Below are 57,671 nucleotides of genomic sequence, written 5' to 3' on the forward strand. Positions count from 1 at the left end.
TTGTCTTTTATATTCCTGCTTAGTTGTCAAAGATCATTTTAACTTTAAAACTATACTATATTAATGTATATAAAGCCAAAAGAACACTTTTTTTATTTCAAAAAAGGAAGTGGAATTATAGCAGCATAAGCTTAAGGGAATATTAAAATAAAAGGGATTGAGAGAGATTTGTATGAAAATTATAATTTAAGATTAGATTATTCTCCCCAGCGCTTATATTTATAAGGAATCCCTAAACTATCACACCACTTACCTATTAACATATGCTCAATGCTTTCAAGATCACCCCCAGCATAATAACCCACTATAGGCGGTGCCATAATCACTCTAAGTTTTGAGAGCTTTAACATATTTTCTAAAACAATCGGACTTAGGGGCATTTCTCGCGGGGAAAGCAAAAGTTTTCTTTGTTCTTTTATCATAACGCTTGCAGCGCGAGTTATTAAAGTATCGCTGATTCCACAAGCGATTTTTGCTAGGGTGTTTTGAGAACAAGGAATCACCGCCATTGCCTCGCAAACAAAAGATCCACTAGCAATGCAAGCTCCCATATCACTATCTTCTAGTATAAAAATCTTATTATCTTTAGTTTGTATTGCTTCAAATTCCATATATTCCTTTCGCCCTTCTTCTGATAGCAAAACTTGCTTGGCTCCATTTGAAATCACGCAATATTTTTCTAACTCACCAGGCAAAGCTTTTAAGAATCGCAATCCAAGCCCTGCCCCACTTGCTCCGCTAATTCCAACAATAATTCGCTTCATTGCAAAATTCCCCTCCCCTCATCAATGACTTTAACTTGATAAGTTTTTTTGCCCTCAAGCGTTTTAGCTCTTATCACATCTCCAATGGCTCCATTTTTAAGCGCTTCTAAAACAAATTCTAACAAAACTCCTTTTTCTTGCACACTTACTACAATTTTATCGCCTTTTTTAACAACTCGTTTAGCCACTAATCTATCGTGCGTTACTAAAACTTCTTTTGGGGTATAAGAGCGCACTGCCACTTTGCCAATCTCTTCGCTTCTCATTAATTCGGCGCTAATTTTATCAAAAGGAATCTCAACTACACGCGCATTTTGATAGGTGATTGTCTGCCCTCCGCTTATTTCGTCTATCGTCATAATTCCCTCCAAAGTAGCATCAAGATTATATTTAAAAAACACTTTTTTATTGCGCCCATTTTCTTCTACCACCACATCAAAAGTTCCTTCTTTGCGTTTTAAAAGTTTAGAGTGGAAATCAATCTCTCTCATTGTTTTGGGATTAAAATCAGTTGGCGTTATTTGCTCTAGCTCAATGGAGCGAATCTTAATATTATTTTTTTTGTATTCTTGTAAAAATAAACCCATAATATAATTCTTAACTCCATCAATATCACCCTTAATCTCTCTTTTAAAAGTAATAACAGAGGATTTTGCCCCCATTTGTATGCCCTCTTTTTCAAAAAGAGCAATTAGTTGAAAACTTTTGATTTGAAAATTACTAGAATTTGTAGGAATCTCCAAAAGCAAAAAGTCATAGTCTAATTGTGGAAATAATGTTTTAGCATAGATTTTATTTTCATCAAAATGATATTCTTCTTCTAACACAAAATATTCTAATCCATACAAAGCAGTTCCAAAAAAGAGTAAAATCCCTAGAATCCTTTGGAACATTTATTCTCCTTTTAGCTTTAACTTTGTAATACGCAACGCATTGCTCACTACACTCACCGAACTAAATGCCATTGCCATTCCTGCAAATGCTGGTTGTAAAATAATCCCAAATACAGGATACAAAGCTCCAGCGGCAATAGGAATTAAAACTATATTATATATGTATGCAAAAAATAGATTCTGCTTGATATTACTTAAAGTTGCAAAAGCGATTTCAAATACCTTAATAATTCCTTTTAAATCATCTTTTAAAAGTAAAACATCCCCTATTTCTTGAGCCAATTCTGTGGCATTAACAAAAGAAATTCCAAAACTAGCTTGTTTAAGTGCTAAAGCATCATTAATTCCATCTCCCACAAAACACACTCCACCCTCTTTTGCGAGTTTTGCCACCACTTCGGCTTTTTGCGTGGGATTTACCCCTGCATAAAATCTTTCAATCCCTATGCTTTTAGCCACCCTCTCCACACTCTCTATATTATCTCCACTTAAGATGACAGATTGTATTCCTTTAGTTTTAAGAGATTCTACTACTTCTTTTGCGCCATTTTTAATTGAATCTTGCAAATAAAACAAAGCCAAAAGTTTCTTATTATCACACAAAGCAATCACATTTTCTCTGCATTTTATCTTTTCTATTCCACCTAGAATCTCTTCAATCCACCCCAATGATCCCAAAAAATATTCTTTTTGTTGATATTTCGCCCTCACACCTTTAGCAACAAGATATTCTTTTTCTTGCAATTTAATTGTTTGTTTATTTGTTTTAAAATACTCCAAAAATGCCTTTGCAATAGGATGAGGATTGTTCTCTTGCATTACATAGACTAAACTAGCAAGAAAGTTTAAATCAAACTCTGCATTTTCTTCAACCAACTCAACATTCTTTAGCGTAATTTCGCCCTTTGTTAGCGTTCCTGTTTTATCAAATACAATTGTTTTAATCTGCTTTGCTCTCTCATAAATCTCTGGAGACTTAATCAAAATTTCACTTTTTTTTGCGCGCATACTTGCACACACAATCGCTAATGGCACAGCAAGCCCCAAAGCACAAGGACAAGAGACAACCAAAATAGCCGCTGCAATAGATAAACTAAAGGCAAATCCCTCACCCATAGTCCACCAAAACACAAAGGCTACAAGACTTAAAATCACAATGCTTGGCACAAAAATAGAAGCAATCTTATCTGCCATTTTGCCAATGGGTGGTTTTTGGGTTTGTGAAAGCTCCAAAAGATCTAGCATTTCATAGACAAAAAACTCATTAGAATCTTTACAAGATTGAATGGTAATTTCTCCATTTAATACCAAACTTCCTCCAATAACTTCACTACCTACCTCTAGCACTCTAGGCATTTCTTCGCCATTGATATGCGCACTGCTAACTTCTGCACTTCCTTTTATTACAATCCCATCTAGTGGAATCTTCTCTCCACCAACTACAAGGCATTCATCGCCTTTTTTAATTTGGTTAATAGCAATCCACTCTATCTTTCCATCTTTTAAGATTCTAGCTTGACTTGGCAGAATCTTTACCAAAGATTCAAGCTCATCACCTGCCTTTTTTTTGGCTTTGCTTTTTAAAAATTCTCCCAATAAAACAAAGCAAATTACAGCACTAGACCCCTCAAAATAATATCCATTACTCCCACCACTAGCAAATAAATATACCGAATACAAATACGCCACACTCGTTCCAAGCGCAATTAATACATTCATATCCGCACTTTTAGTTTTAAAAAAACTTTTAGCTCCCACATAAAAAGGATAGCCACAATACACCTGCACTATCGTTGCTAAAACAAGCTGAACAATGGAGCTCCAAGTGCTATGGAATCCACTCATATGCAGTATAAAAATCAATAAAAACAAAGGGATTCCAATCCACAAACGCTTTTTTAAGCCTTGAATGTATAAAATCTCTAATTCCTTTGCATTATCTTTTGAGGCAGGGAATCCATAAGAAGTGATCAAATCAATAATTTTTTGCTCACTTACTTTTGCTGAATCAAAAGCAATTTTTGCCCTACCACTAATTGCATTAATCTTAATGTTTGTAATGCCTGACACTTTTTTTAAATTATGTTCAATTGTGGCAGAACAAGCACTACAATGCATTCCGCTAATATTTAATTTTGCAACTTCAGTCATTTTATCCCTTAAATCCTAGTGCATTAAATATTTATCTCTAAGAAAATATAGCTTTAAAAGTTAATTTTATTAAGATTCTAACGAATTCCTTTTTTAGTTACATTTAAAATCAAGTTATTTTAAATAAAAAACTTATTATAATTACAAAAAAATAAAATATTTAAAACTAAATGACTTCAAGGAAAACTTATGTTGCATCGCAAAAAAATCTATAATCCAAACTCCAATGAAAGCGTTAATGAAAGGAAAATCTTTGGGGGTAATCCAACTAGCATCTTTGAGCTTAACAAAATCAAATATCAATGGGCTTACAACCTTTGGAAAGTAATGCTTGCAAATTCTTGGTTTCCTGAAGAAGTTAATATGACACCAGATAAGCGTGACTATGCAGAAGGGCTTACTCCTGAAGAAAAAATTGGCTATGATAGAGCTTTAGCGCAACTTATTTTTATGGATTCATTACAAACTAACAACCTAATAGACAATGTTAATCCCTATATTACAAGCCCAGAAATCAATCTTATTTTAGTGCGCCAAGCTTTTGAAGAAGCACTTCATTCCCAAAGTTATGCTGTAATGGTAGAATCAATCTCAGCTAACACAGATGAAATCTATGATATGTGGCGAAGCGATATGCAATTAAAAAGTAAAAATGATTATATTGCAGCAGTTTATGAACAACTTGCAATAAATCCAATAGAGCGCAATATTATTAAAGCTATGTTTGCCAATCAAATCTTAGAAGGAATCTATTTTTATAGCGGTTTTGCCTTTTTCTATACCCTAGCAAGAAGCGGAAAAATGCTCGGAAGTGCGCAAATGATTCGCTTTATTCAACGCGATGAAGTTACCCATTTACTTCTCTTTCAAAATATGATTAACTCTGTTAGAAAAGAAACTCCTGAACTTTTTACTAAGGATTTAGAAGAAGAAGTAATTGAAATGTTTAGAGAAGCTGTTAAGGTGGAGACTGCGTGGGGAGAATATATTACACAAGGACAGATTCTTGGGCTTACTAGTGAAATTATTCAAGAATACATTAAATATTTAGCCGATGAGCGCCTAAAACGCGTGGGACTACCCGCACTTTATAATGCTAAACACCCTATTAAATGGGTTGATTCTTTTAGCTCTTTTAATGAACAAAAAACTAACTTCTTTGAAGGAAATGTAACAAATTACGCAAAAGGGAGTATTAATTTTGATGATTTCTAAGTCACTTTATACCTTACAATTTAAAACCAAACAAAATTTTGAAGAGAATCTTATATATTTTAAAAATCTTATCTTGGAATGCGAAAGTGATTCTATTATTCTTGCACCTGAAGTTGCTTTAACTAATTTTTGTTACCAAAGAATGGAAGAAGCGAGCGAGTTTGCTAAAGAAGCAACAGAAACTCTACTCAAACTATCAAGCGAAAAAACAATCATAACCACTATGATAGAAAAATACAAAAATGGTTTTTATAACAATCTTAAAGTTTTTCATCGCGGAGAATTGCTTCACAAGCAAAGTAAAAACAAGCTCTTTCCGCTAGGTAATGAGCATTTACACTTTCAAGCAGGCAATATTGAAGAAATTTCCCCTTTTATAATTGATGGTATCAAATGCGGTGCTATTAACTGCTTTGAATTAAGATTTATTGAACTTTGGCAAAAGCTCAAAGGTTGCGATCTTATTTTTGTCCCTGCGCAATGGGCAAAAGAGCGAAAGGATCACTTCCAGACTCTCACCAAAGCCCTTGCAATCACCACTCAAAGCTTTGTTGTAGCAAGTAATAGCACCAATGATTCTATGGATGGGGGCAGTGCGATTATCACACCTTTTGGCTATGCAACTCAAGATGATTCACAAGAAATCATAGGCTTAAAGGCAAATTTCAATGATGTTGCAAAAGTGCGAAAATTCATTGACATAGGACTTTAATGCAAACCATCAAAACTGCTCAAATGGTGCATGAAATTACACGCCAATTTCCTTTAAGTCAAAATGTCCAAAATGCTCTTTTAAAAATCAATCGTGAAATTTTTGTCCCTGAAGGTTTTAAGCATCTAGCCTATTCCCTTGATGCACTTCCTATGGGTGCTAGTCAATGGATTAGCTCTCCACTTACGGTTGCCAAAATGACAGAATACCTCCAATGCGAAGGTGCAGATAATGTCTTAGAAATCGGCTGTGGAAGTGGTTATCAAGCAGCTATTCTTAGCTGTCTTGTTCGTAGAGTTTTCAGCATTGAAAGAATCGAAAAACTTCTTAATGAAGCGCGTTTAAGAATCAAAACCTGCAATCTTAGTAATATCAACACAAAACTAGATGATGGGCAAAAAGGCTGGAGTGCATATGCGCCTTATGATAGGATACTTTTCTCAGCAGTAGCCACGACAATTCCACAAGAGATTTTTAATCAACTTCAAATAGGTGGGATTCTTATAGCTCCAATCCAAAAAGGGAATCTCCAAATTATCACACGCTTTTATAAACACAATCATTCCATTACTTCAGAAGAGCTTGATTCTTGCATTTTTGTGCCTATTCAAAATGGTATTGAATAGTGCTTAATCTTTCACAAAATCACATATCTTTCTCACTTCTCCTTTTAAATACAGCACCCCCTTATTCTCTCTTAAATATAAATTCTCTTTGCTTGCAGGATTAAAAAGACAAGGGTTAGAAACCTTACCCAATAAAAGTAAATAATAAAACATCGCTGCCATTCCTGTTCCACAAGCCAAAGTTTCATCTTCTACCCCACGCTCAAAAGTTCTTGCCAAAACCTTATTTTCTTGCAATGAAGCAATATTAACATTAGCATTGTATTTATGTCGCAAAAATCGTAAATCCTCTTTATTTAAAAATGCAAGATTTGCATTTTCACACACTAAATGCGGCACTCCTGTATTAAGCAACCACCATTTTACGCCAAACTCGCTAATTTCTTTTTGTAAAATATCCGCCTTGCTTAAAGCACTCTCCGCCCAATTCCCCTCTATGCTAACCCTTATTACCCCAGCTTTGCTTAAAAATTTTTGTTGCTCTCCTGCTAACCCCAAATCCCTTGCATACATTGCAGCTGCCCTACTCCCATTTCCACACATTTCAGCCACACTGCCATCAGCATTATAAAATTCCCACTCAAAATCATATTCCAAATGTGGCTTTAAAATAATCAAACCATCAGCTCCAATTCCTTCTTGGCGATGACAGATTCTCTTAGCTAACTCACCATAAGAATTTTCTTTAAATCTAAAGGTATGCATTAATATAAAATCATTTCCACTTGCAGAATATTTACTAAAAAACATTATTTTAACCCCTTTTATTTTTAAAATTATAACATTATATAGAGTATTTCAAGATTCCATATGATAAAATCACGAAACTATATCCATATATCAGAGGTTTTTATGCTTAGATTTGCCCCAAGTCCCACAGGTGATATGCACATAGGAAATCTACGTGCTGCTATTTTTAATTACATTCTTTGTATGCAGCGCGGTGAAAAATTCCTTTTGCGGATTGAAGATACCGACACTGCAAGAAATATTGAAGGAAAAGACAAAGACATTATGTTTTTGCTCACCCTTTTTGGAATCAAATGGGATATGCTTGTCTATCAAAGTGATAATTTCCCACGCCATCGCCAACTTGCAGACTACCTTATCTCACAAAACAAGGCATTTTATTGCTATTGCACCAAAGAATTTTTAGAGCAAAAACGAGAAGAATCCAAAGCCAAGCACGAAGCTTTTAGATATGATGATTCATGGGCAACACTCCAAAAAGATTCAAACCCAAACCCAGTCATTCGCCTAAAAGGCTCTGAAGTGGCAATGGAATTTACTGATAAAATCAAAGGAAAAATTGAATTTTCACCTAATGAACTAGACAGCTTTGTAATCCTTAAAGAAAATGGGATTCCAACTTACAATTTTGCTTGTGCGGTAGATGATATGCTTTATGATGTTAATTTTATCGTGCGCGGAGAAGATCATGTAAGCAACACACCTAAACAAATGCTAATCCATCAAGCATTGAGCTATCAAAAAAATATTGAATTTGCGCATCTGCCTATTTTACTTAATGAAGAGGGCAAAAAAATGAGCAAGCGTGACAATGCTTCAAGTGTGCAGTGGTTATTAAATGAGGGTTATCTACCCCAAGCCATTGCTAATTATTTAATTTTAATAGGCAATAAAACGCCTTGTGAAGTTTTTACTCTTAAAGATTCGATAAAATGGTTTGATATTCAAAATATCGCCAAAGCTCCTGCGAAATTTGATATTAATAAACTCCGTTTTTTAAATCGCGAACACTTTAAACTCCTTAGCGAACAAGATTTAGCGGTGCTTTTGGGTTACAAAGATTCTAGCATCGGCGCTTTAGCAAAGCTTTATTTACAAGAATCAAGCACCCTTAATGAATTGCGCGAGAAAGTTGATAGAATCTTTATGAAAAAATCCTTGCTTTTAGAATCAACAATGGAATTTCAAGAAGAAATTAAAATCCTACAAAGCACCTTACAATCAATGCTACAAGCCCAAGATTTTACCAAAGAAGATTATGAAAATTTCAAAAATCAAGCCATGAATCATTCTAATCTCAAAGGTAAAAAATTCTTTAAACCTTTAAGATTCTTGCTTACTGGCTACGAACACGGACCAGAACTTAGCGACTTATTCCCTATTTTAAGACTTTATTTGCAAGACATTATTAGGAGTTAAAATGGTTTTAAGCACTTTTATTCAAGCTGTCGCACAAATTATGAGTATGGCGATTAATATTTATATCTGGATTGTGATTATCGCTGCCCTTATCTCTTGGGTGCGTCCTGATCCTTACAATCCTATCGTGCAGATTCTCTACAAACTCACAGAGCCAGTGTATGCAAAAATTCGTCGCTTTATCCCAACAATCATTAGTGGGATTGACATTACTCCTATTATTGTGATTCTTGCTTTGCAATTTATTAATCTCTTTTTTGTAAAGTTACTCTATAGCTTCGCAAACACTCTCTAAGGAAATGCCATGAAAGTGCTTTTTTTATTATTTTCTTTTTTAATTTATGCTTCTGCTAACTCACAAAATCTTACTTTAGATTATCTAAAAAAACAGCCCAAAGGAATCTCGCGCGATTTTTACATTTGGCTGTTTTTACAACAAGATATTAATCCCAAAGAAGCCACAGAAGCCTACAATCTTGCTTTGAGAAAAAACGCTAAACTCTTTGGACTTTATTATAAAAAAGGCGATAACAAAACCCTCTCAAAAGAAACCATTTGCCAACAAATGGAACTTCAAAAATTAATCAAACAAGATTCGCAATGTATCGCCTATGGATTAACACTCCAAAAAGCCGAAAAACTAGAGCCAAAAACTCTACTCCAACTCTCCCAAAAACTCCAAAAAACAGACCAAATTCTTGCTACACAACTAAAGATTCTTGCCTCACAAAATCCCTTTAATGAGCTTATTAAAACTAATGTTGAAGTTTATAGTAGTTTTTATTTTGGAGTTTCTAGCTATTACAGGAAGCGATTTCTTAACGCCGCACTTCCTAAACGCGTTTTATTAGACTATATTTCTCAAAAACATCCACCCTTTATGAGACTTATAAGACTTGCTATTCTTAATCCTGATATGAAAGTTTTTAGCCATTCTTTAACGCAGATTTCACCCAAAGAAACACTTCTATTTTTAGATGATGAGAGTGCCTTTTATTTGGGATTAAATGCCATTAGAAACCATAATAATATCGATTCTTTAAGCTTTTTTATCCATTCTTTAGAAAATGCGAGATACTCATTTGAAAAGAATCGCGGACTTTTTTGGGCTTATCTTGCCTCCAAAGATTCAAGCTATCTTCAAGAACTTTCACAATCTAAATCAATGGATCTCTATACTCTAGCGGCTTTAGAGCTTACAAACAATAAACCACAATTTGAAATTCTCTATGACATTCAAACATCTAATACTCTTGCAAAATGGGATATTAAAAATCCTTTTGAATGGGAAAAAATCCGCGATTCTTATAAAAATCAAACCCCAAAAGATAAAGAAGCGCTCTTACAAAAAGTCAATCATCTTAACACTAAGCCACATTTCTTTTGGTTAAACAAACAAGCTAATAAAGAATACTTTCTTAAACCTTTTCCAACAATTATGAAACAATTCAATAATGACACACAAGCACTTCTTTATGCGCTAGGACGACAAGAGAGCCTTTTTATTCCCACGGCAATTTCCACTTCCTATGCCCTAGGAGTAATGCAACTAATGCCCTTTAATGTAACAGCTATTGCCAAACAAATGGGCGAATCAGAAAAAATCACTTACCAAGATATGTTTGATCCTGCGATTAATATCCCTTATGCAGAATACTTTACTCGCCCTTTATTAAAGGAATTCAAACACCCTTTATTTATTTCTTATGCTTATAATGGCGGTCCGGGATTTACGCGCAGACTTTTAGAGACCAAACAACTCTTTAAAAAAGATAATCCACTTGATCCTTGGTATAGTATGGAGATGATTCCTTATGAGGAAACTAGAAAATATGGTAAAAAAGTCCTTGCAAACTACATTATTTATCAAAAAAGTTTTGGCAAGGAAATTGATCTTCAAAAGACACTTCAAGACACTCTTATCTATTGAGTTTAAAGCAAGATTTTAATCTCTTGCTCTAAAAAGCACTCTAAAATTTTATATTTCATTGCAATCCTTAAAATTCTTATACAATCTATTGTGATTTTATCACACAACTTTAAGGACATTTCGTATTATAATATTTCACCAACTTAATTTAGTGGAGTATAATTATGGAAGCAAAACTCAGTCGTCGAGACTTATTAAAAATTATGGGAGTTAGCGGAGTGGCACTAGGAGCTTCAAGCCTTGCTGCAACACCTTCAGAAGCCAAATCCACTCTCTCCCCAAACATCGCAATCATTGGTGCAGGACTTGGTGGAATCTCACTTTCTGCGCAGCTAATTAAAGATTTGCCTAATGCAAAAATAATACTTTTTGATGCCGATCCAATCTTATATTATCAACCCGGATTCACTCTTATTGCTGCTGGAATCTATAATAAGCAAGACACTTCATACAAAAAAGAAGATTTGATTCACGATAAAGTGAAATGGATTAAAGAAAATGTAACCAAAGTTGATCCTGAAGCAAAAACTTTAACTACTACAAGCAATCAAACTCATCAATATGACTATTTAGTAATTGCTACTGGAACAACTTATGAGTTTGATAAAGTCAAAGGTCTAGATGAAGAAACCATTCAAGATCCAAACTACAATATCACAACAATTTATACTGCTGATGGGGCCGTAAAGGCTCAAAAAATGTTTGAAAAAATAGAAAAAAGTAATGGAGGTAAAATTCTTTTTGCAGAACCAAATACAGCAATTAAATGCGGTGGAGCTAATAAGAAAATCTACTTTTTGCTAGAAGATAGATTAAACAGCCAAAATATAAAAGATAAATTTGATATGCACTTATATGCTGGCGGAGGTGCAATGCTCTCTAGTCCAATTCATGCAAAAATGATTGAACAATTTTTCATTTCACGAAATATGCCCTATTCAATGAGAAATGTGCTAGTGGAAATAGATAAAGATAAAAAAATGGCAACTTTTGAAAAATTAATGCCTTATAGTGAAAATGGTGTCTCAAAAGTAGCTAAAGAAACTTTTCAAAAACCTTTTGACTATTTATTTGTAATTCCTAGGATGACAACTTCTAGCTTTATTAGTGATTCAGGACTTGCCATTACCAAAGGCGATGTTGCTGGACATTGGGTTGATGTCGATCAATATACTTTACAACACAAAAAATACCCTCATATCTTTGCTATCGGAGATTGCGCAGGAATCCCAAAAGGAAAAACAGGGGCAAGTATTCGCAAACAATATCCAGTTATTGCTGAAAATATCATTGCGCATTTAAATAACAAACCACTTCAAGCAAAATTTGATGGTTATACCGCTTGTCCTTTATTAACAAGATATGGAAAAGCTGTTATGGTGGAATTTGACTACAAAGGTGCAGCACCTAGTTTGCCTTGCTTTGGCGCAACAAGAGAGAGTTGGTTAAATTGGTTTGTTAAAATTTATTTAATGAAACCAATGGTTATGAATGGTATGATTTATGCGAGAGCTTAAAAAATAAGGAGAAAAAATGAGCAATTTAGACAAAACTATCCGATTACTTGTAGCGATGCTAATTTATTTTATTTTTGGTTTTTTATGTCCTAGCTGGTGGTGGATTATTTCTCTACTACCTTTGCTAAGTGCAGTTTATGGATATTGTCCGCTTTATAAATTACTCAAAAAGAGTTAAAGCTTTTGGCGTAAAAAGCTAAAAGGTGGAAGTGGCAATGGGAGTGCGATCCTATTTTCATTTCCGCTATGAATAGAATCTAATTCTTTCCCATTTTCTAATACAATCTTAAAAAATCTCATAAACTTTTTATCGCCTTGCGAATAAATTTCACCCAAGTCATTTTTCCCTTCACTAATATTTGCCTCATTAGCGCTTACAATCTCTTTTGCTTCCCCTGCTCTAATAGTATGGCGACAAAGGGCAAATTTACCATCTTCACTCACTTCAGCATTAACTTGATAACTACCCTCACTAATGGCGGTTAAGTGGTTTTGTGTATTATTTTTTTCATAAGGGCGGTGTATCAAATATCCATCACTAAAACCTCGATTCTTAAGTGTTTCTAGCTCTCTTTCGTATTTTTCTAGCTCAAAATTTCCACCAAAATATCCATCAATGGCTTCCCTATAAGCTAAAGCTGTAATTCCTGCATAATAACTCGATTTTGTTCTCCCCTCAATCTTTAACGAATCAATCACGCCACTCTCTAAAATCAAAGGCATATGTTCCATAAGCTTTAAATCTTTGGCATTAAAAATATGCGTCCCTACTCCCTCTTCTTCTACAAGTCTCATCATCACGCCATTATCTGGGTTTCTAACATAATACTCATAATCAAACCTACAATCATTAGCACAACTCCCACGATTTGGCACGCGTCCGCTTTGAAGGGCTGAAATAAGGCAACGACCAGAAAAGGCAAAACACATACTACCATGCACAAAAATTTCAATCTCTAAATCCGGTAAGACTTTTTTGATTTCAACTGCATCTTTTAAGCTTAATTCCCTTGCAGCAACGATTCGCTTTACTCCCATCTCATAAAATACCTTTGCATCAAGCACATTAAGCACATTTGCTTGGGTGGATAGATGAATAGGTATTTGCGGAGCGATTTCTTTGGCAAGCTTCACAACACCAGGTGCTGCAACAATAAAGGCATCAGGATTTAATTCTGTCATTTTGTAGATATGATTTTCTAAGAGCTTAATTTGTGAGTTAAAGGGAAATCCATTAATCGTAACATAGATTCTTTTACCCCTTTTATGCGTATATTCTACACCTTCACCAAAAGTTTCGTAATCAAACTCTTTTCCTGCTCGATTCCGTAAAGAAAAATGGCTAACGCCTCCATAAACCGCATCCGCTCCATATTCCAAAGCAATTTTTAATTTCCTAAGATTCCCAGCAGGAGAAAGTAGCTCAGGCTTTTTTAGATTCTTATTCATTATGGCTATTTACCAAAATTTGCAATCAATGCTTCAATATCCTCTTCATTGACAACATTTTCTGTATTATCGCCTTGGATATGCACCGCAGAACTTACACGCTTAGCATCATCCACTTTTCCTTCAAAAAGTGAACTCATATAGCGAGAAAGCGCACGCATAACATTAATAACACGCTCAATTTTTTGGCGATGAATATCTTGATACTGCATAATATCCATAGCTTCCAAAGATGCATTACTAATATCTTGAGAAGCATTTAAAAGCGTTTCCAAAACGCTTTTTACTTCTACTACTTCTTCTAACTGCTGAGAAAAGGTATGAAAATCTGGGAATTTTTGGTGTAATTTTTGTAGCATTGCTTCTTGAGATTTTACAAATTTATCAATCTTACCAAGCCCCTCTTCAATATCCATCCCTGCATTGTTAATTAACTCTAATTTATCAAATGTTTCTGTGGCTTTAACCTCTGAATCTCGCGTTACATCATCAAGCTGATGCACAACTTTATGTTCTGTTGTCGGTGGTGGTGGTGGCCAACTTGTTTCTGAATCAATATGAAAACCTTCTGTTTTTATCCCCTCAGCAGTTTTAATTTCTGCTTCTTTTTCGCTGGAATTCTCTGCTTTTTCTTCCTTGTTGGCGCTTCCATCTTCCATTGTGTCTAGGACACTTTCATTAAGTAGCGCATCTAATTCTTCTTGTGTCATTAGCCTAACCTCAATTCAAAGTAATTCAATCTATAATTATACGATTAATTTTTTGTATTTTACTTTAAAAATATCTAAAACTTTTACTTAAAACTAAGCTTTTCTTTATTTTTATATTCTAATTATTAAAGCATTTCAAAACCATTTTTGATACAATGCCGCTTTTTCTTTTTAGGGGATAATAATGCAAGATAAAATCAAAATTTGGCTAGGTGTCTTAGCTATTAGCCTTGGTGCTTTTATTTTAAACACTTCAGAATTCGTGCCTATTGGGCTTTTAAGTCTTATAGCACAAGATTTTAATATGAGCGAAGCCAAAGTTGGTTTTCTTATTACAATGTATGCTTGGGTAGTCGCTTTGACTTCTTTGCCTTTAATGCTTCTCTTTTCTAAAGTTGAGCTAAAGAAGCTTTTGCTTTGCGTAATGGCTTTGTTTGTCGCAAGTCATATTTTATCTAGCCTAGCAAATGATTACATTACTTTAGTGATTTCAAGAATTTGCGTGGCTTTTTCTCACGCCCTTTTTTGGTCAATTGCCACTCCTATGGCAGTGCGTGCTGCTCCAGAGGGCAAACAATCACTCGCACTTAGCTTTGTTGTAACAGGAACCGCTATTGCCTTTATTGCTGGATTGCCATTAGGGCGTGTGATAGGCTTATATCTAGGCTGGAGAACCACTTTTTTAGCCATAGGAATTGTTGCTTTTTTAGTTCTGCTTGTTATTTGGAGAGTTTTTCCAACTATGCCAAGCACTGGAGGGGTTTCTATCCGAGAACTTCCACAAATCCTTAGAACCCCACATTTACTAAGCATTTATCTTTTAACGATTCTTTTAACCACTGCACATTTTACCGGATATAGCTATATTGAGCCTTTTTTAGCCCAAATTGCACACTTTGATAAAACAGAAATCACACTCCTTTTAGTCGCCTTTGGAGCTGTTGGATTTTTAGGTAGCTTTTTATTTACAAAATATCACGATAATCACATTTTAGGATTTACTTATTTTGCTCTCTTTGGAATTATGGCTAGTCTTTTTGTGTTGCAAATTTTTGCCTATAGTGGCTTTAGCATAGTGTTTATTTGTATTTTTTGGGGATTGTGTATCACAATCTTTAATCTAACTTTTCAATCCAAAATCATTCACTTAGTCCCCAAAGCCACCTCCATTGCAATGTCAATGTTTTCTGGGATTTACAATATAGGAATTGGTAGTGGAGCATTTATTGGTGGAATCGTCATAGATAAGCTCGAAGTAGGCTACATTGGATATGTAGGCGGATTTATTGCGCTACTTGGTTGTATTTATTATCTTTTAATGAAAAGGGTTTAATTCAAGCCAAATTTTGCCTTTATGGCTTTTGGATTTCCTATATTTTCTTTTAAAAAACAAACTTTACAAATCATTCATTATTTTAAGCTTTTTTAAGTTATATTAAATAGTTTTCCTAAAAAAGGTCGCAAATGTATCCTATAAATTTACCCGAAGAGGAACTAAAAAATAAAGTCGCCACCGACTTTTTTAGCCCAAATCCACAGAGTAGAAGCATAAAGCTTGATAAACAAGCAAAAGAGATTCTAAAAAATCTAGATTCTACACAGATTTTAGGGCGTGTTGATTTTTGCGTGAGTTTCAATGCACAAACACTCTTTCAGCCTATAAACTTCCTATGGGCTGAAGCCAAAAAAGGCAATAAAGCCGACATTATCGAATCTTTTATCCAGCTAATCCTAACCATAGGCAAAGAAAAAACCTATGAAAACAATCTCCCGCCTATTTTCTTAGGAGCATTTGATTGCCAAAAGATAGCCTTTATTCCTTATCACGAGCTCGATCATATTTTCGCACAAAACGACTTTAATTGGAATGTTACCCCAAGCAATCACGATAGCAAAGAATTTAAACAACTCCACGCACTCACAAAACATCTCTTAGAATCCAAAAAACTACAATTTTCTTTTACAAACGATTGCAAAGAACTCCAAGACTTCATACAAGCAAATTTTACAATCCACAACACAAGCATCACCAAAATCCCCATAACCAAAAACAATTTCACCACCATTTACCAAAAATGGCTCCAAAGTGTCGCGCCTAGCATTAGCATTGATTGGGAAAATGAAAAGCCAGACATTCTAAGCAGTGATTTTTATCTAGCCGATCTTTTAAGCGAAAATAACAACACAAAAGAGATTCTCAAATCTCTTAGAATCTTATTGCAAAGTGATTCCTACAAAGTCAAACTCGAAAAACGCGCAAATAGCACGAGTTTTAATTTCACAGAGTTTGGCTTTAATGATCACCAAAAAGCACACACAGAGTTTTGGAATCTTTATGAACGCCCACCAAAAGAAGAGTATTGGGGCTATATCATAGAACGACGCGATTTGCTTGTGCCAAGCGATATACGCGAGAGAAAAGGTGCATTTTTCACCCCACAAATTTGGGTAAGTAAAGCCCAAAATTACTTAGAAAAAGCCTTAGGCGAAAACTACCAAAGCGAGTATTATATTTGGGATTGTGCTGCAGGCACAGGCAATCTCCTAGCAAATCTCACAGAATCCGCCTCTTTATACGCCTCCACGCTTGATAAATCAGATGTTGAGATTATGCAAGAGCTCTCAGCAAATGGCACATTAAGCTTACTTCCTAGACATATTTTTCAATTTGATTTTTTAAACGATGAGTTTTTTGACAAGCCCTGCACCAAACACACAAAAAGCGGACTAGATCCTAAATGCCAAGATTGTGTAAAATCCAAACTCCCAAAATCCCTGCAAGAGATTCTAAAAAATGAGGAAAAACGCAAAAAGCTAATTATCTTTATCAATCCGCCCTATGCGGAAGCAAGTTCAGGAAACACTGCACTTGGCAAAGGAACAAACAAGCCAAATATTCAGGATACTATGATTGGTGGGAAATATAAAGAAATTTTAGGTAGAGCAAATAGAGAACTTTTTGTGCAGTTTTTTATGAGAATTTATAAAGAAATTCCAGATGCTATCCTGGCTAGTTTTTCAAAGTTAAAATACATAAATGGCAGTGCTTTTGCAAGTTTTAGAAATACCTTTAATGCAAAATTTTTAAAGGGCTTTATGGCGCCAGCTTACACCTTTGATAATGTTAAGGGAAATTTCCCCATAGGCTTTCTTATATGGAATTTAGCTCCGCATAAAGCAATAAAAAATATCACACTAGATATTTTTAATGACAATGGAACAAGTTTAGGAAAAAAGAGATTTTATGCAACACTAGATAAGCAAAGCATTAATAAATGGTTGAGTATTTTTAGCAACGAAACAAACAACATAATTGGTTGGCTTGGTGCGGGAGCTCCCGATTTTCAAAATCAAAAATATTTATGCTTTCTCAACAGAAAAGGCACAAGAATGGTACCATATGCTCCCATTAATGCAAGAAATCTCATACAGTCTTGCATTTATCTTTCTGTCCGCCATTGTATCAAAGCCACTTGGATAAATGATAGAGATCAATTTCTCTACCCAAACAACAAATGGGAGCAGGATTCTGTGTTTCAAAGCGATTGTCTTGCCTTTATGCTTTTTCATGGACAAAATAGAATCACAAGTAAAGTTGGTATAAATCACTTTATACCCTTTAGCGAAAAAGAAATAGGAGCACATGAAGCCTTTGAGTCGCATTTTATGCGAGATTTTTTGCAAGGCAAGATTAAGCACGATTGTGCGACAAACAAAGATTCCAAACAAAGCCTTTTTGGCGATGATGATATAGCATTTATCCCAACTAAGCCACTCACTTTTAGCCAAGAAGCACAAGAAGTGCTAAATGCAGGAAAAGAACTTTTTAGACACTATCATGCACAAGCAAAAGAGGACAAAGACTACAATCCAAATGCCTCACTCTATGATATAAAAGCCCACTTTCAAGGCTTTAATGACAAAGGCAAAATGAATCCTCCACAAAAAGCCGACGATGAAGTCTATAAACAAAAGCTAGGAGAGCTCAACTACGCCCTAAAAGTATTAGCCAAAAACATAGAAGTAAAAGTCTATGAATATGGATTTTTACTCCCTTAAATTATTTTTATCAAATAGATTCTTTTTGTAAGAATTCTAAAACTCAAAAATATTAAAGAATCTCTTGGCTCGCTCACTTTTAGGATTAGTAAAAAATTCTTGTGGAGTAGCGATTTCAGCGATTTTTCCACTATCAAAAAACACGATTCTATCTGCGACATTTTGGGCAAATTTCATTTCGTGAGTAACAAGAATCATCGTCATACCTTGCGTTGCAAGTTCTTTGATAACTTCTAGCACTTCTTTAACCATCTCAGGATCCAAAGAAGCAGTAACTTCATCAAACAACATCATTTCAGGATTCATACACAACGCCCTTACAATCGCCACTCGCTGCTTTTGCCCACCGCTTAATTCCTTAGGATAAGAATCCTTTTTATGTGCCAACCCTACCCTTTCTAAAAGCTTGATTGCTTGAGTAGTAACTTCCTCTTTTTTGCGTTTTTGCGCTTTACAAGGCGCTAGGAGAATATTATCCAAAACGCTCAAATGCGGAAACAGCTCATAACTTTGAAAAACCATTCCAATCTTTTGGCGAATCTTGCTCCAATTAATCTTTGAATCATTTACCGCATTAATCACTTCTCCATTAAAAGTAATGCTCCCACCATTAATACTCTCCAAACCATTGATGCAACGCAAAAATGTGCTTTTTCCGCACCCACTAGGTCCCAATATCGCACAAACTTCGCCTTTTTTGACTTCCAAAGATACCGAATCAAGCACCAAAGTATCGCCAAATTTCTTAACCAAATTTGAAACGCTTAACAAAACTTCATTACTCATATGATTTGACATTTTTTTCCTTATACAAGTTTCTTTTCTAAATGCTTAGCAAAAAGCGACAAAGGATAACAAAGTAAAAAATACAAGGCAAAGATTCCACCATAAACCCAAAAACTTGCCTGTGGATAATGAATGAGATTGACTTCAATAATTTGTTGTCCCACCTTTAACATATCGCTAACTCCAATGAGCGCAGCTAGTGAAGTTGTTTTTATCATACGAGTAAAAAGATTCACCAATGGAGGCAAAAGCCTTCTAAAGCTTTGAGGCAAAATAATAAAGATTTGAATTTGAATCTCGCTTAAGCCCAAAGCCCTTCCACTCTCGCTTTGATGCCGTGGCAAACTTGAAATCGCTCCACGCACTAAATCTCCCATTTCTGCAATACCCCATAAACTAAAGACAAGAATACACGCTCCTATTCCATTAAGATTTAAAAATGATGAAAATCCAAAATAAACAATAAAAAGCCACGCTAGAATCGGAATAATACGAATACTCTCCAAATAGAAACGGCACAAAAAGCTCAAAAATCGGTTGGGCAAAGTCATCAAATACCCAAGCACAAAACCAAAAATACAAGAAAAGAAAATCGCAATAAAGGCGATTTGAAAAGTTACAAAAACACCTTGCAATAGGCGCAAAATATTTTGAGAATCAAAAAGAATTTCCATTACGCCATTTTCCTTTTATAGTATTTCTCCAAAGCCAAAAATAAAAATGAAAGTGGCAAAAGCACGACAAGATAGCATAAAACAAGCAACAAAAGCGTTTCATTTGTCTTATAATAGCTACCGATTAAATCTTTAGTGATATACAAAATATCGGCTAATGCAATCGCGCTCACCACTGATGTTTCTTTTAGTAAAAAGATAGCATTAGCTCCAATAAAAGGCAAACTCACTGCCAAACTTTGAGGCAATACCACATAAAACATTAATTGCATTTCACTTAGCCCCAAGCTTCTGCCTGATTCTAACTGAATCCTCCCTACTGATTCTAGCCCTGCACGAAAAGATTCCGCCATATAACTTCCACCCAAAAAAGCAACTCCAATTAAAGCACAAGTATAACCTGTAAGTTGCAATCCAATCTGTGGCAATCCATAATACAAGAAAAAAAGCTGAATAAGCAAAGGGGTGTTGCGAGATAATTCAATATAAGTTTGGCATAGCGTGCTTAAAAATCGCACTCTATAAAATTGCACCAAAGCAATAAAAAAGCCAAGCAAAATAGAAAATATAATCCCAAAAAAAGACAAATGTAAAGTAAGCCACAAAGCTTCTCCAAAAATAGGAATTGCATTTTTAATAAATTCCAAATCTAAATATAAAGCAGTCAATAAAATCCTTAAGATGATTCAATACAAACTTAGTCTAATCAAATAATTTTAGATAAATTATACAAAAAATACCATTAATTTTTCGTATCTTTAAGTCTCTTTTGATAGAATTTTATCCCAATAAAATACCTTAAAAATCAGGGGGCATTATGACTTATCTTTATGTCAAAATCTTTCACATTATTTCTTTTGTTAGCTGGATGGCTATGTTATTTTACTTGCCGCGTCTTTTTGTCTATCACACCGAACACAAAGACAACAAGGGCTTTTGTGAAGTTATTAAAATCCAAGAATCAAAACTTTATAACTTCATCGGCTACCCAGCAATCATCTGCACACTACTCTCTGGAATCTGGCTTTTAATGCTAGAACCAACTTGGCTTCAAGGCGGTTGGCTTCACGCAAAAATCTCACTCATTGTGATTCTTGTGATTTATCACTTTAGTCTCTATCGTTTTATGATTGCTTTTAGGGAAGATAGATGCCAAAAAAGCGGAAAGTTTTTCCGAATGTATAATGAAGTGCCAACTCTAATTTTAATCATTGTTACTTTCCTTGTTATTATCAAACCCTTCTAAAAAGGTCTAAAGAATGAAAAACAATAAATTATGGGGAGGGAGATTCCAAGAAAAGGCATCTGAAATACTTGATTTATTTAATGCTTCACTTCCTTTTGATAAAAAACTTTACAAACAAGATATTTTAGGCTCAAAAGTCCATTCACAAATGCTTAGCCATTGCGGGATTCTCGCCCAAGAAGAATCACAGCAAATCTGTCAAGGCTTAGAACAGATTCAAGCAGAAATAGAAAAAGGTGAATTTACCTTTGATATTAGCGATGAAGATATTCATATGGCAGTGGAAAAACGCCTTATAGAAATCATTGGAGAAGTGGGCAAAAAACTTCACACTGCGCGCAGTAGAAATGACCAAGTTGCCTTAGATTTTCGCCTTTTTGTGCTTGATTCAAATCGACAAATCCGCGCCCTTCTTTTAGAACTCATTCAAACCTTACTTGACATTGCCAATTTGCATACCACAACCATACTCCCAGGAATGACACATCTCCAACACGCACAACCTGTAAATTTTGGCTTTTTAATGTGTGCTTATGCTTGTATGTTTGTGAGAGATTTTGAGCGATTAAGCGATTCATTTAAGCGCAACAATTACTGCCCACTAGGAAGTGCTGCATTAGCAGGAACGCCTTACAAAACCGATCGATTCTACACTGCAAAAGCACTAGGTTTCACCGCTCCCACACTTAATGCCACTGATAGCGTAAGCGATAGAGATTTTGCACTTGATTTTCTCTATGATTTAAGCTTGATTGCTATGCATATTTCAAGAATGGCAGAAGAGCTTGTTTTGTGGAGTAGCTATGAGTTTAGATTCATCACACTTAGCGATTCTTATTCAACTGGAAGCTCAATTATGCCACAAAAGAAAAATCCTGATGTTCCTGAACTCCTTAGGGGCAAAAGTGGGCGTGTGTATGGGAATCTCTTTAGCCTACTTACTATCATGAAAGGCTTACCACTTGCATACAATAAAGATACGCAAGAGGATAAAGAGGGGGTTTTTGATAGCTTTGAAACCTTAGAAATCTCTCTTAAGATTCTAAATGACTTACTAAAAACAATGCAAATCAATCCCAAAGAAATGAAAGAAGCTTGTCAAAAAGGACATTTAACCGCAACTGATTTGGCGGATTTTCTTGTGCAAAGCTGCAATATTCCCTTTAGAGAAGCGCACCATATCACCGGAAAAGCGGTCGCTTATGCCGAAAGTCTCAATAAAGACTTAAGCCAACTTAGCGCGCAAGAGCTTTGTAGTGTTGATTCTAAAATCCCGCCAAAAGCTCACAATGCACTAAATTTGGAAGCTTCAATGAATAGCCGTGATTCTTATGGTGGCACTTCCACAAAAGCCACACAAACTCAAATCCAAAGTTTATTAGCGTGGCTACAAATCGCTAAAAGCGGAGAATGCAATGAGCGATAAACAACAAAAAATTATTTCAATGTTTGATGATATTGCAAGTAGCTATGATTTAGCAAACCGCGTAATGAGCTGTGGAATCGACATTGCTTGGAGAAAAAAGGCTTGTAATCTTGCCTTTAGAAATCTCTCTACAGAAAACTTACAATCTCTAAAGATTCTTGATGTAGCTTGTGGCACAGGCGATATGATAACCCATTGGCAAAAAAACGCTAAAAACGCTGGAATCAATCTCCAAAAAATCGTGGGTGCAGATCCAAGTAGCGGTATGCTAGAAGTGGCTAAAAAAAAGCTTCCCCAAATTGATTTTACACAATGTGAAGCTACAAAATTGCCCTTTTTAGATAATGAATTTGATATTCTCTCTATTGCCTATGGAATCCGCAATGTAGTAGAGCGCAAAAAAGCTCTAAGTGAGTTTGCAAGGGTGCTTAAGAAAGGGGGAATTTTGGTGATTTTAGAATTTACCAAATGCGAAAATCCTAAAATGCTAGAAAAATTTATGGGCTTTTATACCAAAAATATTTTACCCTTTGTGGGTGGAATCATCTCCAAAAATTACCGTGCTTACAAATATTTGCCCGATTCTATTGAAGAGTTTTTAACTGCAAATAAACTCAATTTAGAACTCCAAGAAAATAATTTTGAACCACTCTATACCAAATCATTTTCAGCAAATGTCTGCACACTATTTGTCGCTAGGCGTAAATAATAGAGCTTATTTTAAGCACTCATACACACTTTTGGCTAGATTTTTTGAAAGCACCTTTTCTAACTCTTCTAAACTAGCTTCTTTGATTGCTTCAAAACTTCCAAAATAGGATAAAAGTCGCTTTTGAGTTGCTTTGCCTATGCCTTTAATCTCTAAAATTTTGCTTTGTTGCATTGTTTTTTGTTTTTGCTTTTGGTGGAATGTGATAGCAAATCTGTGCGCTTCATCACGCAATTTTTGCAAAAACTGCAAACGCTTATCGCTACTACTTAATCGGTATTCTTGTTTTTTTTCATCACGCAAAATATCTAGCGCGCTACCCTTTGCCCTATGGGCTTTGGCATCAAGCTTTTCTTTGGCAATACCTATGACTTCAAGATTTACTCCTGCGCTACTTAGCAAATCTTTGGCTAAATTAATTTGCCCAATCCCCCCATCAAGCACCCACAAATCCGGTGGTGAATCAGTGCTAAAATCTGCGATTCGACGCTCTAGCATTTCGCGCATTTGAGAGTATTCATCACTACCTTCTAGTAAATAATGCCGATAAGATTCTTTAATAAACCCTTCTTCATAAACTACCATAGCTCCCACACACTGCTTTCCTCTATGATGAGAAGTATCAAAAATTTCAATTTTATAAGGAATACTCTGAAGAGAAAAAAGCTCTTTTAATGCTAACAATAAAGCTTCTTCATTAGTAACATTAATTTTCAAGGTTTCTCTAGCATTTTGCAATGCCAAATCACAAAGCTTCTTTTTATCTCCACTTTTTGGAAAATGAATAGGGATTTTCTTTCCTAATTGCTTAACTAAAAACGCTTCTAATTCCTCTCTTTTTTCGCCAAAATTATAAGGTATCAAAACCTGTTTTGGCTTGATAGGAAGTGTGTTACTATAATAATTAATCAAACTTTGCGTATAAACTTCTTCAAAATTTATCTCATATTGACTTTTAATAACATTACTCGCACTAGAGACAACCCTCCCCTCACGCACAAAAAATTTCACCAAAACGCCTCTATTCCCTTCACTCTCCAAAGCAAAAATATCCAAATCCTCCATTCTTGCAAAATCCACGCTTGAGAGCGGATTAATTTGCTTGATTTTGCTAATCCTATCCCTTAGCACCATAGCTTCTTCAAACCGCAAATTTTCAGATAAAAATTCCATTTTTTTTTCTAAAATACTTAAGATTTTTTTGGGATTATGGATACATTCTAAAGCCTTTTGTAAAATCTCTTGATAAGCTTCCTTGCTCACTTTACCCTCACAAGGAGCTAAACAACGCTTAATCTGATAAAACAAACAAGCTTTTTTTCCCTTAAGACAACTTTCTTTTTGTGCAAGAGTAAAAACTTCATAAAGCGAATCTAATAAATCCCTAGCACCACTAGAATAAGGTCCAAAATAACGAATATTTGGGCTTTTTAGAATCTTTCTTGTTAGCACAATACGCGGAAAATCAACGGACATATCTACGCACAAATAAGGGTAAGTCTTATCATCTCGCAAAAGGATATTGTATTTGGGTTTAAGCTGCTTAATAAATGAATTCTCCAAAATCAAGGCATCATTTTCATTTTCTACCACAATATAACGCATAAAAGCAATCTGTGAAACCATTTGCGTAATTCTAGCGCTTAAGTTTGGTGCTACAGAAAGCTTAGGAGTGAATCGAAAATAACTTTTTACGCGATTTTTTAGATTTTTTGCTTTTCCTACATAAAGCAATCTCCCCTCACTATCAAAATAATGATACACTCCACTTTGACTAGGAAGTTTCTTTAGGATTTCAAGTAAAGTATCATTAAGGGGCGATAACTTTTGTTCTAATGATTGCATACAATCACTTTTTTAATTTCTTCAAAGATTTCATAAATTTCTTGATTTTTTGCTAAATTTTCAAATTCTCCACTAGATAATTCACCATAACTAGCAACTTTATGTGTTGATTCTTGCAAGGATTTTTGATAAGCACTTTTACCCACAAATGCCTTTAAATACTTAATATCAAGCAATTTGTTTTGAATTTTTTGATATTGTTTTAATAACTGCTTTATAATTGTTAGTTTATAATCAAACTCTTGTTTAAAACAGGGATGCTTAAGAACGAAATATAAAATGCTATTTTTACTATAACAAAAATGAATCCCTTGGCGCAAACTAAAGGGTAACATCACGATAAAATGCTGAATTTGTTGATGTTGAGATAATTTTTTATACAAAGGATTATTGTAAAGATGAGACAAAATTTCACACGCTTTTTTCATTGCATAATTATAGCACATCTTGTTGCTTTTTTATTAGTAGGTTGTGGCTTCAAAGACGATCCATTTAACCCAAAAAGTGAGCAAATACAATAAAGGATTTTTATGCAATATGATGTAATTATTGTTGGCGCTGGGATTGCTGGACTATATGCAGCCTTAAATCTTCCCAAAAAACTTAAAGTGCTTATTCTCTGCAAAGATCAGCCTTGGGAGTGCAATACCTTTTATGCACAAGGTGGAATTGCCGTTGCCAAAAATCAAGCAGATATCCCCTTACATATCACAGACACTCTAAAGGCTGGAGCAGGAATGTGCAATGAAGATGCTGTTGCCACTCTTAGCAAAGAAAGCTTGGAAGTCTTAGAAGATTTAATTATACGCCAAACGCCTTTTGATAGAGATTCTAATGGGAATCTGCTCTTTACTAAAGAAGCTGCTCATAGCACTTCAAGAATTATTCACGCTGGTGGAGACTGCACAGGTCGTGTGCTACATAGCCATTTAATTGCACAAATCACACATACTTTATGGAAAAATGCTAGTGTTACTGAATTGCTTATTGATGATAATCACTGCTGTGGTGTGAGTGTGCTAACCAAACGAGGAAACTATAATCTCTATGCTAATAATGTTATTTTAGCTAGTGGTGGAGTTGGCGCACTTTTTGAATACCATACAAATGCCTATACCATTTCAAGTGAATTGCATGGAATGATTTTGGAAAATGGTTTAAAACTTAAAGATATGGAAATGCTACAATTCCACCCCACAGTTTTTGTTCAAACAACACACGCAAGAAAAATGCTTTTAAGCGAAGCTTTGCGTGGAGAGGGTGCATTTGTAGTGGATTTTTGGGGCAAACGATTTTTATTTGACTATGATTCTAAGGGCGAACTTGCACCGCGCGATAAGGTTGCACGCTCTATTTTTGACTACAAACTCAAACTCAAAGAAAAATACCCTAATGCAAAACCAGAAGAATTAGAAGTTTATTTAGATTTTAGCGCCTTTGATAAAGACTTTTTTTATGAGCGTTTTCCAAATATTGCACGCAATCTTAATTCTGCAGGCTTTGATGTTCCAAAAAATAGAGTTCCCATTTCTCCTGCATTCCATTATTGTATGGGAGGAATCCAAACAGACAATGTGGGCAAAGTTCTAGGAATGCAAAATCTCTATGCAGTAGGAGAATGTGCCTGCACAGGTGTGCATGGAGCTAATCGCCTTGCTTCAAACTCTCTTTTAGAAGGACTGGTTTTTTCTCGCCGTGCCACTCAAGATATTTTGGCTAATAGCCTCTCTTTTAAGATTAGAGAATTCCCTTTGCATACACAAATTCTCCAAAAAGAACAAGATGAGAATCTAAAAGCCCTTTTACGCCATTTAATGTGGAATAAAGTCGGAATTATTCGCAAAAAAAGCGGCTTAAATGAAGCCTTGGGTGGAGTGGAGGTAATGTTACAAAGTGGAATTGGAAGATTACTAAAATTACGCCTTTTAACAGCGCAAAATATCATTCAATCCGCACTTAAACGCGAAGAATCAATTGGAGCGCATTATATTCAATAATTTTTTACTAAAAAAGTTCAAAGATTTTTGTATTTTTTGCTATAATCCCTGCCACATCTATCATAGATTACACACTTTTTTAAGGATACTCCAATGTCTAATTCAACTTACCCCAAGGCAAAAAGTCTTCTTTTTGTTTCTAGCATTAAACCTGAAAATTTTAAACCCGGTTTTGAAAGTGAAGCAGATGCCATTATTTTGGATATAGAAGATTCTGTTCCAAAAGATCGCAAAGATGAAGGTAGGACTAACATTTTAAATTTTTGCAAACAAAATAGTCAATACAAATTTTTTGTGCGTATCAATGATGCACAAAGCCCATTTTTTGAAGATGATATGAAGTTTTTAAAAGAACTTGGCTTAGAAAAACTCCATGGCGTTATGCTAGCCAAAACCGAGCAAAAAGAACATGTAGAAGCTGTTAATGTAGCACTTGAAAAGATTCCATTGCTTTTGCTTATTGAAAGCGCAATAGGAGTGCAAAACATCAATATCACCGCTTCACAGCCTAATGTCAAACAACTTGCTTTTGGGGCATTTGATATGATTTTAGATCTAGGATTAAGAGATGGTGATGGCAAGGACTTTATGCTCAATTATGTGCGCACACAAATAGCTCTATCAAGCAGAATCAACAATCTTTTAGCTCCAATCAACCGTGTTTTCCCTAATACTAGAGATGAATCAAGACTTAAAGCAAATATGGAATTGGCTTATTCTATGGGCTTTGGTGGATCATTAACTTTTTATCCAAATCAACTCTCAATTATCAATACAATTTTTGCTCAAGGTAATAACCAAATTGAATGGGCAAAAGAAGTCATACAACTATCAAAACTTCACAAAGGAGAACCATTTAGTTTTGAAGGCAATGTTATAGATCTTCCTATGATTAAAAAAGCACAAGGTATTTTAGAAAGAAAATACTAAAAACCTAGAAGCTTAAAAGCTTCTAGGTTAAAGATTTTCTAGCATTTTTTGATAAGCGACTTTAGTCCCAGGTCGCACATTGCTCACAAGACTAAAAACAATAATAGCCAAAGAAGCCACTAAAAACCCTGGAATAATTTCATAGATACCCGTATGGGCAAAAAATTGTTTCCATAGCACTACTACAGCTGCACCACTAATCATTCCAGCAATTGCACCAATTCTTGTCATTCTACTCCAAAAGAGAGAGAAAACCATCACCGAACCAAAAGATGCTCCAAATCCAGCCCAAGCGTATGCAACAATACTTAAAACGCTAGAATCTTTATCAGTAGAGATAACAAAGGCAATCAAAGCAACCACAAGCACCCCAATCTTACCTAGGCGCAACACCATAGCATTTGAAGCTTCTTGTTTGAAAATCTTTTTATAAAAATCCTCTGCAATTGTTGAGCTAGAAACAAGTAATTGCGAACTAGCTGTGCTCATAATAGCCGCCAAAATTGCACTCAACAAGATTCCTGCCATCCAAGGATTAAACAATAACTGAGACATTACAATAAAAATCCTCTCTGGATCTGCTAAAGTAAGGTTAAATTTATTAATATAAGCTACACCTAGCATACCAATAAAACAAGCTGCAACAAGACAAATTACCATCCAACCTATACCAATAAATGTTGCTTGCGGAATATCTCTAGTAGATCGGATCGACATAAAGCGCACGAGAATATGAGGCTGTCCAAAATAACCAAGCCCCCAAGCAAGAGCAGAAATAATACCCACCAATGATACGCCACTAAACCATTGCAATCTCTCTTTTACTACAAAAGGTATTTTTGAAAATGCCAAAAGCAATGAATTTAAAGTTTCACCATCATTTGTTTCTACTGCCAATTCAAGCCTTTTAGCAAAATCTCTTGAAGTAACTAAAGAATTTAGATCTTGATTAAACAGTATTAAAATCTGTGCATCATTTCTAAGATTTTTATCAAGATTAGTAGCACTAATATTACGATCTTGAGTATTTTTGAGTGCTGCAATTAGTGATTGTATCTTTTCTTGAGATTCTGCAGTTTCAAGATTGCTTAGTATATCTGGGATTTGCGCTTGAATTTCGACAATCTTTTTACTTGAATCATCAGAAAGGCTAATGTATTTCTTTGCCTCACTCAAACCTCCAATGTGTGAAAGCATTACAACTGGCAAAGCAACAAGTGCTAAAAGCATTAATAAACCCTGAATCATATCTGTCCAACACACTGCCTTATAACCTCCAAAAAAGGTATAAGCCACAATAATTAAAGTTCCTGTAGAAAGCGCATAAGAATATTTAATCCCAAAAACTTCTTCAAAGAGTTTTGCCCCACTTACAAGTCCTGATGAAACATAAAAAGTAAAGAAAATAAGAATCACTACCGCACAAACTACGCGTAAGATATGTTTATCATCACTAAAGCGTGTTTCAAAATAATCCGGAATAGTTAATGAATCAGCTACAACACTTGTGTAAATGCGAAGTCTTTTGGCTACAAAAATCCAATTCAAACTAGCTCCTATAGTCAAACCAATGGCAATGTAACTATCAATAAATCCACTTACATACAAAGCCCCAGGTAAGCCCATAAGCAACCATCCACTCATATCCGAAGCTCCAGCGCTTAGAGCTGAAACCACAGGACCCATTGAACGACCACCCAAAAAATAATCTTCGCTACTTTTGTTTTGTCGATAAAAATAAAAACCTATAAACAACATTAAAGCTGCATAAGCAACAAACATAACTGCAATAGGCGTATTAATATTTGCAACTTCCATTTATTTTCTCCTTTTATTGTTTTAAAGCACGAATTCCTAAATTTCCATAGCGGTGATAAGATATACTTAAAGACTTTTCATTATGATAGAATAGGAATTCAAATCGACCATTTAAGAGTGGTTTTTCTCTAATAACTATCTTGGCTAAACTTGAAGCTTCTTTGTAGATTTCATCATTAACATTTGGTGCTAAATGATAGCGGATTCTCTCATAATCTGAAATTTTACTTACAAAATCCTCTTTTACTTCTTTTAAAAACTTAACTTTAAAACCAAGTTTTTGACATAATTCTTTTGCGCTTTCCATATGAGAATTTTCATCAAAACTCACCAAAAGTTCTATTTCTGCTATATTTGCCGCCAAGACAACCCCTAAAATATCTCTTAAGCTATCTTCTTTGCAAACCCTATAAGCTAGATTCTTAATCTTAGTATAAGAGAATAGATTATCCTCGCCCCTAATACCCACATAATCTTTTGCTACAGAAAATTCGTTTTTATAATGATAGGCATAAGATTGTGCCATTTTATCAAGCTCATTAAAGCCCAAGCTCTTAAGAGTTTTTGAAAAATTATTTTCAAGCAAATTGCTATCTGCTTCTTTTTGAGTGATTTCTAAAAATTGCGTGATGTAGTTATAAATTCCTACTTTTCTACCAAACCCTATAGCTGATTTTTTAACTCCACCAAAAGGCTGACGAAGCACTATAGCACCAGTAGTTGGCTTATTGATATAAATATTTCCTGCTTCTATATGCGTATGGAAATATTCCCATTCTCTCTCATCAAGACTTTCAAAACCAGCTGTCAAGCCATACCCAGTAGAATTAACTATTTCAATGGCTTCCTTGAGATCTTTTGCCCTCATAACACTAAGAATTGGCGCAAAAAGCTCTGTCATATATGTAAAATCACCTTTCTTAGTGCCATATTTTATGCCCGGACTCATTAAATGCTTATTATCATCTATAAATTTTGGTTTTAACGCCCATTCTTCATAAGGCTTCAATTCATCCAAGGCTCTTTGGACCTTTGGATCAATTTCATCACAAAGTGCTGCAATTTTATTTTTAAACTCAAAAGGTGAGCCAACTAGCATAGATGAAGCTGCATCTACAAGGGTTTTTTTGAATTCCGCATCTTCATAAACCTCATCCTCAAGAACAAGCAAAGAAGTAGCTGAACATTTTTGTCCTGAATTTGAAAAAGCAGAATGAATAATATTTTTAATCGCACTATCTCTATCAGCAAATTTTGAGACAATAGTCGCATTTTTACCACCAGTTTCCGCACTTAAAAGCAAGGTTGGATTAGCTTCTAGCATCTTATAGGCAGTCTCTTCTCCTCCTGTTAGAATAGCAAATTTTACAGCTTCATTTGTGAGTAAATATTTTGAAACATCACTTCCCTTTGAAGGCAAGAAAATAAGAGTATCTTTTGGAACTCCAGCTTCCCATAAACACTCACATATCATATACCCTGTAAGTGTTGATAAAGATGAAGGTTTATAAATCACTGCATTACCTGCTGCTAAAGGGGCTACTATCGTGCCCACTGAGATTCCAACAGGAAAATTCCAAGGAGCAATTGTTACCCCAACGCCTTTAGGGGCAAATTTTGTTTTTGGATTTTGCTTGATTAATGTAGCCAAAGAATGAGGATAGAATTCAGTAAAGTCAATAGCTTCACTCACTTCAGGATCAATCTCTAAAAAAGTCTTTCCTACTTCTAGGGCTGCAATTCCTATTAAATCCCCTCTTTTTTCTCTCATAATCTTAGCTGCCTTAGCTAAAATTTGATGAATCTCATCAAAACTTTTTTCTTTAAATTTAGAATTTTTAGCAACTTCTAAAGCTTGTTTAATTTCTTTTTCACCGGCTAAATGCACTTTTGCAATTAAACGATTTTTAATCTTATCTTTTACTTCTATGTGCTTTAAATCTGCCTTTTTAATTACTTCAGAAATCACAGGATAGACTTCATAAGCTTCTAAATTTTCATATTTTTCTTTGATTTTTTCCGCCCACTCTCTATTTTGAGGCAAAATAAAATCCGTGTCGCTTTCATTTTTGAAAACTTTAGTTTCATAAGCACTCTTAATAGTTTGTTCTTTGTTTCTATCTTGTATTCTGTGTGTGCTATTATCTAAGTTTTTGATACCTTCAAGGCTTTTTAGAAACAACTCTTTTTGTGTTTGCCAATTTGCATCACCCACTTTTAAATTGAAGAAATATCGCATAAAATTATCTTCACTTGTATTTTCATCAAGTCTTCGAACAAGATAGGCTATGGCGTTATTAAAATGCGCTTCATCGCACACTGGTGCATACAAAATAAGATTATGAAGTTTAGAAATCTCATACGAACATTGCAAACTCATACCCTCAAGCATTTCAAAGGTGAAGCTATCAAATGCATTTGCTTTTTTGATTCTTGTATAAGCATAAGCTATTTCAAAGATATTATGGCTTGCTATACCAATGTTGATATATTTATAATTTTCATCTTGCAGGATAAAATCAAGCATTTTATTATAATTGCTATCTGTGTCAATCTTTTTATAGAAAGTAGGAAGCTCCCATCCTCTTTGACTAGCAATTGTCTCCTCACTTTCCATATTTGCGCCTTTTACAAAGCGAATCTTAATGGGTTTTTTACCCTCTTGCACTCTTTGTTTTGAAAAAGCAAAGAGTTTTTTGAGGTATTCATAAGAATCGGGTATATAAGCTTGTAAAACAATACCTGCTTTAATATTAAATTTAGAAAGACTTTCCATAAATGCAGCAACTGTTAGCTCAAGATCTCTAAATTCCTCCATATCAAGGTTAATAAATTTTTCTACACCTTGCCTTTTTTCTTCAGCTTCAGCTAGAGCATAGAGATGATCTAATCTTTTTACCACTTCATCTTTAGAATATTTAAAATCTATAATATTAATCTGTGAAAAAATGGTAGTTATCTTAATAGAAATATATGTAATATAACTTGATTGCAAGGCTTCTTCATATTTTCGGATTCTATATTGTGATTCTGCTTCACCTAAGACCTCCTCACCAATTAGATTCACATTTAATGTAATGTGATCATTTTGTTTTCTTTTTTCTATATGAGGTTTCAAAAAGCCTTTATCTGCATCTAGCACCATAGCACTTGTATCTTTTCTTAAATGAGAAACAAAAAAGGGCACCGAAATATTTGGTGCAAATCGACCCAAATTAATAAAACTATAAAGCAAAAACTTCTCAAAAGGCGAGAAAAAATCTGCTATACCAAATTTATTCAAAGTATGCTCTATTAATTCAAAAGAAGCTCTTTTATCTTTACATCTAAAAGATCTATCAAGAAGCTCTATAAGCATAACTTTATTTTTAGGATTGTTGAGCAATTTTTGCATTTTGCTGTGAAATTCTCGCTCACTTTGTGAAATATTTGCTTCAATCTTGCTTTGTAGCTCTTCAGCAAATTTAAGAGATTCTTCTATTATTTGTTTCATTTATAACTCCTTAAGGTTATTTTTAAATACATTTATCACCATTTTACAAAAAATTACAAAAACGCCAATAAGGTTCTATAAAAGTTATCTTATTTTAACCAATATGTATGTTTTAGTAACATCAATATTTTAAGTATGTTATAATTTAAGATTAATTTCAACATCAATTTAAGTGAGATTATGGGTTATATTATTTTTGTAGCAACAATATTTTGCATTTATATGCGTCCCTTTAAGTTGCCTATATGGGTTTTTAGCACACTTGGCGCAATGTGTGTTTATAGCTTAAATGTAGTTAGTCTTAATAATATAGCACTTGTTTGGGAAATCACCAAACCCAGCACTTTAGCACTCATTGGACTTATTCTTTTTAGTCTTGCTTTTGAAAAGCTTGGATTCTTTTCTCATCTTGCTTCATATATCATTCCTAATACACATTGCATTCAAACTTGGAAATTTTTTGTATTGCTTATCATTTTAGGCAGTATAGTGAGTATGGTTTTTGCCAATGATGGAGCAATTTTAGTGCTAACTCCACTTGTATTAGCACTTTTCAACAAAATAGACTTTAGCAAACAAAAACATATCACCCCAAAAATAAAATTTTTTGCTTCTTTCTCGCCTCTTGTGGTTTTCTTGCTTCTTATTAGCTTTATTAGCGATTTTGCTTCTAATGTCTTTATTATTTCTAATCTTACTAATATTATCACAGCAGAAATGTTTAAAATCAGCTTTTTGCACTTTGCTATGATGATGGCGCTACCTCAAATTTTTGGAATATTTGTCTTTATCATCATTGCTTGGATTTGTTTTAGGCAATTCTTGCCACACACTCTCCATTTTAAACCAGACACTCCGCTTAGTGATAATGTCAATTCCAATCCAAATTCAAACCACAAGCCCTCCAAAATAACTCTTGTTTTATGCTATATCTTAATCATTATTTTGTTTATAGGCATCACTCTTGGGCAACACTATGGCATAGAACTCTATATCTTTTTATTTGGCATTAGCCTTATTGCACTCATCTATGCAAAAGCTTTAGATTTGATTCAAGTTAAAACTTTATTAAAAGAAACTCCTTTTTCTGTGGTGATTTTTAGTTTTGGACTTTTCGTTGTTGTCTTTGGCGTGAAAAATGCAGGTTTTTTAGATACTATGCAAATTATTTTTGATTCTATAGACTTAGCACCACTTTTAATGCAAATCTTTAGTGTTGGAATCTTCTCAAGCCTTGGTTCTAGCATTATAAATAATCTTCCTATGGCGCTCTTAGGTAATCTCACACTTCAATCTTTTGAACTTAATTCACTACACACTCAAATCCTTGCATTTGCACACTTACTAGGCTGCAATATAGGCTCCAAACTCACACCCTTAGGATCACTTGCTACCCTACTCTTTTTGCTTAAACTTAAAATCTACAATATCAAAATTTCACTCCTACAATACATAATTTTTGCTTTTATTCTTGTTTTTTTTGTTCTTCTAGTTTCTCTTTTTGGACTATGGATTAGTGCAATGATTTTTTATTAATTCCCTTTAAATCAACACTAAATCCTTACAAACCTTTAATTTGAATTAATTTTAGTGTAAAATCACATTTTTATTTCAAATTTATTTCAAATCATCACAAAAACTAACAATGAATACATATAACACTTTGGCGTGGTTAAATTTCTTTATTGCTAATGTGCGTGATGGCTTAGGTCCTTATCTAGGCATATTTTTAAAAAATTATCATTTTTTAGAGGGGCAAATTGGGCTTATTGGCACAATTACTTCTCTTTGTGCATTGCTTGGGTTAATTGTGTGGAGTTTTTCTTGGGTTGTTTTTAGACATCTTGCACAAGTGCATTTTTGAATCTAGGATTTGCTGAAATGTATCGCGTGGTGTGTATAATGCCAAGTTTAATTATTTGTTATAGGAGATATGTATGAAATACAGATATTTAGGCAATAGTGGGCAAGTTATCCCAAATATGATGCTAGGAACTGCGACATTTGGAGGCAGCACAGAGCTTTTCAAAAAATGGGGTAGCACTCAAGTAGATGAGGCTAAGGCTTTGATTAAAGTGTGTATGGATTTAGGGTTTAATGCCTTTGATACCGCGGATTGTTATTCTCTTGGAGATTCTGAAATTATTTTGGGACAAGCCCTTAAGGATTACAAAAGATCTGAAGTTTTTATCTCTACAAAAACAGGTATGTGGATGAGCGATAATCCAAATGACATCGGCACTTCAAGATCAAAGATTTTACAAAGTATTGAAGCCAGTTTGCAGAGATTACAAACTGATTATATTGATTTGTATCATTTACATTGCTATGATGCAAGAACTCCACATATAGAAGCCTTGCAAACACTTAATGACTTAGTCAAATCAGGCAAAATACGCTATTTTGGGGTGAGCAATTATTCAGGTTGGCATTTGATGAAAATGCTTAGTGTTGCAGATGCCTATAATCTCCAAAGACCCGTGGTGCATCAAGCGTATTATTCACTTGGTGCGAGAGAATTTGAAAATGAGTTAATGCCACTTGGCATAGAAGAAAAAATAGGCACACTTGTTTGGAGTCCTTTGAGTGGATCTCTGCTATCAGGTAAAATCACAAGAAGTAAGCAAAACATTGATGATTCTAGATTAGGAAGAGGCGGTGCTTGGGATATGGATAGAGAGCATTTATTAAGTATTGTAGATGAGTTAGAATCTATTAGCAAAGAAACTGGTCATTCAATAGCACAAATTGCACTTGCTTGGGTATTATCAAGACCGACAATTAGCTCCCTTGTGATAGGTGCTACAAAAGTTGAGCAATTAAAAGAAAATTTGCAAGCTAGCGAGTTACAACTTGATGCAGAACATATCAAAAGATTAGATAAGGCTAGTCAAACAAAATTGGCATATCCATATTGGCATCAGAGATTTACGGTAGATAACAGAGATCCTTATCCTGTGAATCTGTATTAAAATTATTAACAACAAAGCCCCAACAAGCACAAAATTTTGCTTGGTAATGGGCTAACACAAGAACCAAAAATGCGTGATATTTTCATCACAAGATTTATCCCATTAAGCTTTAATGTATTGAGTCTTGTTTTGTAGGATTTTTCACTTCTTTATGAAAAATTACGCTCATTATATCCGTGATATTTTGTGATATTTTGATATTTGTGAAATGTATGTAGATTTTTTTGTAGCCGTATTGTGCAATTCTTATATCGCTGAATATTTAAGCTTAGATTATATTTCTAATATATTGATATATTTTGATATAATAATATTTTGATTTTTAAATAAAGGATTGATTTATGTCAGTAAGTTTTTTAGAAAGCATAAAACTTTTTTGTTTGTATTTTGTCGAATTGTCTGTTCTTTTTGTTGCGGTGCAAATGCTTATAGCTCTAATCCAGCAAAAATATCAGAATCTATTCAAAAATCATTTGCAAAAAGATTCGTATTCTAGCTATATCAAATCTATCTTGCTTGGTGCTCTTACACCTTTTTGCTCTTGTTCTACTATACCTTTGCTTCGTGCATTGCTTAAGGCAAATGTAGCTTTTGGTGTTTGTATTGCTTATCTTTTTACTTCGCCTCTTATTAATCCTATCATTGTTGTAATGTTATTTTTAGCTTTTGGATTTAAAATCACTCTAATCTATGTTATTATCCTTTGTGTTGCAATTTTTATTATTTCAATTTTGCTACAAACCCTAGATACAACAACATTGTTAAAACAAGATTTTAGGCAAGATTCTATACACACAAAGCCTTCAATTTTTACTTCTAATAAGCCTACCAAGCTTACTTCATTTAGCACCATAAAGCTACAAGCAGGGAGTTGTTGTAACAATGAAACTTCAAGCCAAAATTGCTGTGAAAACACAAAGAATATATCTATCAAAAACCTTTTTTATCAAAGTCTAAAAGATTATAAAAAACTCATTCCATATATTGCCATAGGTATGGGGATAGGAGCTTGTATTCATGGATTTGTGCCACAAGAATTTATCCAAAATCACTTAAGTAATTTTGGCTTTTTGGGTGTGGTTTTTGCGGCATTTATTGGAGTCTTGCTATATATTAGAGTGGAAGCTATTATTCCCATTGGTTTGGCTTTGCTTGGAGTGGGTGTGCATGAAGGCATAATCTTTAGCTTTTTGATAGCTGGTGCTGGATGCTCTTTGCCTGAACTTATTCTTTTACAAAGTATATTTACAATGAGATTCCTAGCAATTTTTGTTAGTTTAATTCTTTTTATTGCCATAGGTTTTGGTGGCATTATGTATCTTATATAAAGGTGATAAGATGGACAAAATGAATGCTTTTCTTAATCTCATAGGTGCTCTTAATGATGAAACTCGTGTAATAATTTTGGCATTTTTACAAAATCATGGTGAGCTTTGCGTCTGTGATTTACAAAACGCACTTGACTTAAAGCAATCTCGCCTTTCAAGACACTTAAAGATTCTAAAAGATTGTGGATTTTTATATGTCAAACGCAAAGGCACTTGGGCATATTATGGCATTAATGAGAATCTTTCTATATTTCACATAGAATGCCTAAAGGCTATACAGGAACTTCAATTATCATTACCGCCATTGCAAAAAATTACTTGCAATAACCACAAAGAATGATAAGCTACTTATAGCGTGTATCTAGCTTCTCATAACCGCCCTAATCAACTCTCCTTTAAGTAAAAATACAATATAATACCCCACATCAAAACCTAACAGCAGGGAATCCTATGGCAAAAATGACATTTTTGGAGTTAGCAAAGCAGATTTTGCAAGAAGCTAAGCGACCTATGACTTACCAACAAATATGGGATCTAGCTGCACAAAAGGAACTTACGCAATCCTTAGACAGCACAGACAAAACGCCTTGGCAAACCTTAGCAGCACAACTTTATCTCAATATTAAAAGGCAAGATTCTATCTTTTTCATTGCTACCAAGCGACCTACCACCTTTTGGCTCAAATCTCGCAAAGATGAACTCAAAGAAGATGTGCAAGAACTCATCACCAAAGAAGAGACAGAAAGCCTAAAAAACACCAAGTATAAAGAGCGAGATTTGCACCCTTTACTTGTGTATTATCTCGCAAATGCAACTGAATTTAGATTGCAATGCAAAACAATCTATCACGAAAAAAGCAAAAAACAAATAAGTGGCAAAGACAAATGGGAAAACCCCGATATTGTGGGCGTTTATATACCTTTTAATGATTATGAACCCCAAACCCTTGAAATCCTCAAACATATCAATCACAATGTGTGCAGTCTCTTTTCGTTTGAATTAAAAGTCAAGGTAAATTTTGGGAATCTAAAAGAATCTTATTTCCAAGCAGTTTCTAATTCCAGTTGGGCAAATGAAGGTTATTTGGTGATTTTTGAAGACATAGAAGATGGTGTGCTAGAGGAATTAAGGCGACTTAATGCAAGTTTTGGGATAGGAGTGATTAAGCTAGAGGCAAATCCTTTGGATTCTCGAGTGTTGTTGTCGGCAAAAAGAAGCGAGATTGATTTGCAAACTATGGACAGACTTGTGGATTCAAATCCTAATTTTAGGGAGTTTGTAGCGGATATCAACAAACAAATCAAAGCCGGAGCGGATACAAAAATCCAAGCTTGTTTTGATGAGGTGCTCGAGGAAGAAGCCCTAGAAAAATATCTCAAAAACACCATATATTTAGACTAAGTAAGGAAAGAAAATGAATAATGTTGAAATGTTAGTGCTTGACTTTGGGAGTCAATACACACAGCTTATCGCTAGGAGACTTCGGGAGTTTGGCGTTTATACCGAGATTGTGCCTTATTTTGAAAGTATAGATTCTATCAAGGCTAAGAATCCTAAGGGTATTGTTTTAAGCGGTGGTCCTGCTAGTGTGTATGAAGAGGGGGCATATAAGCCTGATAACAAAGTCTTTGAGCTTGGCATTCCTGTGCTTGGGATTTGTTATGGTATGCAATATATCGCGTATCATTTTGGCGGTGCGGTGGTGCGAGCCAAAGAGCAGGAGTTTGGCAAGGCACAATTAGAGATTTTAGCTACTGATACAGCACTTTTTGCAAATGTCAAAAATAATTCTGTTGTGTGGATGAGTCACGCTGATAAGGTAGAAAAAATCCCGCAAGGCTTTAGTGAATTAGCCAAAAGTGGCAATACGCATTATTGTGCCATAGCAGACACAAAGCGTCAAATCTATGCTTTGCAGTTTCACCCTGAAGTCGTGCATAGCGAGTGTGGTGGGGAGATTCTCAAAAATTTCGCGGTGAATATTTGCAGAGCAGATACAAGCTGGAATATGAAAAATTTTATCACCTATGAGATAGATAAGATTCGTAAAATCACAGGGATACTATCCCAAACACCCACATTCCAACGCACCGAGGATCGCGCGCAACAAGAGCAAATTTTTGCCCTATGGCAAGAGAGCTTCACAAAAACACACGGATTTATGGGAGCAAAATTATTAGAGCATATTGCCACGACGCTAAAACAACGCATTCATAATTCAGAGCATTTTTTTGCCAGAAAAGATGATGTAGGAAATGTAAGTGCCTTTGGCTTTTGCGTGTATGTAGAGGATACAAGTGGCTATGCGTGCAATTTTGAGTGTTATATCATCGATAGAAATCTAACACAAAAAGAAGTAACGCAATCTTTTTTAGATACGCTTATGCAATTTCAAAATGCACAGAGCTTCCACACACAATGGGATACACACGACAAAAAAGGGCTAAAGGTTTTTAGCGAACTTGGTTTTGAAAAAGGTGCGGTATGTGGTGATATGGTGGAGTTAGGTTTGGATTGTGTAGCGACGAATACAGCGCCACTACAACGATGTGGTTGGATTTATCAAGGGTATAATGCCTCCGATAAAGCCACACAAAAGCTTTACCAAGATTATCACGATTTTGAGTGGGGCATTCCACAGCACGATGACAAGCGACTTTTTGAGCAACTTGTGCTAGAGGGTATGCAAGCAGGGCTTTCGTGGATCACGATACTTAAAAAACGCGAGGCTTTTAGGGCAGCCTTTGATGCCTTTGATCCTCATATTGTAGCCACTTATGATGAGGCAAAGATACAAGAACTTATGGAAAATCCAGGTATTATCCGCAATCGTGCTAAGATAGAATCTGCCATCAACAATGCCAAAAGATTCTTAGAGATTGAGCGTGAGTTTGGGAGCTTTGCGAAGTTTCTTTGGGGTTATGTAGATAATACACCAATTATCAATCATTTTGAGAGTTTGGAGGAGATTCCCACACATACACCACTTTCTGACACAATCGCAAATGATCTCAAAAAGCGCGGCTTTAGCTTTGTAGGAAGCACAGGGATTTATGCTTTTATGCAGTCTGTGGGGCTTGTGTGCGATCATTTGACAAGCTGTGCATTTGGGCATACAGATAAAGCCAATAAAGCCAAACCTCACAAGGTGCTTTGTGCGGTGAGTGGTGGGGTGGATTCGAGCGTCGTAGCTACATTGCTTTATCGTGCGATTGGGGAAAATCTTATCCCTATTTTTGTGGATACGGGGCTTTTACGCAAAGGCGAGAGAGAAGCCGTGGAGAAAATGTTTAGGGAAAACTTGCGTGTGCCACTTATCACCATTGATGCAAGTGAAGAATTTTTGGGATTGCTTAAAGGTGTGCGAGATCCTGAGAGTAAGCGTAAAATCATCGGTGAGACTTTTATCAAGGTGTTTGAGCGTGAGGCTAGAGCGCACAATGCCAATGGCGAGATAAAATTCCTCGCACAAGGCACGCTGTATCCTGATGTGATTGAATCTGTGAGCGTGAAAGGACCAAGCAAAACGATAAAATCTCATCACAATGTAGGGGGCTTGCCTGAATGGATGAAATTTGAGCTAATCGAGCCTTTAAGAGAGCTTTTTAAAGATGAGGTGAGGGCTTTGGGGCGAGAGCTTGGTATGCCAGAATCTATGCTTATGCGTCACCCATTCCCAGGACCAGGACTTGCAATCCGCATTATGGGAGAAGTCAATCAAGCGGATTTGGATCTTTTGAAAGAAGCGGATTGCATTTTTATAGAAGAGTTGCATAAGTGGAATCTATATGATAGCGTGTGGCAAGCATTTTGTGTGCTACTTAATGTGCGAAGTGTGGGGGTAATGGGCGATAACCGCACTTATGATAATACAATCTGTGTGCGTGCGGTAGAAGCGCTTGATGGAATGACAGCGACTTTTTCGCATTTGCCTCACGAGTTTTTAGAATCTGTGTCTAATCGTATCATTAATGAAGTAGCAGGCATAAACCGCGTGGTGTATGACATTACTTCCAAACCACCAGGCACGATTGAGTGGGAGTAGAGGGTTATGAATTTGGAGCAAGAAATGACTGCAAATTTATTTTCTAATGCCATTTTAACAAAACAACAAGATTTGACACCCAAAAAATTTACTTTCATTGATTTGTTTGCTGGGATTGGTGGGATTCGGTTAGGGTTTGAGAAACTAGGTGGAATCTGTGTCTTTTCATCAGAATGGAATAAGGAGGCTGCTAAAACCTATTTTGCAAACTTTGGAGAATATCCAAAAGGCGATATTACCAAAATAGATTCTAAAGCTATCCCAAATTTTAATATTTTATTAGCTGGATTTCCTTGTCAGCCTTTTAGTATTATAGGAGATAAAGAGGGCTTCAAGCACGAAACACAGGGGACATTATTTTTTGAGATTGAACGCATTTTGAAGGATAAGCAACCCAAAGCTTTTATGTTGGAAAATGTGCGTAACCTAATTGCTCATCATCAAGGACAAACTTTTAAAACAATTCTTTCACATTTGGAATCTTTAGGGTATTTTGTATATCATAAAGTCTTAAATGCGCTTGATTTTGGGCTACCACAAAAACGAGAGAGAATTATTATCTGTGGCTTTAAGGAAAAAGTAGATTTTGCTTTTCCACTTCCAACACATTACAGAAAAACACTTAAAGAAATTTTAGAATCTAATGTAGATAAAAAGTATTATGTTAAAGATAATATTAAAGAATCTAGGCAAAAAAGAATGAAAAAAGAAATGGCAAAGCCTTATATTACCCACGAAAATGTAGGTGGTTCAATTACGCCCCACCACTATTCTTGCGCTCTTAGGGCTGGTGCTTCAGCAAATTATCTTTTAGTCAATAATGAGAGGCGATTAACAGAAAGGGAAATGTTGCGTTTGCAAGGTTTTCCAGAGGACTATAAAATCGTAGTTTCTTATACGCAGATTAAGCAGCAAACAGGCAATAGTGTAGCAGTGCCTGTCATAGAAGCAGTAGCAAGAGAAATGCTTAAAGCCTTAAGAGGATTTGAATTATCGCAGGATATTAAGGAAAAAATATGCTAAAAGAAGCTAAAAATGCACTAGATAAAGTCATTACAAAATCAAGAATCCACTTTTACAAACCGATTCAAATTGCAGAGATTCTTTATCGCGATAGAATCTTTGGCGATATAGATTTAAGCAATCTTGAGACATACAGAACTAAAAGCAAAGCTTGGAGAGATGAAGTCTGTATCGCTTTGCTTGGTAGAATCTCTACAAGTTCAGCAAAATTCCAAGATGATTTATTTAATGCAGTTCCTCCCAAACTTATAGCAGAGCTTGGAAAGTTTAATAGAGAACACAAAGGAGCAGTTGAAAGCTACATCTATAATAAATTCATTGGCAAATATATACAACTTAACAATGCACTGGATTATTGTTTGAATACAGATAAAGCACATTTTGAGATTTCACATTTTATTAATTTATTTTGGTATGAGGCTGGATTAAAGCGCAGTTTAGATAAAGTTTATGAAATTATCACGCATTCGCTTTTTGATACATTAGCACAAACTTTAGAATTAAGCATTACCCTCTCAATCAATCAAAATAAACTCAATATTTTAAAGGAGTTTGAAGATTTTGCAAAATCTGTAATGTGCCTAGATTCTAATAATCTCTTTATTACACAAAAAGCGCGTATTTATAGGGTGGGTGTAACCAATGCAGCAGATAGAGGGCTTGATATGTATGCAAATTGGGGAGTGGCGATACAAATTAAGCATTTAAGTCTTGATAGTGAATTAGCAGAAAGCATCGTATCTCATATTCAAAGTGATAGAATTATTATTGTGTGTAAGGAAGCCGAAAAGTCTATTATTTTATCTTTGCTTACACAAATTGGCTGGAGAAATAAGATTCAAAGCATTATTACAGAATCTCATTTGATTGCTTGGTATGAAAAGGCAATGCGCGGCAAATATTCCAATTTGCTTGGTGATAAGCTTTTAGAAACACTTTGTTTGGAAATTACAGAGGAATTTCCATCTGTAAAAGAATTACCTGAAATTCTTAAAAAGAGGCATTATGAGAATGTTGAAGATGAATTTTAAGATGCAATTATTTTTATCCCACGATTTTTTAGAGGGCGTTTCAAACCGCATAATTAACGAAGTAGCAGGCATAAACCGCGTGGTGTATGACATTACTTCCAAACCCCCGGGAACGATTGAGTGGGAGTAGGATAATGCCTGTAGATTGCGTATTTTACAAATCTAGCATTTCCATGAGCGAAATTAGGGAATGTAGCGTAGATCTAATTATTACAAGTCCGCCATATTTTAATATCATTATATTATTTAATGACATTACTTCCAAACCACCAGCGTGATAGAGTGAGGATACAATAATTGTGTTTTCTATTTATAAACAAAAGCCTATATTTTGAAAAAGTAGAATCTAGTGTATGGGAGTATAAAATCGGAGGGTATCAAGTGTTGGATAAATACCTAAAAAGCCACAAAGATGAAGAAATCGACTTTGAGTATTTTCAAAAAATTATCCAAACTTTGCATAAAAGCTTGGAGATTGAAAGAGAGATTGCAAAAATTAGCTTTGTGTAAGCAGGGTTAATTATAAGGGGGAGAAATGATTACTAAAATTTCTATGAAAAATGTAGCGAGTTATAAAGATGAAACAACCCTAGAAACAAATAAACGCATTAATTTGATTTATGGTTTAAATGGAGCAGGAAAAACACAAATATCTAATTTTTTAACAAATCAAGAAGATGAAAATTTTAAAGATTGTAATATAAAAGGTTTAAGTGATGAAGAAATTTTGGTTTATAATCAAGATTTTATTGAAAAAAACTTTTATGATACAGACAAACAGCAGGGAATTTTTACACTCTCTGAAGAAAATATAAGTGTAAAACAAGAAATTGAAAATTTACAAAAAAAATTAATGGAGTTAAAATCTAGTCAAGATGAAATTAAAAGAGAATTAGAAGAAAAGCAAAAAGATATAACAAGAACAGAAAATGATTTTAAGGATAGCATTTGGAAAATTAAAGGTAGCTATTATAATGATTTCAAACATTTTTTTAAAGGAATTGTAGGCAAAAGAGAAGATTTTTTTGCTTTTATAAATCCAAAAATAAAAGAGGTTTTATCTTTTGATACAATAAATCAAAATATAAATTTAGAAGAATTAAAAAAACAATACAATATTCTTACTGACAAAGCGCAAGACAAACTAGAAAATGTCAATGAGATTTCAAATATAGAATTCAAAAGTATAGAAAATAACTCAATATTTAATAAAATAATAGTAGGTAATGAAGATAGTATCATTTCGGATTTAATCAAAAAGCTAGGAAATGGAGATTGGGTAAAAGAAGGTTTTGATAAGTATATTTTACAAGATTCTCAAACTTGTCCATTTTGTCAAAATAATACAATCACTCAAGAATTCAGAAGCTATTTGGAAAATTATTTTGATAAAACATACGAAGAAAAAATCCAAGAAATTAAAAAATTAAACAACGATTATGAAAAATTACTTTTAAATATACCAAGCATAGAAACTTTTTATAGAATGGATATTTCAGATAATGAAGATTTGAAATTTGAAAAATTATATTCTCAAGTAAAATCAAAACTTAAAAAAAATATTGAAAAAATTAAAGAAAAAATTAAAGAGCCTGGCAAAAAAATAGAATTAGAAAAAACCGAAGAAGTATTTCAAAATTTAAATAATTACATTAAACAAATACAACAAAAAATTATAGACTTTAATACTAAGTTAAATAACAAAAAAATCGAGTTAGAAAAATTAGAAAAATCTTTTTGGGAATTTGTGATTTTTGAGAAAAAAGAGATTATAGAAAAATATAAAAAAGACAAGAAAGATAAAGAAATAAATAAACAAGCTGTAGAAAGAGAAAATGAAACTATCAAAAACAATATACAAAATATAGAAAATGCCTTAAAAGATGAACAAGAAAAAACAATTAACATTCAAAAAGCAGTTGATAAGATAAATAACTATTTAAAAGATTTAGGAATTTTAAGTTTTTGCATTAAAATCCAAGATGATGAAAAGCAAGAATATATTATCACAAGAGAAGGAGAGAATAAGCCTAGTTTTAAAACCTTAAGTGAAGGTGAGAAAACTTTAATTTCATTTTTGTATTTTTTGCAACTCTGTCAAGGCAAAAAAGAAAAAAATGAAGCAATTCTAGATAAAATTATCGTGATTGATGATCCTATTTCTAGTCTTTCATTTAATTATGTTTATGATGTAGCTCAACTTATAAAAAATACTTTCTTTAATAATAATTCATATAAACAAATTTTTATTTTTACACATAATTTATATTTTTATCATGAATTTTTTACAATTATCAGTAAAGAAGATTGCAGGAAGAATATTGCTTCATTTAGAATATTTAAAAATCAAAATAATTATTCTTGTATTAACACCTTAAAAAGAGATGAAATTTTAAATGATTATCAAGCTTATTGGCAAATATTAAAAGAATACAAGAACAAAACAGCACATAAGGCAATAATACCTAATGTAATGAGAAATATTTTAGAAAATTTTGTGGGTTTTGTATATGCAAAAAAATTGCAAAATGTTATTGATCAATATTTTACAGATGGCATACAATATAAAGCTTTTTATAGATATATGAGCAGGGAATCACACACTGATCAAACAAATATATCAGATACAAAAGAAATTGATATTGATATGTTTTTTGAAGCGTTTAAAAAAGTATTTGAATATTTAGGACATCTTGAACATTATGAAAAAATGATAGGAACTAGCAATGCCTAACCACAAAAGACAAATTCCAAAAATTTCATACTTACAAAGACAATAAATATTTTAAATAATTCTTTGAGCTGATTCCAAGATTTAAAAAGGAGTATTATTGATGACCTATGCTATCTATCCACCAAGGGAAGCCTTCCTTGAAGTCTTATTGATAGCTAGGAACTTTGTCTAATTGTAACATATTTGCATTGCGTTTTCAACAAAGAAATTAACAATATCTAACCGCAAAAGATAGATTCTAAAAGTTTCACACCTGCAAATCCACCCCTAACCCCCTGCCCTATTTTATTACTTTAGTTTTATGGGAATCTCTTTTTTATTATTATAAATGATAATCAATATTAATATTACTCTAAGAGTATTAAGACTACAATACAAATTAAACTAATTCTTAAGGGACATCTTATGACAATTGAAGATTTAAAAGATGGTGAAAGTGCAATCATCACAGAATTAGATGTTGATGCACAGCTTAAAGATAGATTTTTCAGTCTTGGTATTTGTAAATCCAAAAAAATCAAAAAACTAGAAACTTCATTAGGTGGCTCTACAATCCTAGTAGAGCTTGATAGAAGCTGCATTATCTTGCGCGCAGAAGAAGCAAAAGCAATCAAAGTAGGAAATATCAATGAATAAAAAAAATATCAAAATCGCTCTTGTAGGGCAGCCCAATGTCGGTAAAAGCTTATTAATCAATGCCCTGTGCCATTCTAATATGAAAGTTGGAAATTTCACAGGTGTAACCATAGAAAAAGCTCATGCCAAAACCACTTACAAAGACTATGAATTAGAAATCATCGATTTACCTGGGACTTATTCGCTTTATGGTTATTCCGAAGAAGAAAAAATCACTAGAGATTTTATTGACAATGGAGAATATGATTTGATTGTCAATGTAGTTGATTCAACCAATCTTGAACGCAATCTACTACTCACCACACAGCTACTAGAACTCCAAAAGAAAATGATTCTAGCACTTAATATGAGTGATGAAGCAGAAAAAGAAGGGGTGCAAATCAATCATAAAGAACTTGGCAATCTCTTAGGAATCCCTTGCCTAAAAATCTCTGCTAAAACCAAAGAAAATCTTAGATTACTTCTCTTTTTGGCACTTCAAACACACACGCAAAACACTTCATCAAACAAACGCGTATATAGCAATGAAATTGAAACTGAGATTCTTAGGCTTGAAGAATTTTTAAATAGCAAAAATGATAGAAATATTCAATCGCTAAATCTCACTAATCGACAAATTGCCATTTTACTTCTCAAACAAGATGAAAAACTCTTTAAATTCTTGCATGAAAAACCTATTTGGATGGAAATCTCTCCGCTTTTACAAGAATCTCTTAATAATCTCTATATTATCTACAATACCAAATCAAGTAGCGATATTTTCATTGATGATTTAAATGCTTTTGTAAATGGCTTAGTAACCGAAACGCTTAAATACGAAAATAAAATTCTGCCAAACTACACCAAAAAGATTGATAAAATTCTTATCAATAAATACGCTGGAATCCCTATATTTTTGGCTCTTATGTGGCTACTTTTTCAGCTCACCTTTACGCTAGGTGCGATTCCTATGGATTATATTGAATCCTTCTTTATTGGAATTGGCGATAGCATTAAAGAAAATATTGCTAATGAACACATTGCATCTTTATTGGCTGATGGAGTTATAGGCGGAGTGGGCGCAGTTATCTTATTTTTGCCTAACATTATTATTTTATTTTTTGGAATCGCCCTTTTAGAGACAACAGGCTATATGTCTCGTGTCGCTTTTTTACTTGATGGATTCTTCCACAAATTTGGCTTACACGGAAAAAGCTTTATACCGCTTGTTACAGGCTTTGGTTGTTCGGTGCCTGCTTTTATGGCTACAAGAACACTCAAAAGCCGCAAAGATAGATTACTCACTCTTTTTATTGTCAATTTTATGAGTTGTGGTGCTAGATTACCTGTTTATGTGCTTTTTGTAGGGGCATTTTTCCCCGCAGAACAAGCAGGAAATTGGCTCTTTGGAATCTACATTTTAGGGGCTTTATTTGGATTAATTATGGCAAAAATCTTACGCCTTAGCGTCTTTAAAGGACCCGATGAACCCTTTGTAATGGAAATGCCAAAATATCGAATCCCAAACTGGAATCTTGTATGGTTTTCTGTCTATAACAAAGCAAAAATGTATCTCAAAAAAGCAGGAACTTTCATTTTAGCTGCGACAATTCTTATTTGGTTTGCTAGCACTTTCCCACTCCAAGAAGACACCCAAGCTATCTATGCTCAAAAAATAGAACAAGCTAATACTCAAGAAGAAAAAGAGGCTTTAGAATTTACCTTGCAAGAACAGCTTATTGAAAATAGTTATTTAGGCAAAACCGGACAACTCATTGAACCAATCTTTGCGCCTCTAGGATTTGATTGGAAAATGAGTGTTGCTTTGCTTAGCGGACTTGCGGCTAAAGAAGTTATCATTTCCACTATGGGAGTTTTATATTCCTTAGGTGCAGAAGTTGATGAAAGTAGCGTTACTTTAATGGAAACTATCAAAGCAGTCATTCCTTTAAAAGTTGCTATTGCTTATATTTTATTTATTATGATTTATAATCCTTGCCTTGCTGCAAGTGTGGTTTTTGGAAAGGAAGCAGGCGGATTTAAATATATTGTTTATCTCTTTTTATTAACAACTATTACTGCCTATATTGTCTCTTATATTGGTGCATTAATTGCTAGTTTTTTAATATAATTCACAAGATTCCATAATCTTGTGATTCTTTTTTTAAGTTAATTCCATTTGTTTTTTAAAAATCAAGCAATGTCTTTATTGCTCTTTGGTGCTCTTTAATTTGCTCACCCTCTTTTAGCAATAAATCAAAGCGCTTTTGATATTCCAAAAAACCACTTGGCAATAAAAGATTCATTATTTGCTCTTCTCCAATGCGATCTTGATTTTTTTGATAAATCTCACTTAGCGCCAAAAATCCTTTTGGAGATAAAAAATATACATACAAAGCCTCTGCAATCTCTCTGCTTTTGGGACGCAAAACCAAGATTCCTGCATTAGGCAAAATCCTTTTCTCTCCTATTCTTTCTCCAATAATTGCTACTTTGGGTGAAACTCCTCGTATAGAGAGCAAAATATCATAAGCTTGGATTCTAAGTTTTTCGATTCGCTTCTGATCGCTTTTGGGAGAAAATTCCAAAAATCTCTCACTAAAGCCATATTCTTCAAAATCCTTAATTCCCGCATTATAGCAATCCACCAAAACTCCATCTTTTTTTGCTTCAACCCTCTGCCCTCTATAAATACACTCCAAAAATTCACTAAGCAACGCAGAATCGCAAACATCTTTTTTTTGCGTGTAATAAGAGGCTTTAAAGTTCCCATCATCAAGAGTTTCATAATCAACCAACCTAGAAATATCAGAATCTTGCTTGCTAAGATATTTATCATAAATCCTATCAATATTAGTTAGCCTATTATACTTGCCCTCTTTGAGATAGAACTTTTGAGCATCAACAAAAAAGACTTTCTTGTTCTCTTGTTTTGATAAAATAAGCAATGAAAATTCTTCAATTTGGTGTGGAAAAATATTTTTAGGAAACTCCACCACCCCCTCAAGTAGCCTTTTTTCTCTTAAAAACTTTCTTAAACGCTTACCATAAGCCTTATACAACAATAAAGAGCGAACAATAAAAACTCCTTTTTGCTTAAAATGCCTTAGCGTATAAGCCAAAAAAGGAATCTCAGGGATACTCTTAATAAAAGGCTCCAAATCATCATCTTTAAAGCTCCATAGATTTAAAGGCATCTCCAAGGGAAAATAACAAAAAGCTTTGTTTGCTACCAAATCCCCAAAGGCAGATTCCTTAAAAATATCTGCCACTTCCAAATAACTCCGCTTAAACCCTATAAAAAGCGATAAAATCTTAGCTAGATAAAGAATCTTTGGCTGAATATCCTCTCCATAATAATCAAAATTCCTCTCACTCACGCCAAATAGCAAACCCCCTAAACCACAACAGGGATTATAAAGGCTCTCATTACTCTTAATATCCAAAAACTTACAAACCAAGAGATTCACTTCAATGGGAGTAGCGTATTCATAAAGCCCCAAAATTGTCTTATGCATCACAATAGCTTGAATAAAATTCTCCAAATCTTTTGGAGTAATTTCATAATCTAATAATACTTTTAAAATTTTTTTGCGATTAATCTTTGGATTTGCACTAAAGGCTTCTAGCCCATAACCCCTTAAATTTTCAGAAAGATTCTCGTCAATTTGCTCTTTATCCCCCTCTATCAATCCCTTTAGGAATTTTTTATCTTTGGAGATCAACAAAAATTCCAAGATGATTCTTAAAACCTCAAGATTATCTTTATGGAATTTTTGAAGGTATTGAAAAATTTGCAATAATTCTTTTAGCATTATTTATACATTGGCAAAACATTAAACACAAATAAAATATGGCAGATTCCTACCACACAGCCAAAAATCAAAAGTGCATAAATAGTCAAATTACCACCTTTAACTTGATAATTAACTTCTTGATTTTCTATCCTTTTTCTCGAAGCTCTAAGGAGTAAAGCAGGAATCACCACCGACCAAATTGTCGCAGCAAGTCCTGCCCAACCAATTGCAAGCAAAAATCCATCAGGATAAATCATTCCTGCAATAATAGGTGGTGCAAAAGTAACAAGCATTGTTTTTGTTCGTCCTATTCTGCTATCATTAAATCCACACAAATCTGCCATATAATCAAACAATCCAAGTCCTGCCCCTAAAAATGAAGTGGCTACTGCTAAAAATGCAAAAGCATCAAGCATTCTTAATAAAAAACTACCATTAAGATTACTACTTGCTGCTTCAATAAGATGACTAACATTCCCACCTGCTGCAATAACTTCTTTAAAATCACTTCGCATAATATTTCCATCACACGCAACAATCCATATCACATAGGCTAAAAGCGCAATCAATGTCCCATAAATAAGGCATTTGTCAATAGAAACAGGGTCTTTACCAAAATATTTTACCAAACTTGGCACCGAAGCATGGAAGCAAAAAGAAGTTAAATAAGTTGAAACTGCCACAAATACAAAAATCCCATAACTACTTCCATCATTTTGCAAATCCAAAAGCAAAGAAGTTTTAACCTCCCCAAGCATTCCACTCATCGCAAAAATAAAAGTAATAACCATACCCCCAATCATCACTACTGAAAATCGATCAACTGCATAAGTGCTCCACCACACACAGCCACTCAATAAAATTGCAAATAGCAATCCTGATAAAAACTTGGGAGGCTCATATCCAAACAATGCCACAGAAGTATGCACTACCATAGAACCTCCACCACTAACATAAGCATAGAGTAAAATATATAAAACAAAGGCTACACTCAAACCATTTACAAGATTCCAAAATTTCCCTAAATTATCATGCACAAGTGTATGAAAACTTGCACCAGGATTATAATTGAGATTAACTTCCAAAATGGCTTGAGAAGAAAGCAACATCATAAGCCAAGTAATCACCATAAGCCCCAAAGACCACCAAATCCACATTCCAGCAGAGATTGTTGGCAAAGCTAACATTCCAGCTCCAATTGCTGTCCCTGCAATAATCATTGTTCCACCTAACACGCTAGGTTTTTTCCCAATTCCAAACATTCACCAACCCATAAAATTAAATTTACCACAGGATTATAGCAAATTCAATTTCAAAACAATGCAAATATGTTATAATTCAGGTTAATTTTATAAAAGAGGATTGCTATATGCAAAAGATTTTTTTATTTTTTATTTCCCATTTAATACTTACTGCCTCTCTTGTTTATGCACTTCCACCAAAAGAAACACTAAAAGCACCAAAAGGTATCACCAAAACACTTTATCACAATTCAAGCTTTAGTCAAAAAAGAGAAATTCGTAATATTCAATACCAATTTCATCAAGATCTTCGCAAACAAACCGAAAAATATCGCAATACTAATGATAAATTACACTTAGAAAAAGATTTGCTTTTGCTTGATTTAGAAGAAGCAAGGATTCAAAAAGATCAAGCCAAAATCCAAAATCTTTATCACTCTATTGCCAAAAAAGAAGCGCAGATTCAGCAAAACAAACACGAAGAGCATAATGTGCGATATAATCTTGAGACCAAGATGAACACAACAATTAACAAAATTCTTGGAATTCAATAAAAGCCTTAATTTCAAGGCTTTTACTATTAGTGAATGAATATGATTGAAACTTTTATTAAAACCCTAAGAAGCGATGAGAAATGCTTCACATATGAATTTTCATCACCAGCTAGTTTTACCCTAGAAGCGCTTTTTGAGACAATAAAAAAAGAGAATCTCCCTAGCAAAATTAATGCCTTTGTTTGCACTGATTCTCCCCTTGCAAAACTCAAACACAATGCGATTTTAGCGAGTCTAAAACTCCAAAATACCTTTAAGATTCCAAGCATCACAACAATGTCAATGAGAGATAGAAACACTCTAGCACTCCAAAGCGAGTTAATCGGTATGAACAGCCTTGATTTACGATTAATCCTAGCACTCACCGGTGATCCTATGAGACATGGCAATCAGCCACAAGCTAAAAGCATCTTTGAGGGTAATAGCAATGTTTTACTTAAAACCATCTGTCAATTAAATACCGCAAAAGACATTAATAACAACCAAATACAAGGCGATTTTAAACCTTTTTACCCCTTTAGTGTGCTAAATTCTTATGCTAATAAAAAACAAAATCTCTATAAAAAAATGCAAGAAAAGATTCAAAATGGTGCTTTAGCTATTTTCACACAACCCATTTATGATCTTGAAATCGCAGAAGAGCTACTCCAATGGATAAACCAAATCAATCAAGAATACAACACACATTGTATATTAATGTTTGGATTCTTTCCTATTACTTCTTATAAAACCGCTCTTTTTTTACACAATAAACTACCGGGTGTTTTTGTTCCACAAGATTATTTAAAATCCATGGAAAAAGCTTTTCAAAAAGGAATAGAATTTGAAGTGGGACTACAAAAAAGCCAAGAACTTTTTAATCATCTTTGCAAAATCCACCGCAAAATTCATCTTATGAGTGCCAATAAAGCAGATATTATCGGAAAAATTCTCAATGGTTGATAAGCCACTCTTTTTTTTAAGCATAAGCCTCATTACTATTAGCATAATCTTTTCTTACTCACTTTCCTCTTTTGCTGTTTTATATTATGATTACAGCGAATTCCATTTTATGATAAGGCAGCTTATTGCAGGAATCTTAGGGATTTTTTTAATGTGGGGTATTTCTCGTTGCAATCCTGATAACTTTGTTTTAAAGTTTGGCTTTATTTTATTTTTTGGTGGAATCTTTTTAATGTTTATTATGCATTTTCTCCCCGAAAGTCTTGCTACAAGTGCTGGTGGAGCAAAACGCTGGATTAGATTCCCTCTTTTTTCTCTAGCGCCTGTAGAATTTTTTAAAATCGGCTTTATTGTCTTTTTGGCTTGGAGTTTTTCGCGTAAATTCTCTCTTATAGAGACCAAAACACTCAAAGAAGAATTTATTACCTTTTTACCCTATGTTTTTGTATTTTTAATTGCTGTTTATCTCATTGCTATTTTGCAAAATGACCTAGGACAAATTGTTCTTCTTGGTGTTACTTTAGCTTTGATGATGATTTTTGCAGGTTCTTCTTTTAAGCTTTTTGCAAATCTTCTAGCCCTTGCGTCTGTTTTATTTATTTTGGTGATTGTTACAAGTGCGCACCGCATTATGCGCATTAAAGCGTGGTGGGCAGGAACGCAAGATCTAATATTATCTTTCTTCCCACAATCCATTGCTAATTCTCTGCGTGTTGAAAATCTCCCTGAACCCTATCAAATACAACATTCTCTTAATGCAATTGCTAATGGTGGAATCATAGGAGAAGGATTAGGAAATGGGCTTATTAAACTTGGTTTTTTAAGCGAAGTGCATACCGATGTCATTTTAGCAGGTATCACAGAAGAAATTGGCTTTATTGGTTTATTTGTTATTAGTCTTATTTTTCTAGTAATGATTTATCGTATCTTAAGAATCGCAAACCGCTGTAAAAATACAATGTATTATTTATTTTGTTCTGGAGTTGGAATCATCTTAGGATTGTCTTTTCTTATTAATGCTTTTGGGATTTCAGGATTAATTCCCATTAAAGGAATCGCCGTCCCATTTTTAAGCTATGGAGGTAGCTCTATGCTCTCAACGAGCATTATGATTGGATTAGTTTTATCCATTGGCAAAAAAGCCAAAATATCCTAATTTTAAGATTTTTTGATTACAATTCTCAAAAATTTTATTTTAAAGTGAGTTTTATGAAAAATATTCCACTACCAAACACTCCCAACCTTGATGGCAATCTAAATAAAGAGCTTTTGTTGCAAGTAGCCAAAGAGCACCAAACCCCTCTTTTTGTTTATGACTTTGATAAAATTGAAGAGTATTTTAATCAATTTAAACTTGCCTTTAGTGGCAGAAAATCATTAATCTGCTATGCTCTAAAAGCAAATTCTAACCTAAGTGTTATTAAAAAACTAGCCTCTTTAGAAAGCGGTGCAGATTGTGTTTCGCTAGGAGAAATTAAACGCGCCATTCTAGCTGGTATCCCAACTTATAAAATCATCTATAGCGGAGTTGGCAAACAAGACTATGAAATCCAAGAAGCTATTAAGCTTGGGATACTTTTTATTAATATTGAAAGTAAAGAAGAGTTGCTTAAAGTTGAATCAATTGCAAAAACTCTTCACACAAGAGCTAGAATCTCTATTCGCGTTAATCCTGATATTGATCCACAAACCCACCCTTATATCTCAACAGGACTTAAAGAAAACAAATTTGGAATTGGGATTGAAGAAGCTAAAAGTCTTTATCTCCATGCTCACAAATCAGAATCTCTAGAACCCATAGGTATCCACTTTCACATAGGAAGTCAAATCACCAAACTCCAACCTATTTCTGAATCCGCACAAAAAATCGCTCAACTACTTCATAGTCTTTTAGCGCTTAAAATTGACATTAAATTCTTTGATATTGGTGGGGGTTTAGGAATTACTTACAAAGATGAAACAACCATTAATCCTTACGATTATGCTCAAAGCATTTTAGAATGCTTAAGGGGGCTTGATGTAACTATTATTTGCGAACCTGGTAGATTTATTATGGGGAATTCAGGAGTTTTCTTAACTCAAGTGCTTTATGAAAAAACTTCTCAAGAAAAGCGTTTTATTATTGTAAATGGTGCAATGAATGACTTAATCCGCCCTAGCCTTTATAATGCTTATCATAAAATCACTCCCTTAACTCCACAAGAAGGAGAAGCCACTCCTGCAGATATTGTAGGACCAATTTGTGAGAGTGGGGATTATCTAGGTAAAAATATCACTTTACCTCCTTTAAAAGCCGGAGATATACTTGCTATTCTTAGTGCTGGAGCTTATGGCTTTAGTATGTCAAGCAACTACAACACACGCCCTAGATGCGCTGAAGTAGCTATTTCACAAGGAAAATCAAGATTAATCCGTAAAAGAGAAACTTTTGAAGATTTAATTGCACTAGAAAAAGATTATTTATAAGGATTCTAAATGAATTTACAGCTTTTTAGAAATGAAATTGATAAGATTGATGATAGTATTCTAGAACTTTTAGAGAAGCGAATGGAGATTGTTAAACAAATTGGTAAAGCCAAAATCCAAACTAATTCTCCAGTTTATCGCCCAGAAAGAGAAAAGGAAATCATTGATAGACTAGATCACAAAAAACCAATCTTTTTAACTAGAAGTGCCATTGAATCAATTTATCTAGAAATCTTTGCAGTAAGTCGAAACCTTGAATTACCGGAACGCGTAGCCTATCTTGGACCTATTGGAAGCTACACACACCAAGCCGCTGAAAGTCGCTTTGGCGCCATATGTGAATATTTTTCTCACAACACTATTACTTCTGCTATTAAAAGCGTCAAAGAAGGAAGAGCAAGTTATGCAGTAGTGCCTATTGAAAACAATCAAAATGGCGCTGTTGGAGAGACTCTTGATATGCTAGAGGAAACTGATCTTAAAATTGTTGCTGAAATTTATATGCCTATCCATCATTGCTTTGCAAGTATTTCACAAAAACTCCAAGACATACAAATCATCTATTCAAAGGACATTGCATTTGGACAATGCCACTATTTCTTAAGCGAACACAGCCTTGATCACATTCAAAGAATCCCTGTTGATTCTACTGCAAAAGCCACGCAACTTGCCGCCAAAAATCCACAATGCGCTGCAATTTGTTCTCATATTGCCGCTAAACTTTATAATGTGCCTATTTTGTTTGAAAATATTGAAGATAGCGCAGGCAATAAAACACGCTTTATTATTATTAGCAACTTCAAAAACCAACGCTGTGGCAAAGATAAAACTTCAATTTTTGCCAATCTCACTAATACTAACAAACCAGGTGCTTTGTATAATTTGCTTTATGATATTAGAGATTTAAATATCAATATGACTTCTATACAATCGCGCCCTGCACACACTGGAGATGATTTCCAGTATTGTTTTTTTATTGATATTGATGGACATATTGATGATGCTAATATTAATGAATTATTTCAACGCTACCCAAAAGAACTCAAATGGCTTGGTAGCTACTTGAAAAATTAATATGATAAATAATATAATATTTCTAAAAATAAGGAGTTAAAATGGCAGAAGAAGAACAAAAAGAATCCAAACTAGCAAGTCTTAAACAAAACAAAATGATTTTATTTGTTATTATTGGTGTAGTTGCATTGCTTTTGATTATTCTTATTGTGGTGGGAATCTTAATCTTTAGTGGTGGAGATGATACACAAACTCAAGATGCAAATCAGCCCACTCAAAGCTCTGCTTCTAAAAGTAGTGTGGCAAATCCAAATAGCTCACTTCTTAATGTAGGTCCTATGTATCCTCTTGATCAATTTATTGTCAATCTGGTTTCCACAGGTGGTGGAAAACGCTATTTAAAAACTTCAATCGCTTTAGAAATGAGTATTACTAAAATGCAATCCGAACTTGACACAAAAGTCAATATTCTACGCGATACTATTATTAGTATTTTAGCCTCTAAAACTTTTGAAGAAATACAAACAACAAGAGGTAAACAAAAACTAAAAGAAGAAATTATTGCTCGTCTTAATGAATTTTTAGTAGATGGCAGAATCTCAAATATTTTCTTCACTGAATTTGTGGTGCAATAGTCCTTGTTTGAAGTTGGAGTAGATTTAGTTTCTATTGCAAGAATAGAAGCTTTTTTGCAAAAATTTAATCATAAAGGACTTGCTCGATTCCTTAATTCTGAAGAAATAAAACTAGCTAAAACCCCCCAAACCATTGCTGGTTTTTGGGCGGCAAA

50 protein-coding genes and 4 pseudogenes (1 of these 54 only partly in view) are annotated in these 57,671 nt (G+C 34.2%); 39 read left to right on the plus strand and 15 right to left on the minus strand.

What is annotated here, in order from left to right; translation table 11 throughout:
* Positions 1–197 precede the first annotated feature (197 nt).
* The 3 genes from MKD52_RS06125 to MKD52_RS06135 are packed head-to-tail and all read right to left on the minus strand — an operon-like array spanning position 198 to position 3,808.
* Positions 198–764: a UbiX family flavin prenyltransferase gene (locus MKD52_RS06125; RefSeq protein ID WP_112057764.1), complete on the minus strand. Its 567-nt coding sequence runs from the start codon at positions 762–764 to the stop codon at positions 198–200.
* On the minus strand, positions 761–1,657 hold the full coding sequence (flgA, locus tag MKD52_RS06130; RefSeq protein ID WP_242099628.1) for a flagellar basal body P-ring formation chaperone FlgA: 897 nt from the start codon (positions 1,655–1,657) through the stop codon (positions 761–763). The genes MKD52_RS06125 and flgA overlap by 4 nt, the downstream gene beginning before the upstream one ends.
* Positions 1,658–3,808, minus strand: a complete 2,151-nt coding sequence (locus MKD52_RS06135; RefSeq protein WP_242099629.1) for a cation-translocating P-type ATPase — start codon at positions 3,806–3,808, stop codon at positions 1,658–1,660.
* A 189-nt stretch (positions 3,809–3,997) separates the two neighbouring features.
* On the opposite strand from MKD52_RS06135, the gene MKD52_RS06140 reads away from it, so the two are divergent.
* From MKD52_RS06140 to MKD52_RS06150, 3 genes are read left to right on the plus strand one after another with little or no spacing between them, the layout of a single operon-like run.
* A complete protein-coding gene (locus MKD52_RS06140) occupies positions 3,998–5,023 on the plus strand; it encodes a ribonucleotide-diphosphate reductase subunit beta (protein ID WP_112057761.1) in 1,026 nt (341 codons plus the stop codon).
* Positions 5,013–5,735: a nitrilase-related carbon-nitrogen hydrolase gene (locus tag MKD52_RS06145; RefSeq protein WP_181566556.1), complete on the plus strand. Its 723-nt coding sequence runs from the start codon at positions 5,013–5,015 to the stop codon at positions 5,733–5,735. The genes MKD52_RS06140 and MKD52_RS06145 overlap by 11 nt, the downstream gene beginning before the upstream one ends.
* Positions 5,735–6,361 carry a protein-L-isoaspartate(D-aspartate) O-methyltransferase gene (locus MKD52_RS06150; RefSeq protein WP_112057759.1) on the plus strand — a complete coding sequence of 209 codons (627 nt, stop codon included), beginning with the start codon at positions 5,735–5,737 and terminating at the stop codon, positions 6,359–6,361. The genes MKD52_RS06145 and MKD52_RS06150 overlap by 1 nt, the downstream gene beginning before the upstream one ends.
* A gap of 3 nt (positions 6,362–6,364) precedes the next feature.
* Here the strand turns inward: MKD52_RS06150 and dapF are convergent, their stop codons facing one another.
* On the minus strand, positions 6,365–7,111 hold the full coding sequence (gene dapF / locus MKD52_RS06155) for a diaminopimelate epimerase (protein ID WP_112057758.1): 747 nt from the start codon (positions 7,109–7,111) through the stop codon (positions 6,365–6,367).
* A gap of 102 nt (positions 7,112–7,213) precedes the next feature.
* Between dapF and gltX the strand changes: the two genes are divergently transcribed.
* From gltX to MKD52_RS06180, 5 genes are all read left to right on the plus strand, one after another.
* Positions 7,214–8,530, plus strand: a complete 1,317-nt coding sequence (gene gltX / locus MKD52_RS06160) for a glutamate--tRNA ligase (protein ID WP_242099630.1) — start codon at positions 7,214–7,216, stop codon at positions 8,528–8,530.
* Position 8,531: 1 nt separating this feature from the next.
* Complete coding sequence (locus tag MKD52_RS06165; RefSeq protein WP_112057756.1) at positions 8,532–8,825, plus strand: YggT family protein; 294 nt, start codon at positions 8,532–8,534, stop codon at positions 8,823–8,825.
* Between the two features lie 9 nt (positions 8,826–8,834).
* Positions 8,835–10,460: a lytic transglycosylase domain-containing protein gene (locus tag MKD52_RS06170; RefSeq protein WP_242099631.1), complete on the plus strand. Its 1,626-nt coding sequence runs from the start codon at positions 8,835–8,837 to the stop codon at positions 10,458–10,460.
* A gap of 164 nt (positions 10,461–10,624) precedes the next feature.
* Positions 10,625–11,977: an FAD/NAD(P)-binding oxidoreductase gene (locus tag MKD52_RS06175; RefSeq protein ID WP_242099632.1), complete on the plus strand. Its 1,353-nt coding sequence runs from the start codon at positions 10,625–10,627 to the stop codon at positions 11,975–11,977.
* A 16-nt stretch (positions 11,978–11,993) separates the two neighbouring features.
* Positions 11,994–12,155 carry a DUF2892 domain-containing protein gene (locus MKD52_RS06180; RefSeq protein ID WP_112057753.1) on the plus strand — a complete coding sequence of 54 codons (162 nt, stop codon included), beginning with the start codon at positions 11,994–11,996 and terminating at the stop codon, positions 12,153–12,155.
* Here MKD52_RS06180 and MKD52_RS06185 read toward each other — a convergent pair.
* Positions 12,152–13,426, minus strand: coding sequence for a peptidase U32 family protein (locus MKD52_RS06185; RefSeq protein ID WP_242099633.1), 1,275 nt, complete (start codon positions 13,424–13,426; stop codon positions 12,152–12,154). The two genes, MKD52_RS06180 and MKD52_RS06185, sit on opposite strands and share 4 nt — an antisense overlap.
* Before the next feature lie 5 nt (positions 13,427–13,431).
* Positions 13,432–14,136, minus strand: coding sequence for a chemotaxis protein (locus MKD52_RS06190; RefSeq protein ID WP_112057751.1), 705 nt, complete (start codon positions 14,134–14,136; stop codon positions 13,432–13,434).
* 184 nt (positions 14,137–14,320) lie between these two features.
* Here MKD52_RS06190 and MKD52_RS06195 point away from each other — a divergent pair, with 184 nt between their 5' ends.
* Both MKD52_RS06195 and MKD52_RS06200 read left to right on the plus strand, forming a co-directional pair.
* Positions 14,321–15,469, plus strand: a complete 1,149-nt coding sequence (locus tag MKD52_RS06195; RefSeq protein WP_242099634.1) for a sugar transporter — start codon at positions 14,321–14,323, stop codon at positions 15,467–15,469.
* A 131-nt stretch (positions 15,470–15,600) separates the two neighbouring features.
* Positions 15,601–18,195, plus strand: coding sequence for a hypothetical protein (locus MKD52_RS06200; protein WP_242099635.1), 2,595 nt, complete (start codon positions 15,601–15,603; stop codon positions 18,193–18,195).
* Between the two features lie 36 nt (positions 18,196–18,231).
* On the opposite strand, the gene MKD52_RS06205 is transcribed toward MKD52_RS06200, so the two are convergent.
* Genes MKD52_RS06205 through MKD52_RS06215 form a run of 3 tightly spaced genes read right to left on the minus strand, consistent with a single transcriptional unit; the run spans position 18,232 to position 20,323 of the window.
* Positions 18,232–18,993, minus strand: coding sequence for an amino acid ABC transporter ATP-binding protein (locus tag MKD52_RS06205; protein WP_277930833.1), 762 nt, complete (start codon positions 18,991–18,993; stop codon positions 18,232–18,234).
* Positions 18,994–19,001: 8 nt separating this feature from the next.
* Complete coding sequence (locus tag MKD52_RS06210; protein WP_112057747.1) at positions 19,002–19,655, minus strand: amino acid ABC transporter permease; 654 nt, start codon at positions 19,653–19,655, stop codon at positions 19,002–19,004.
* Entirely contained in the window at positions 19,655–20,323 is a 669-nt protein-coding gene (locus tag MKD52_RS06215) for an amino acid ABC transporter permease (RefSeq protein ID WP_242099636.1), read from the minus strand. The genes MKD52_RS06210 and MKD52_RS06215 overlap by 1 nt, the downstream gene beginning before the upstream one ends.
* 149 nt (positions 20,324–20,472) lie before the next feature.
* On the opposite strand from MKD52_RS06215, the gene hemJ reads away from it, so the two are divergent.
* The 3 genes from hemJ to ubiE are packed head-to-tail and all read left to right on the plus strand — an operon-like array spanning position 20,473 to position 23,036.
* Positions 20,473–20,901, plus strand: coding sequence for a protoporphyrinogen oxidase HemJ (gene hemJ / locus MKD52_RS06220; protein ID WP_242099637.1), 429 nt, complete (start codon positions 20,473–20,475; stop codon positions 20,899–20,901).
* 13 nt (positions 20,902–20,914) lie between these two features.
* Positions 20,915–22,327, plus strand: coding sequence for an argininosuccinate lyase (gene argH / locus MKD52_RS06225; RefSeq protein ID WP_242099638.1), 1,413 nt, complete (start codon positions 20,915–20,917; stop codon positions 22,325–22,327).
* Positions 22,317–23,036 carry a bifunctional demethylmenaquinone methyltransferase/2-methoxy-6-polyprenyl-1,4-benzoquinol methylase UbiE gene (ubiE, locus tag MKD52_RS06230; protein WP_242099639.1) on the plus strand — a complete coding sequence of 240 codons (720 nt, stop codon included), beginning with the start codon at positions 22,317–22,319 and terminating at the stop codon, positions 23,034–23,036. The genes argH and ubiE overlap by 11 nt, the downstream gene beginning before the upstream one ends.
* 6 nt (positions 23,037–23,042) lie before the next feature.
* Here ubiE and uvrC read toward each other — a convergent pair whose 3' ends face one another.
* Both uvrC and MKD52_RS06240 read right to left on the minus strand, forming a co-directional pair.
* Positions 23,043–24,881: an excinuclease ABC subunit UvrC gene (gene uvrC, locus MKD52_RS06235; RefSeq protein ID WP_242099640.1), complete on the minus strand. Its 1,839-nt coding sequence runs from the start codon at positions 24,879–24,881 to the stop codon at positions 23,043–23,045.
* Complete coding sequence (locus MKD52_RS06240; protein WP_242099641.1) at positions 24,869–25,327, minus strand: hypothetical protein; 459 nt, start codon at positions 25,325–25,327, stop codon at positions 24,869–24,871. Before MKD52_RS06240 ends, uvrC begins: the two co-directional genes overlap by 13 nt.
* An 84-nt stretch (positions 25,328–25,411) precedes the next feature.
* Between MKD52_RS06240 and MKD52_RS06245 the strand changes: the two genes are divergently transcribed.
* On the plus strand, positions 25,412–26,878 hold the full coding sequence (locus MKD52_RS06245) for an FAD-dependent oxidoreductase (protein WP_242099642.1): 1,467 nt from the start codon (positions 25,412–25,414) through the stop codon (positions 26,876–26,878).
* Between the two features lie 93 nt (positions 26,879–26,971).
* Positions 26,972–27,808: a CoA ester lyase gene (locus MKD52_RS06250; RefSeq protein WP_112057739.1), complete on the plus strand. Its 837-nt coding sequence runs from the start codon at positions 26,972–26,974 to the stop codon at positions 27,806–27,808.
* A gap of 27 nt (positions 27,809–27,835) precedes the next feature.
* Here MKD52_RS06250 and MKD52_RS06255 read toward each other — a convergent pair whose 3' ends face one another.
* Complete coding sequence (locus MKD52_RS06255) at positions 27,836–29,626, minus strand: sodium:proline symporter (RefSeq protein WP_242099643.1); 1,791 nt, start codon at positions 29,624–29,626, stop codon at positions 27,836–27,838.
* 13 nt (positions 29,627–29,639) lie between these two features.
* Positions 29,640–33,110, minus strand: coding sequence for a proline dehydrogenase family protein (locus tag MKD52_RS06260; protein ID WP_242099913.1), 3,471 nt, complete (start codon positions 33,108–33,110; stop codon positions 29,640–29,642).
* 189 nt (positions 33,111–33,299) lie between these two features.
* Between MKD52_RS06260 and MKD52_RS06265 the strand changes: the two genes are divergently transcribed.
* The 17 genes and pseudogenes from MKD52_RS06265 to feoB all read left to right on the plus strand — a co-directional run bounded on the left by MKD52_RS06265 (position 33,300) and on the right by feoB (position 48,998).
* Positions 33,300–34,655, plus strand: a complete 1,356-nt coding sequence (locus tag MKD52_RS06265) for an ArsB/NhaD family transporter (RefSeq protein ID WP_242099644.1) — start codon at positions 33,300–33,302, stop codon at positions 34,653–34,655.
* Positions 34,656–34,764: 109 nt separating this feature from the next.
* Positions 34,765–34,983, plus strand: a complete 219-nt coding sequence (locus MKD52_RS06270; protein ID WP_242099645.1) for a hypothetical protein — start codon at positions 34,765–34,767, stop codon at positions 34,981–34,983.
* Between the two features lie 73 nt (positions 34,984–35,056).
* Entirely contained in the window at positions 35,057–36,091 is a 1,035-nt protein-coding gene (locus MKD52_RS06275; protein WP_242099646.1) for an aldo/keto reductase, read from the plus strand.
* Between the two features lie 341 nt (positions 36,092–36,432).
* Positions 36,433–37,419 carry a permease gene (locus MKD52_RS06280; protein ID WP_242099647.1) on the plus strand — a complete coding sequence of 329 codons (987 nt, stop codon included), beginning with the start codon at positions 36,433–36,435 and terminating at the stop codon, positions 37,417–37,419.
* A 19-nt stretch (positions 37,420–37,438) separates the two neighbouring features.
* Positions 37,439–37,759, plus strand: coding sequence for a metalloregulator ArsR/SmtB family transcription factor (locus MKD52_RS06285; RefSeq protein ID WP_242099914.1), 321 nt, complete (start codon positions 37,439–37,441; stop codon positions 37,757–37,759).
* Positions 37,760–37,869: 110 nt separating this feature from the next.
* Positions 37,870–38,820, plus strand: coding sequence for an HTH domain-containing protein (locus MKD52_RS06290; RefSeq protein WP_242099648.1), 951 nt, complete (start codon positions 37,870–37,872; stop codon positions 38,818–38,820).
* Positions 38,821–38,833: 13 nt separating this feature from the next.
* Positions 38,834–39,478, plus strand: a pseudogene (guaA, locus tag MKD52_RS08675) (glutamine-hydrolyzing GMP synthase); the annotation flags it as partial.
* 435 nt (positions 39,479–39,913) lie between these two features.
* Positions 39,914–40,516: pseudogene (locus tag MKD52_RS08680) on the plus strand (DNA-3-methyladenine glycosylase I); the annotation flags it as partial.
* The gene (gene guaA, locus MKD52_RS06305; RefSeq protein WP_347340931.1) at positions 40,499–41,464 is read left to right on the plus strand and encodes a glutamine-hydrolyzing GMP synthase; all 966 of its coding nucleotides are present in this window, start codon (positions 40,499–40,501) and stop codon (positions 41,462–41,464) included. The pseudogene MKD52_RS08680 and the gene guaA (MKD52_RS06305), both read left to right, overlap by 18 nt.
* A 6-nt stretch (positions 41,465–41,470) precedes the next feature.
* A complete protein-coding gene (dcm, locus tag MKD52_RS06310; protein ID WP_242099649.1) occupies positions 41,471–42,487 on the plus strand; it encodes a DNA (cytosine-5-)-methyltransferase in 1,017 nt (338 codons plus the stop codon).
* Positions 42,481–43,518 (plus strand): HaeII family restriction endonuclease, encoded by a 1,038-nt coding sequence (locus MKD52_RS06315; RefSeq protein WP_242099650.1) that lies wholly within the window; start codon positions 42,481–42,483, stop codon positions 43,516–43,518. Before dcm ends, MKD52_RS06315 begins: the two co-directional genes overlap by 7 nt.
* Before the next feature lie 10 nt (positions 43,519–43,528).
* A pseudogene (locus MKD52_RS06320) lies at positions 43,529–43,648 on the plus strand (hypothetical protein); the annotation flags it as partial.
* 4 nt (positions 43,649–43,652) lie between these two features.
* Positions 43,653–43,754: pseudogene (locus MKD52_RS06325) on the plus strand (site-specific DNA-methyltransferase); the annotation flags it as partial.
* Between the two features lie 61 nt (positions 43,755–43,815).
* Positions 43,816–44,028 (plus strand): type ISP restriction/modification enzyme, encoded by a 213-nt coding sequence (locus tag MKD52_RS06330; protein WP_242099651.1) that lies wholly within the window; start codon positions 43,816–43,818, stop codon positions 44,026–44,028.
* A 25-nt stretch (positions 44,029–44,053) separates the two neighbouring features.
* The gene (locus MKD52_RS06335; protein WP_242099652.1) at positions 44,054–46,252 is read left to right on the plus strand and encodes an AAA family ATPase; all 2,199 of its coding nucleotides are present in this window, start codon (positions 44,054–44,056) and stop codon (positions 46,250–46,252) included.
* A gap of 405 nt (positions 46,253–46,657) precedes the next feature.
* On the plus strand, positions 46,658–46,888 hold the full coding sequence (locus MKD52_RS06340; protein ID WP_242099653.1) for a FeoA family protein: 231 nt from the start codon (positions 46,658–46,660) through the stop codon (positions 46,886–46,888).
* Positions 46,881–48,998: a ferrous iron transport protein B gene (feoB, locus tag MKD52_RS06345; RefSeq protein WP_242099654.1), complete on the plus strand. Its 2,118-nt coding sequence runs from the start codon at positions 46,881–46,883 to the stop codon at positions 48,996–48,998. The genes MKD52_RS06340 and feoB overlap by 8 nt, the downstream gene beginning before the upstream one ends.
* Positions 48,999–49,053: 55 nt before the next feature.
* On the opposite strand, the gene MKD52_RS06350 is transcribed toward feoB, so the two are convergent.
* Both MKD52_RS06350 and MKD52_RS06355 read right to left on the minus strand, forming a co-directional pair.
* Positions 49,054–50,682: an N-6 DNA methylase gene (locus MKD52_RS06350; protein ID WP_242099655.1), complete on the minus strand. Its 1,629-nt coding sequence runs from the start codon at positions 50,680–50,682 to the stop codon at positions 49,054–49,056.
* Complete coding sequence (locus MKD52_RS06355) at positions 50,682–51,926, minus strand: aromatic amino acid transport family protein (protein ID WP_242099656.1); 1,245 nt, start codon at positions 51,924–51,926, stop codon at positions 50,682–50,684. The genes MKD52_RS06350 and MKD52_RS06355 overlap by 1 nt, the downstream gene beginning before the upstream one ends.
* Positions 51,927–52,033: 107 nt before the next feature.
* Here MKD52_RS06355 and MKD52_RS06360 point away from each other — a divergent pair, with 107 nt between their 5' ends.
* The 7 genes in view from MKD52_RS06360 to acpS are tightly spaced (at most 53 nt apart) and all read left to right on the plus strand, a layout consistent with a single transcriptional unit that may run on beyond the window.
* Positions 52,034–52,459 (plus strand): hypothetical protein, encoded by a 426-nt coding sequence (locus tag MKD52_RS06360; RefSeq protein WP_242099657.1) that lies wholly within the window; start codon positions 52,034–52,036, stop codon positions 52,457–52,459.
* A gap of 33 nt (positions 52,460–52,492) precedes the next feature.
* Positions 52,493–53,401 carry a methylenetetrahydrofolate reductase gene (locus tag MKD52_RS06365; protein WP_242099658.1) on the plus strand — a complete coding sequence of 303 codons (909 nt, stop codon included), beginning with the start codon at positions 52,493–52,495 and terminating at the stop codon, positions 53,399–53,401.
* Positions 53,394–54,557, plus strand: a complete 1,164-nt coding sequence (locus tag MKD52_RS06370; protein ID WP_242099659.1) for a putative peptidoglycan glycosyltransferase FtsW — start codon at positions 53,394–53,396, stop codon at positions 54,555–54,557. The genes MKD52_RS06365 and MKD52_RS06370 overlap by 8 nt, the downstream gene beginning before the upstream one ends.
* A 53-nt stretch (positions 54,558–54,610) precedes the next feature.
* A complete protein-coding gene (lysA, locus tag MKD52_RS06375) occupies positions 54,611–55,867 on the plus strand; it encodes a diaminopimelate decarboxylase (protein ID WP_242099660.1) in 1,257 nt (418 codons plus the stop codon).
* Between the two features lie 9 nt (positions 55,868–55,876).
* A complete protein-coding gene (gene pheA, locus MKD52_RS06380; RefSeq protein ID WP_242099661.1) occupies positions 55,877–56,941 on the plus strand; it encodes a prephenate dehydratase in 1,065 nt (354 codons plus the stop codon).
* A 41-nt stretch (positions 56,942–56,982) separates the two neighbouring features.
* On the plus strand, positions 56,983–57,516 hold the full coding sequence (fliL, locus tag MKD52_RS06385) for a flagellar basal body-associated protein FliL (protein ID WP_242099662.1): 534 nt from the start codon (positions 56,983–56,985) through the stop codon (positions 57,514–57,516).
* Between the two features lie 3 nt (positions 57,517–57,519).
* On the plus strand, positions 57,520–57,671 hold the 5' portion of the coding sequence (acpS, locus tag MKD52_RS06390; protein ID WP_242099663.1) for a holo-ACP synthase. Its footprint extends 217 nt past the window's final position; 152 of the gene's 369 nt are visible here — the first part of the coding sequence; its start codon is at positions 57,520–57,522; its stop codon lies beyond the right edge, outside the window.

It is taken from the genome of Helicobacter sp. CaF467b, assembly GCF_022664765.1.
Lineage (GTDB): Bacteria > Campylobacterota > Campylobacteria > Campylobacterales > Helicobacteraceae > Helicobacter_D > Helicobacter_D colisuis.

What these genes read in the sequence shown, in the direction of transcription:
- MKD52_RS06275 (WP_242099646.1), top strand. Translation starts at nt 35,057, where the DNA reads ATGAAATACAGATATTTAGGCAATAGTGGGCAAGTTATCCCAAATATG.
- MKD52_RS06290 (WP_242099648.1), top strand. Translation starts at nt 37,870, where the DNA reads ATGGCAAAAATGACATTTTTGGAGTTAGCAAAGCAGATTTTGCAAGAA.
- hemJ (WP_242099637.1), top strand. Translation starts at nt 20,473, where the DNA reads ATGACTTATCTTTATGTCAAAATCTTTCACATTATTTCTTTTGTTAGC.
- dcm (WP_242099649.1), top strand. Translation starts at nt 41,471, where the DNA reads ATGAATTTGGAGCAAGAAATGACTGCAAATTTATTTTCTAATGCCATT.
- uvrC (WP_242099640.1), bottom strand. Translation starts at nt 24,881, where the DNA reads ATGCAATCATTAGAACAAAAGTTATCGCCCCTTAATGATACTTTACTT.
- MKD52_RS06150 (WP_112057759.1), top strand. Translation starts at nt 5,735, where the DNA reads ATGCAAACCATCAAAACTGCTCAAATGGTGCATGAAATTACACGCCAA.
- MKD52_RS06210 (WP_112057747.1), bottom strand. Translation starts at nt 19,655, where the DNA reads ATGGAAATTCTTTTTGATTCTCAAAATATTTTGCGCCTATTGCAAGGT.
- MKD52_RS06255 (WP_242099643.1), bottom strand. Translation starts at nt 29,626, where the DNA reads ATGGAAGTTGCAAATATTAATACGCCTATTGCAGTTATGTTTGTTGCT.
- MKD52_RS06250 (WP_112057739.1), top strand. Translation starts at nt 26,972, where the DNA reads ATGTCTAATTCAACTTACCCCAAGGCAAAAAGTCTTCTTTTTGTTTCT.
- MKD52_RS06165 (WP_112057756.1), top strand. Translation starts at nt 8,532, where the DNA reads ATGGTTTTAAGCACTTTTATTCAAGCTGTCGCACAAATTATGAGTATG.
- MKD52_RS06265 (WP_242099644.1), top strand. Translation starts at nt 33,300, where the DNA reads ATGGGTTATATTATTTTTGTAGCAACAATATTTTGCATTTATATGCGT.
- MKD52_RS06240 (WP_242099641.1), bottom strand. Translation starts at nt 25,327, where the DNA reads ATGTGCTATAATTATGCAATGAAAAAAGCGTGTGAAATTTTGTCTCAT.
- MKD52_RS06140 (WP_112057761.1), top strand. Translation starts at nt 3,998, where the DNA reads ATGTTGCATCGCAAAAAAATCTATAATCCAAACTCCAATGAAAGCGTT.
- lysA (WP_242099660.1), top strand. Translation starts at nt 54,611, where the DNA reads ATGAAAAATATTCCACTACCAAACACTCCCAACCTTGATGGCAATCTA.
- feoB (WP_242099654.1), top strand. Translation starts at nt 46,881, where the DNA reads ATGAATAAAAAAAATATCAAAATCGCTCTTGTAGGGCAGCCCAATGTC.
- MKD52_RS06280 (WP_242099647.1), top strand. Translation starts at nt 36,433, where the DNA reads ATGTCAGTAAGTTTTTTAGAAAGCATAAAACTTTTTTGTTTGTATTTT.
- MKD52_RS06340 (WP_242099653.1), top strand. Translation starts at nt 46,658, where the DNA reads ATGACAATTGAAGATTTAAAAGATGGTGAAAGTGCAATCATCACAGAA.
- MKD52_RS06285 (WP_242099914.1), top strand. Translation starts at nt 37,439, where the DNA reads ATGAATGCTTTTCTTAATCTCATAGGTGCTCTTAATGATGAAACTCGT.
- ubiE (WP_242099639.1), top strand. Translation starts at nt 22,317, where the DNA reads ATGAGCGATAAACAACAAAAAATTATTTCAATGTTTGATGATATTGCA.
- MKD52_RS06125 (WP_112057764.1), bottom strand. Translation starts at nt 764, where the DNA reads ATGAAGCGAATTATTGTTGGAATTAGCGGAGCAAGTGGGGCAGGGCTT.
- argH (WP_242099638.1), top strand. Translation starts at nt 20,915, where the DNA reads ATGAAAAACAATAAATTATGGGGAGGGAGATTCCAAGAAAAGGCATCT.
- MKD52_RS06245 (WP_242099642.1), top strand. Translation starts at nt 25,412, where the DNA reads ATGCAATATGATGTAATTATTGTTGGCGCTGGGATTGCTGGACTATAT.
- flgA (WP_242099628.1), bottom strand. Translation starts at nt 1,657, where the DNA reads ATGTTCCAAAGGATTCTAGGGATTTTACTCTTTTTTGGAACTGCTTTG.
- MKD52_RS06205 (WP_277930833.1), bottom strand. Translation starts at nt 18,993, where the DNA reads ATGTCAAATCATATGAGTAATGAAGTTTTGTTAAGCGTTTCAAATTTG.
- MKD52_RS06360 (WP_242099657.1), top strand. Translation starts at nt 52,034, where the DNA reads ATGCAAAAGATTTTTTTATTTTTTATTTCCCATTTAATACTTACTGCC.
- MKD52_RS06350 (WP_242099655.1), bottom strand. Translation starts at nt 50,682, where the DNA reads ATGCTAAAAGAATTATTGCAAATTTTTCAATACCTTCAAAAATTCCAT.
- fliL (WP_242099662.1), top strand. Translation starts at nt 56,983, where the DNA reads ATGGCAGAAGAAGAACAAAAAGAATCCAAACTAGCAAGTCTTAAACAA.
- MKD52_RS06355 (WP_242099656.1), bottom strand. Translation starts at nt 51,926, where the DNA reads ATGTTTGGAATTGGGAAAAAACCTAGCGTGTTAGGTGGAACAATGATT.
- gltX (WP_242099630.1), top strand. Translation starts at nt 7,214, where the DNA reads ATGCTTAGATTTGCCCCAAGTCCCACAGGTGATATGCACATAGGAAAT.
- MKD52_RS06335 (WP_242099652.1), top strand. Translation starts at nt 44,054, where the DNA reads ATGATTACTAAAATTTCTATGAAAAATGTAGCGAGTTATAAAGATGAA.
- MKD52_RS06370 (WP_242099659.1), top strand. Translation starts at nt 53,394, where the DNA reads ATGGTTGATAAGCCACTCTTTTTTTTAAGCATAAGCCTCATTACTATT.
- MKD52_RS06270 (WP_242099645.1), top strand. Translation starts at nt 34,765, where the DNA reads ATGAATACATATAACACTTTGGCGTGGTTAAATTTCTTTATTGCTAAT.
- pheA (WP_242099661.1), top strand. Translation starts at nt 55,877, where the DNA reads ATGAATTTACAGCTTTTTAGAAATGAAATTGATAAGATTGATGATAGT.
- MKD52_RS06200 (WP_242099635.1), top strand. Translation starts at nt 15,601, where the DNA reads ATGTATCCTATAAATTTACCCGAAGAGGAACTAAAAAATAAAGTCGCC.
- MKD52_RS06365 (WP_242099658.1), top strand. Translation starts at nt 52,493, where the DNA reads ATGAATATGATTGAAACTTTTATTAAAACCCTAAGAAGCGATGAGAAA.
- MKD52_RS06185 (WP_242099633.1), bottom strand. Translation starts at nt 13,426, where the DNA reads ATGAATAAGAATCTAAAAAAGCCTGAGCTACTTTCTCCTGCTGGGAAT.
- MKD52_RS06195 (WP_242099634.1), top strand. Translation starts at nt 14,321, where the DNA reads ATGCAAGATAAAATCAAAATTTGGCTAGGTGTCTTAGCTATTAGCCTT.
- MKD52_RS06145 (WP_181566556.1), top strand. Translation starts at nt 5,013, where the DNA reads ATGATTTCTAAGTCACTTTATACCTTACAATTTAAAACCAAACAAAAT.
- dapF (WP_112057758.1), bottom strand. Translation starts at nt 7,111, where the DNA reads ATGTTTTTTAGTAAATATTCTGCAAGTGGAAATGATTTTATATTAATG.
- MKD52_RS06180 (WP_112057753.1), top strand. Translation starts at nt 11,994, where the DNA reads ATGAGCAATTTAGACAAAACTATCCGATTACTTGTAGCGATGCTAATT.
- MKD52_RS06135 (WP_242099629.1), bottom strand. Translation starts at nt 3,808, where the DNA reads ATGACTGAAGTTGCAAAATTAAATATTAGCGGAATGCATTGTAGTGCT.
- MKD52_RS06315 (WP_242099650.1), top strand. Translation starts at nt 42,481, where the DNA reads ATGCTAAAAGAAGCTAAAAATGCACTAGATAAAGTCATTACAAAATCA.
- MKD52_RS06175 (WP_242099632.1), top strand. Translation starts at nt 10,625, where the DNA reads ATGGAAGCAAAACTCAGTCGTCGAGACTTATTAAAAATTATGGGAGTT.
- MKD52_RS06190 (WP_112057751.1), bottom strand. Translation starts at nt 14,136, where the DNA reads ATGACACAAGAAGAATTAGATGCGCTACTTAATGAAAGTGTCCTAGAC.
- MKD52_RS06170 (WP_242099631.1), top strand. Translation starts at nt 8,835, where the DNA reads ATGAAAGTGCTTTTTTTATTATTTTCTTTTTTAATTTATGCTTCTGCT.